Origin of the sequence: Pacificibacter sp. (assembly GCF_039769035.1) — a bacterium.
Lineage (GTDB): Bacteria > Pseudomonadota > Alphaproteobacteria > Rhodobacterales > Rhodobacteraceae > Celeribacter.
Genome location: NZ_JBDMZG010000035.1, coordinates 1 through 48179 on the forward strand (window position 1 = coordinate 1; position 48179 = coordinate 48179).

At 54.4% G+C, this 48179-nt stretch carries 41 protein-coding genes and 1 pseudogene; 12 read left to right on the top strand and 30 right to left on the bottom strand.

The genetic code is table 11. The annotated features are described in order from the left end of the window. On the top strand, nt 1-1318 hold a 1318-nt coding region (locus ABF287_RS03615; RefSeq protein WP_347183658.1), incomplete at its 5' end, for an AAA family ATPase. Nucleotides 1319-1468: 150 nt separating this feature from the next. Here ABF287_RS03615 and ABF287_RS03620 read toward each other — a convergent pair. From ABF287_RS03620 to ABF287_RS03630, 3 genes are all read right to left on the bottom strand, one after another. Next, nucleotides 1469-3196 (bottom strand): peptidoglycan -binding protein, encoded by a 1728-nt coding sequence (locus ABF287_RS03620; protein WP_347183659.1) that lies wholly within the window; start codon nt 3194-3196, stop codon nt 1469-1471. A gap of 3 nt (nt 3197-3199) precedes the next feature. Further along, nucleotides 3200-4375 carry a biopolymer transporter ExbB gene (locus tag ABF287_RS03625; protein WP_347183660.1) on the bottom strand — a complete coding sequence of 392 codons (1176 nt, stop codon included), beginning with the start codon at nt 4373-4375 and terminating at the stop codon, nt 3200-3202. Between the two features lie 80 nt (nt 4376-4455). Beyond that, entirely contained in the window at nt 4456-5010 is a 555-nt protein-coding gene (locus ABF287_RS03630) for a gamma-glutamylcyclotransferase (RefSeq protein ID WP_347183661.1), read from the bottom strand. 110 nt (nt 5011-5120) lie between these two features. Here ABF287_RS03630 and ABF287_RS03635 point away from each other — a divergent pair, with 110 nt between their 5' ends. Beyond that, nucleotides 5121-6122: a DUF2125 domain-containing protein gene (locus ABF287_RS03635; protein ID WP_347183662.1), complete on the top strand. Its 1002-nt coding sequence runs from the start codon at nt 5121-5123 to the stop codon at nt 6120-6122. Here ABF287_RS03635 and ABF287_RS03640 read toward each other — a convergent pair. The 14 genes from ABF287_RS03640 to ABF287_RS03705 all read right to left on the bottom strand — a co-directional run bounded on the left by ABF287_RS03640 (nt 6109) and on the right by ABF287_RS03705 (nt 19290). Beyond that, nucleotides 6109-6246, bottom strand: coding sequence for an extensin family protein (locus ABF287_RS03640; protein WP_347183698.1), 138 nt, complete (start codon nt 6244-6246; stop codon nt 6109-6111). The genes ABF287_RS03635 and ABF287_RS03640 overlap by 14 nt on opposite strands. Before the next feature lie 110 nt (nt 6247-6356). Further along, nucleotides 6357-7277, bottom strand: coding sequence for a prephenate/arogenate dehydrogenase family protein (locus ABF287_RS03645; RefSeq protein WP_347183663.1), 921 nt, complete (start codon nt 7275-7277; stop codon nt 6357-6359). Next, nucleotides 7274-8362 (bottom strand): histidinol-phosphate transaminase, encoded by a 1089-nt coding sequence (gene hisC / locus ABF287_RS03650; protein ID WP_347183664.1) that lies wholly within the window; start codon nt 8360-8362, stop codon nt 7274-7276. Before hisC ends, ABF287_RS03645 begins: the two co-directional genes overlap by 4 nt. A 198-nt stretch (nt 8363-8560) precedes the next feature. Beyond that, a complete protein-coding gene (gene rpsD, locus ABF287_RS03655; RefSeq protein ID WP_347183665.1) occupies nt 8561-9181 on the bottom strand; it encodes a 30S ribosomal protein S4 in 621 nt (206 codons plus the stop codon). A 341-nt stretch (nt 9182-9522) separates the two neighbouring features. After that, on the bottom strand, nt 9523-9957 hold the full coding sequence (locus tag ABF287_RS03660; RefSeq protein ID WP_347183666.1) for a hypothetical protein: 435 nt from the start codon (nt 9955-9957) through the stop codon (nt 9523-9525). Between the two features lie 179 nt (nt 9958-10136). Then, nucleotides 10137-10895, bottom strand: a complete 759-nt coding sequence (locus ABF287_RS03665; protein WP_347183667.1) for an HpcH/HpaI aldolase/citrate lyase family protein — start codon at nt 10893-10895, stop codon at nt 10137-10139. Nucleotides 10896-10903: 8 nt separating this feature from the next. Further along, nucleotides 10904-11704, bottom strand: a complete 801-nt coding sequence (gene hpaH, locus ABF287_RS03670; RefSeq protein WP_347183668.1) for a 2-oxo-hept-4-ene-1,7-dioate hydratase — start codon at nt 11702-11704, stop codon at nt 10904-10906. Continuing rightward, complete coding sequence (locus ABF287_RS03675; RefSeq protein ID WP_347183669.1) at nt 11704-12579, bottom strand: fumarylacetoacetate hydrolase family protein; 876 nt, start codon at nt 12577-12579, stop codon at nt 11704-11706. Before ABF287_RS03675 ends, hpaH begins: the two co-directional genes overlap by 1 nt. Before the next feature lie 9 nt (nt 12580-12588). Further along, complete coding sequence (locus ABF287_RS03680; protein WP_347183670.1) at nt 12589-13986, bottom strand: pyridoxal-dependent decarboxylase; 1398 nt, start codon at nt 13984-13986, stop codon at nt 12589-12591. Nucleotides 13987-13995: 9 nt separating this feature from the next. Continuing rightward, nucleotides 13996-15444 (bottom strand): NAD-dependent succinate-semialdehyde dehydrogenase, encoded by a 1449-nt coding sequence (locus tag ABF287_RS03685; protein ID WP_347183671.1) that lies wholly within the window; start codon nt 15442-15444, stop codon nt 13996-13998. Nucleotides 15445-15511: 67 nt separating this feature from the next. Next, nucleotides 15512-16492 carry a 3,4-dihydroxyphenylacetate 2,3-dioxygenase gene (gene hpaD, locus ABF287_RS03690; RefSeq protein ID WP_347183672.1) on the bottom strand — a complete coding sequence of 327 codons (981 nt, stop codon included), beginning with the start codon at nt 16490-16492 and terminating at the stop codon, nt 15512-15514. Nucleotides 16493-16510: 18 nt separating this feature from the next. Beyond that, nucleotides 16511-17365, bottom strand: coding sequence for a 3,4-dihydroxyphenylacetate 2,3-dioxygenase (hpaD, locus tag ABF287_RS03695; RefSeq protein WP_347183673.1), 855 nt, complete (start codon nt 17363-17365; stop codon nt 16511-16513). A 24-nt stretch (nt 17366-17389) separates the two neighbouring features. Then, nucleotides 17390-18901, bottom strand: coding sequence for a 5-carboxymethyl-2-hydroxymuconate semialdehyde dehydrogenase (hpaE, locus tag ABF287_RS03700; protein ID WP_347183674.1), 1512 nt, complete (start codon nt 18899-18901; stop codon nt 17390-17392). Then, complete coding sequence (locus ABF287_RS03705; RefSeq protein ID WP_347183675.1) at nt 18898-19290, bottom strand: 5-carboxymethyl-2-hydroxymuconate isomerase; 393 nt, start codon at nt 19288-19290, stop codon at nt 18898-18900. The genes hpaE and ABF287_RS03705 overlap by 4 nt, the downstream gene beginning before the upstream one ends. 96 nt (nt 19291-19386) lie before the next feature. Here ABF287_RS03705 and hpaR point away from each other — a divergent pair, with 96 nt between their 5' ends. Next, nucleotides 19387-19824: a homoprotocatechuate degradation operon regulator HpaR gene (gene hpaR / locus ABF287_RS03710; RefSeq protein WP_347183676.1), complete on the top strand. Its 438-nt coding sequence runs from the start codon at nt 19387-19389 to the stop codon at nt 19822-19824. A 48-nt stretch (nt 19825-19872) separates the two neighbouring features. Here the strand turns inward: hpaR and ABF287_RS03715 are convergent, their stop codons facing one another. From ABF287_RS03715 to ABF287_RS03725, 3 genes are read right to left on the bottom strand one after another with little or no spacing between them, the layout of a single operon-like run. Further along, nucleotides 19873-20589: an MBL fold metallo-hydrolase gene (locus tag ABF287_RS03715; RefSeq protein WP_347183677.1), complete on the bottom strand. Its 717-nt coding sequence runs from the start codon at nt 20587-20589 to the stop codon at nt 19873-19875. A 19-nt stretch (nt 20590-20608) separates the two neighbouring features. Beyond that, complete coding sequence (locus tag ABF287_RS03720; protein ID WP_347183678.1) at nt 20609-20842, bottom strand: hypothetical protein; 234 nt, start codon at nt 20840-20842, stop codon at nt 20609-20611. Between the two features lie 41 nt (nt 20843-20883). After that, nucleotides 20884-22347, bottom strand: coding sequence for an FAD-binding oxidoreductase (locus ABF287_RS03725; protein ID WP_347183679.1), 1464 nt, complete (start codon nt 22345-22347; stop codon nt 20884-20886). 159 nt (nt 22348-22506) lie between these two features. Here ABF287_RS03725 and ABF287_RS03730 point away from each other — a divergent pair, with 159 nt between their 5' ends. From ABF287_RS03730 to ABF287_RS03740, 3 genes are read left to right on the top strand one after another with little or no spacing between them, the layout of a single operon-like run. Further along, nucleotides 22507-23202, top strand: coding sequence for a GntR family transcriptional regulator (locus ABF287_RS03730; RefSeq protein ID WP_347183680.1), 696 nt, complete (start codon nt 22507-22509; stop codon nt 23200-23202). Nucleotides 23203-23238: 36 nt separating this feature from the next. Beyond that, nucleotides 23239-24852 (top strand): thiamine pyrophosphate-dependent enzyme, encoded by a 1614-nt coding sequence (locus ABF287_RS03735; protein ID WP_347183681.1) that lies wholly within the window; start codon nt 23239-23241, stop codon nt 24850-24852. Between the two features lie 33 nt (nt 24853-24885). Next, the gene (locus ABF287_RS03740; protein ID WP_347183682.1) at nt 24886-26292 is read left to right on the top strand and encodes an aldehyde dehydrogenase family protein; all 1407 of its coding nucleotides are present in this window, start codon (nt 24886-24888) and stop codon (nt 26290-26292) included. 132 nt (nt 26293-26424) lie between these two features. On the opposite strand, the gene ABF287_RS03745 is transcribed toward ABF287_RS03740, so the two are convergent. Together ABF287_RS03745 and ABF287_RS03750 are read right to left on the bottom strand one after the other, a co-directional pair. After that, a complete protein-coding gene (locus tag ABF287_RS03745; protein WP_347183683.1) occupies nt 26425-27948 on the bottom strand; it encodes a malonyl-CoA synthase in 1524 nt (507 codons plus the stop codon). A gap of 14 nt (nt 27949-27962) precedes the next feature. After that, nucleotides 27963-29210, bottom strand: a pseudogene (locus ABF287_RS03750) (malonyl-CoA decarboxylase). Nucleotides 29211-29356: 146 nt separating this feature from the next. On the opposite strand from ABF287_RS03750, the gene ABF287_RS03755 reads away from it, so the two are divergent. Further along, the gene (locus tag ABF287_RS03755; protein WP_347183684.1) at nt 29357-30013 is read left to right on the top strand and encodes a GntR family transcriptional regulator; all 657 of its coding nucleotides are present in this window, start codon (nt 29357-29359) and stop codon (nt 30011-30013) included. A gap of 158 nt (nt 30014-30171) precedes the next feature. Here the strand turns inward: ABF287_RS03755 and ABF287_RS03760 are convergent, their stop codons facing one another. From ABF287_RS03760 to ABF287_RS03770, 3 genes are all read right to left on the bottom strand, one after another. Next, a complete protein-coding gene (locus ABF287_RS03760; RefSeq protein ID WP_347183685.1) occupies nt 30172-30945 on the bottom strand; it encodes an ATP-binding cassette domain-containing protein in 774 nt (257 codons plus the stop codon). After that, nucleotides 30945-32024, bottom strand: coding sequence for an ABC transporter permease (locus ABF287_RS03765; protein WP_347183686.1), 1080 nt, complete (start codon nt 32022-32024; stop codon nt 30945-30947). Before ABF287_RS03765 ends, ABF287_RS03760 begins: the two co-directional genes overlap by 1 nt. Nucleotides 32025-32162: 138 nt before the next feature. Further along, nucleotides 32163-33179: a sugar ABC transporter substrate-binding protein gene (locus ABF287_RS03770; RefSeq protein ID WP_347183687.1), complete on the bottom strand. Its 1017-nt coding sequence runs from the start codon at nt 33177-33179 to the stop codon at nt 32163-32165. Nucleotides 33180-33355: 176 nt separating this feature from the next. On the opposite strand from ABF287_RS03770, the gene ABF287_RS03775 reads away from it, so the two are divergent. Continuing rightward, nucleotides 33356-34567 (top strand): ROK family transcriptional regulator, encoded by a 1212-nt coding sequence (locus ABF287_RS03775; protein WP_347183688.1) that lies wholly within the window; start codon nt 33356-33358, stop codon nt 34565-34567. A 107-nt stretch (nt 34568-34674) separates the two neighbouring features. Here the strand turns inward: ABF287_RS03775 and ABF287_RS03780 are convergent, their stop codons facing one another. The 4 genes from ABF287_RS03780 to ABF287_RS03795 form a co-directional block, all read right to left on the bottom strand. Continuing rightward, nucleotides 34675-37467 carry a bifunctional aconitate hydratase 2/2-methylisocitrate dehydratase gene (locus ABF287_RS03780; protein ID WP_347183689.1) on the bottom strand — a complete coding sequence of 931 codons (2793 nt, stop codon included), beginning with the start codon at nt 37465-37467 and terminating at the stop codon, nt 34675-34677. Between the two features lie 444 nt (nt 37468-37911). Beyond that, the gene (locus ABF287_RS03785) at nt 37912-39177 is read right to left on the bottom strand and encodes an O-antigen ligase domain-containing protein (RefSeq protein ID WP_347183690.1); all 1266 of its coding nucleotides are present in this window, start codon (nt 39175-39177) and stop codon (nt 37912-37914) included. Continuing rightward, entirely contained in the window at nt 39174-40616 is a 1443-nt protein-coding gene (locus ABF287_RS03790; protein WP_347183691.1) for a hypothetical protein, read from the bottom strand. The genes ABF287_RS03785 and ABF287_RS03790 overlap by 4 nt, the downstream gene beginning before the upstream one ends. 106 nt (nt 40617-40722) lie before the next feature. Beyond that, nucleotides 40723-41337 (bottom strand): response regulator transcription factor, encoded by a 615-nt coding sequence (locus ABF287_RS03795; RefSeq protein ID WP_347183692.1) that lies wholly within the window; start codon nt 41335-41337, stop codon nt 40723-40725. A 252-nt stretch (nt 41338-41589) separates the two neighbouring features. On the opposite strand from ABF287_RS03795, the gene ABF287_RS03800 reads away from it, so the two are divergent. The 4 genes from ABF287_RS03800 to ABF287_RS03815 all read left to right on the top strand — a co-directional run bounded on the left by ABF287_RS03800 (nt 41590) and on the right by ABF287_RS03815 (nt 47020). After that, a complete protein-coding gene (locus ABF287_RS03800) occupies nt 41590-42969 on the top strand; it encodes a WecB/TagA/CpsF family glycosyltransferase (protein ID WP_347183693.1) in 1380 nt (459 codons plus the stop codon). 24 nt (nt 42970-42993) lie between these two features. After that, entirely contained in the window at nt 42994-43908 is a 915-nt protein-coding gene (locus ABF287_RS03805) for a UTP--glucose-1-phosphate uridylyltransferase (protein WP_347183694.1), read from the top strand. Nucleotides 43909-43983: 75 nt separating this feature from the next. Further along, nucleotides 43984-44478 carry a molybdopterin-dependent oxidoreductase gene (locus ABF287_RS03810; RefSeq protein ID WP_347183695.1) on the top strand — a complete coding sequence of 165 codons (495 nt, stop codon included), beginning with the start codon at nt 43984-43986 and terminating at the stop codon, nt 44476-44478. A 397-nt stretch (nt 44479-44875) separates the two neighbouring features. After that, on the top strand, nt 44876-47020 hold the full coding sequence (locus ABF287_RS03815) for an ATP-binding protein (RefSeq protein WP_347183696.1): 2145 nt from the start codon (nt 44876-44878) through the stop codon (nt 47018-47020). Here ABF287_RS03815 and ABF287_RS03820 read toward each other — a convergent pair. Further along, nucleotides 47004-48179 (bottom strand): polysaccharide biosynthesis/export family protein (locus ABF287_RS03820; protein WP_347183697.1); only part of this gene is annotated, 1176 nt, incomplete at its 5' end. The two genes, ABF287_RS03815 and ABF287_RS03820, sit on opposite strands and share 17 nt — an antisense overlap.

Below are 48179 nucleotides of genomic sequence, written 5' to 3' on the forward strand. Positions count from 1 at the left end.
ATTCCGTCAGCATTTCGAAAAAGATCGCGCGCTGTCACGTCGCTTCCAAAAGATCGACGTCAATGAGCCATCCGTCGATGACGCGGTGAAGATCTTGCTGGGCATCAAGCCCTACTTCGAAGAGCACCACGAAATTCGCTACACCAACGACGCGATCAAATCAGCCGTTGAATTGGCCGCGCGCTACATTCACGACCGCAAACTGCCCGACAAGGCGATCGATGTGATCGACGAAGCTGGTGCGGCTCAACACCTCGTGACCGAAAGCCGTCGTCGCAAGACCATCGGCACAAAAGAGATCGAAGCCGTTGTCGCCAAAATCGCGCGCATTCCAGCCAAGAATGTGTCGAAAGACGATGCTGAAGTTCTCAAGGATCTCGAAGGCACACTCAAGCGTGTGGTCTTTGGCCAAGACAAGGCCATTGTGGCCCTGTCCTCGGCGATTAAGCTGGCGCGCGCAGGCCTGCGTGAACCTGAAAAACCAATTGGGAACTACCTGTTCGCAGGCCCAACAGGTGTGGGTAAAACCGAAGTGGCAAAACAGCTTGCAGACACGCTTGGCGTCGAGCTTTTGCGGTTTGACATGTCTGAGTACATGGAAAAACACGCTGTTTCCCGCCTCATCGGCGCCCCTCCCGGTTACGTTGGCTTTGACCAAGGTGGCATGTTGACCGACGGCGTCGACCAGCATCCGCATTGTGTCTTGCTGCTTGACGAAATGGAAAAAGCGCACCCCGATGTGTACAACATCCTGTTGCAAGTCATGGACAACGGCAAACTCACCGACCACAACGGCCGGACCGTGGATTTCCGCAATGTGATCCTAATCATGACATCCAACGCCGGTGCGACGGAACAAGCCAAGGAAGCCATCGGATTTGGTCGTGATCGCCGCGAGGGCGAAGACACGGCTGCGATCGAGCGGACATTCACCCCTGAATTCCGCAACCGTCTGGATGCTGTGATTTCCTTTGCGCCACTGCCCAAAGAAGTCATCTTCCAAGTTGTTGAGAAGTTTGTTCTGCAACTCGAAGCCCAGCTTATGGATCGCAACGTGCACATCGAACTCACGCGTGCTGCGGCTGAATGGCTCGGCGATAAAGGCTACGACAGCAAGATGGGCGCACGTCCACTTGGCCGCGTCATCCAAGAACACATCAAAAAGCCGCTGGCCGAAGAACTGCTCTTTGGCAAGCTGGCCAAAGGTGGTCTTGTCAAAGTTGGCGTGAAAAACGGCGCGCTTGATTTGCGGTTCGAAAAGCCAGAAAACCGCCGCATCGGCACACGCAAAAAGCCACCTTTGCTGACCGCCGACTAAGCAAAGATGCGGTTTGACATCGCATAAATTGCGCTTTCTCTATCCCCTGTAAGCCCCGTGCTTGCAGGGGATTTTACTTTGGGCAAGACTGCGAGATACGGAAGAGAACCCGACAGCCAAAACAGCGAGACTTCACTCACGCGTTAGGCGCTATTTTTCGGTTAGCTTCAATTCAATCCGGCGGTTTTGCGCAAGCGCCGCAGCGCTGCTGCCAGTCGCGATCGGATGGAATTCACCAAAGCCGGCAGCGGCCAAACGGTTGCCTGCAAAGCCAAGATCTTCGGTCATATAGCGCACCACCGACAGGGCGCGCGCTTGGCTGAGTTCCCAGTTGTCTTTGTAGTCGCCAAGCCCTGACAAGGGCACCTTGTCGGTGTGGCCATCGACACGGATCACCCAATCGATTTCTGGCGGAATGTCCTTGGACACGTCAAACAAAATGTCTGTCACGCGCGCAATTTGCGCACGGCCATTTTCAGCCAACTCCGCAGACCCTTGCTCGAACAACACCTCTGAACTGAACACGAACCGGTCGCCCACAATCCGCACGCCCTCACGATCCCCCAAGATGTCGCGCAACCGACCGAAAAACTCCGAACGGTAGTTTTTCAATTGTTTGGCTTCTGCCTCCAGACGCTTGCGCTCCGCCTCTTCCAACTGCGCGCGTTGGCGTTCTTCGGCGGCAACCTGCGCCAGCGCTGCGTTAAGCCGCGTCGTCAGAGCATCGATTTGAACATTGGCTTCCACATCACGTGTCTCGCGATCATCCAAAATAGCCTGCAACGATGACAATTGTCCCCGCAATGCAGAGACCTGCTGGTTCAAAAGCGCAACTTTGCGCGCACTCTCTGCCGACTTTTCTGTCTCATTCGCCAAGGCGGCCTCGGCCGTGGCCAAGAGCGCCGCCTGTTTTTGAGCCTCAGACAATTGCGCTTGCGCATCCAAGCTCAATGACCGCCGTGCGGCATCTGCGGCGGCAAGCAACGTCAATGTTTCCTCGGCGCCTTTGCGCTGTTCTTCCAACGCCAAAGTGAGCGCCGTCAGTTCATCTTGAGAATTCGCCAATTTGTCACGCAATGCTTGCAAGGCCGCTTGATCCAAAATCCGAGCTTTCTCCGCTTCACTCAGCGACGCCTCACTCAACAATCGCGCTTTCTCAGCTTCCGTTAAAGCCGCTTCGATTTCACGGCGGGCCGCATCGGCCTCGGTCAATGAGGCTTGCGTGTCGCGCACACGGGCGATTTCTGCAGCCAGTGCCGCGTCTTTGTCGACCGCCTCTGTTTGAAGCTGCGCCACCAATGCATCAAGCGCTTCTCGGCGCGCGGCGGCCAGTCGTGCATTTTCAGCCGCGGCATCGATTTCATCCCGTGCCGCGGCCAACGCCAATTGCAAAGCCTCTTGTTCGCTGATGACCCTTTGATTGGCCGCTTCCAGTTCTTCGATGGTGGCCGCGCGTTGATCTGATGTGGCCAAAGCCGCGTCGCGTTCAGACAAAAGACTGGCAACTTGGGCTTCGAATGAGGCAATGCGCGCATTCGCTTCCGAGTTTTGTGACTGCAACGAAGCAATAAGCGCGGTTTGCGCAACGGCAGTATCGCGCGCTTCATTCAACGTTGCGCGGATCGTTCCAAGTTGCTCTTCCAAACCAAAGGATCGTTGCTGTTCGAGCCCCAAAGCACGCGCCAAAGCAGACACTTCAGACGACAAAGCGTCGAGTTCCGTTTCTTGACCTGAAATCGTGTCGCGCAGCATGGATTGCACCACCATAAAGATGGTGAGAACAAACATCAAAACCAGCAAAAGCGCAGTCATAGCATCCACAAATCCGGGCCAGATCGACCCAGACATGCGTTGCGATGAACGGCGCAAAACGGCCATGGGTTATTGCTCCTGCGCCGTGGCTTCGCGCAAAATCTGCGTCAAAACAGATATATCGCCGCGCAGCGCCTCAGTGCTTTCTTGACGCCCTGCCGCAATTTCTTCGAGAATACGCAAAAGCTGTACGTCGATCGAGCGCAGGCGCATCCGGCTTTCGGCATCATCACCAACACCACCGCTTGCAGCAGTGTTTTGCTCTAACGCTTCCACAAGTCGATCTTGCGTGTGGGCAAGCTTTTCAAGCGCCGCACCAACCGCATCATCCTTTTCAAGCTGCACCACCATCCGGTCAATGGAATGTGTGAGTTGACCGATCCGTTCATCGACCAAAGCTCGAGACGCGTCAGATCTAACAAACAGGTCTTGAAGCGCCTCCATCTGTGCAGACATATGATCCAACACGGCAGCGGAGGCAGTGACGTCACCCTCACCATCGCCATCACCAGACGCCACGCCGATCCGCGTAATCGACGACATCCACTCTTCAAGTTCACGGAAAAACCGGTTTTGGCCATGGGATGCGAAGAGTTCGAGCAGCCCCACAACAAGTGATCCCGCCAGCCCAAGCAGCGACGAGGCAAACGCCGTGCCCATGCCCCCTAGCTGTTGCTCCAATCCGGTCATCAAACGCGTGAAAACAATCGATGCGCCTTCCCCTTCCTCTGGAGAGAGCGATTTGATCGTGTCAACGAGCGCAGGCACAGTGGTGGCTAGGCCATAAAACGTCCCCAAAAGACCCAAAAAGATCAATAGGTTAGAAATGTATCGCGTGATATCGCGCGCCTCATCGATGCGCGTCGCGACAGAATCCAATATCGACCGTGAAGACGAACTGGAAATTTGCGACTGCGCGCCACGCTCACGCATCAACCCCGCAAGCGGCGCCAACAACCGAGGGGCACGCTTGCCCTGTTGGCGTGGCTGAATGCCGATGAAACGTTCAATCCAATTGACGGAGCCGACAAGTTGAAACACCTGCCAAAAACACGCAACAACGCCGATCACAAAGACAAATGCGATAAAGCCATTGAGATACGGATTGGCAAGAAACACCGGCAAAACCCGAGGCAATGCAACATACACGCCAAAGCTGACCAGCCCCAGCACGATCACCATCAATGTGATCTGTCTAATGGGCTGTGAAAAATGCTGCCTTGCGCCTTGATTTGGTTGGTCCATTGACCTTGTCCTGTCCTGACCTAGCGTTTTTTAATTGGGTTCACGATAGGCGACGAATGCCGCTCTGCCAACATGCGATTTCAAGGCTCTACGCCCAAACGTGCGCGAACTTTGGCTGCGAGCTCAGTGAGGTCATAATCCTCCATGCCCAACTCGGTCAAATGCTGGGCTGTGCTGAACAAATAAGCACTGTTTGGACCACGCCCGCCCTTTGCGGCGGCGATGATATCCGCCTGTTGATCCAAAGACAGCGGGCCTGTGTATTGAACATGATCAGGGTCGATGACATAGGCCAAAGCCGTCACATCGCGCCCATCGTCAAGGCGCAACGGCACGTGATGTTCAACATAAGCCGATGATACCAGCTCGCGCTCCCGCAAATCGGCAAGGCATTGCATGGCCGTGTCAGGCCCAACGCGAAACGCAACACCGCGACACGTCGCATCGAGTTGAGCGTCCAGCGCCAGAACAAGTCCCGGTTTTTCAACACTGCCACGATGGTGGATAGACCACATGCAAAATGAACGTGAAAAGCCTGTCAAAGTGGCTGGCACATGATCGATAAATTCAAACTCTGGGTTCCATAACAAGGACCCATATCCAAACACCCAAAACCCGTTCTCAAAACCCGTCATCGCCGATTGTGCCCTTGCGTCCTTGTGTCTTCGGCCCACTGGCCAAGTTCCTCAACTGTGGTTAAACACGGCTTTGTTCAGTGTTGGAAGTGGTCTTGAAGGGTTTCAGTATGCGCAAACTTATTTTTCTCTGTCTCGGTCTGGTGGTTTTGTATTCTGGCTACTGGCTGATCACAGCGCGCGCCAGCGAACGCGGCATTGAAACATGGCTGAACTCCCGCGCCGCACAAGGCTGGCAAACCGAAGTCGCCTCTGTCAAAACACGCGGCTATCCTTTGACATTTGAAACCGACCTGACGGACCTTGCCATCGCGGATCCCAACACTGGTTTGGCGGCACAAACACAGCGCTTTTCAATCAAAAGCAAAAGCTACGCGCCCACACAATTGCATGCGCAACTGGACCAAAATACGCGGATTTCGACCCCGTTTCAGACCATCGACATCACAAACGAAAACATCGGCGGCACTCTTTTTGTCGAGGCAGGCCCTGCCCTTACGATGCACCGCGCCGCATTTGACTTCATCAATGTGACCGCCAAATCCAACTTGGATTGGGGCTTTACAGTCGACAAGGCAAGCGCCACCGCTGTGCGCTCTGAAGACAATCGCCTTGCCCACGACATCACGATGAACATCGAAAACCTTGCGCCAGTGGCCGCGATGATGTCACGTCTGAACCCTGATGGCATTTTGTCCGACAGCTTCGATTCTATGAAAGTTGATGCGACGGTGACCTTCGACAAAGACTGGGACATCACCGCACTTGAGGGTCCGCGCCCGCAACCAACACATGTTGTGTTGCGCAATGTCGCGGCCACTTGGGGCGCGCTCGACTTGCGTCTGGCAGGCGATTTCAAAGTGGATGCAAATGGTTATCCCAACGGCAAAATCGCCGTCAAAGCCACCAATTGGCGTGAAATGATTTCACTCGCAACCACCGCAGGGATCATCCCGCAGGACCTTGCGCCACTGGCGATGAGCGCCGGTGAAATGCTCGCAAAGCTCAAGGGCAACAGCACGACAATCGACGCCGAATTGACCTTGGCGCGTGGGACGATTTCGATGGGGTTTCTACCCCTTGGCCCAGCACCGCGCATCACAATCCGCTAGGCACTTGGCGACAGTGGCTTTTTGATCCGCAACGTGCGGTGTCAAAATGAAAGTGATCTTTGTGAAACGTGTCGGTTTCTGCCCCCAAGACAGTGCCAAACGGCCCGCAGGCGGCCTTGAGCATTTTGCGCAAGATTTTCTAGTGCCGCCATGTCTTCCAGCCTTCGAGACCGCTGATGTAATCACCGTTTTTAAGCGTTACACAAACCGCAAGCGCGACCGACCGATGCCGCCTTATGACGCGTCGCTGTTGCGCCCAAAGTTCGGGGCATCCGTATCTTGGCCAGCTTCGATAATGCCACGACGAATAGCGCGGGTGCGGGTAAAGTATTCATGCAGATGATCACCGTCGCCTTGTCGGATCGCACGTTGCAACGCGAACAATTCTTCCGTGAAACGCCCCAAAATTTCCAGCGTCGCTTCCTTGTTCGACAAAAAGACGTCGCGCCACATGGTCGGATCGGACGCAGCAATACGGGTAAAATCGCGGAAACCAGCAGCAGAGAATTCAATCACCTCTTGGTCCGTCACGCGGCTCAAATCGTCGGCAACACCCACCATTGTATAGGCGATCAAGTGCGGCGTATGTGAAACCACTGCGCAGACAAGATCGTGGTGATCCGCATCCATACGCTTTGTATCTGCGCCAAGCGCATGCCAAAACGCCTCAAGACGTTCAATCTCAACATCCGTCGAAGTCTCGGTCGGTACAATCAAGCACCACCGCTTATCGAACAGCTCAGCAAAGCCCGCTGTCGGACCAGAATGCTCCGTCCCTGCCATAGGGTGCGTGCCGATAAATTCAACATTTTCAGGCAAGTGCGGCAGAACAGACGCAAAGATATCTTTCTTCACAGAGCCTACGTCAGTGACGACCGCGCCCTGTTTTAAGGCTGGTGCAATCTCTTGCATGACAGTGCCCATAGCACCTACGGGGACAGCCAAAACCACAAGATCCGCATCTTTGACGGCGTCAGAGGCACTTTCACAAACGCGGTCTACAAGACCAAGTTCGCGCGCTGTATCGCGCGTTTGGGCAGACCGTGCATAGCCCGTGATTTCACCTGCAACACCAGCGCGACGCATGGCCAAGGACATCGACCCCGCGATGAGACCCAACCCAATGAGGGCCACGCGCTCATACATCACGCTCATCTGCTTTGCTCCATAAACTGGCCAATCGTATGCGCCACACGGCGACACGAGGCCTCATCTCCAACAGTGATCCTGAGGCAATTGGGCAAACCATAGCCCGCCACTTGACGCACCAGAATTCCGTTTGATTTTAGGAATTCGTCACATGCCACGGCTTCGGCATTGTCAATGAACCGCGCCAAAATGAAATTGGCACAAGACGTGTCAGACGGCACGCCATGCTCCATCAAAGCCTCAGCCAACCAAGCCCGCAAGCGCGTGTTCTCGTCGCGACATTTTTCAACCCAGTCACGATCTTTCACAGCTGCTTCGGCTGCGGCCAATTGTGGCTCGGACATGTTGAAAGGTCCGCGCACACGATTAAGCGTGTCGATGATTTCCTGCGGGCCAAATCCCCAGCCGACGCGCGCGCCGCCCAGACCGTAAATCTTGGAAAAGGTACGCGTCATCACGACGTTGTCGCGCGCTTCAACCAAAGCCGCGCCGCCGTCAAATGCGTCGACATATTCTGCATAGGCCCCATCGAGCACCAAGATCGTTTGCGGCGGCAAGCCGTCTGCCAAACGCGACACTTCGCGTTGACCAATCATTGTCCCTGTGGGGTTGGCCGGATTGGCGATAAACACCAATTTGGTCTTGTCCGTACAGGCCGCAAGGATCGCGTCCACATCCACGACGCGCTCGCGCTCGGGCACGCACACAGGCGTTGCGCCCGCCGCAAGCGTGGAAATACGGTACATGGAAAACCCGTGTTCCGTGTGGATGACTTCGTCACCGACGCCCGCATAGGCTTGGCACAAGAAGGTGATGATCTCGTCAGAGCCCACCCCAACAATAATTTTTTGCGGATCAAGGCCATGCACTTCGCCAATCGCTTGGCGCAAACGACCGTGGTCGGTGTTTGGGTAGCGGTGCAACTGATGCGCAGCCTTGGTAAAGGCGGCTTTAGCGTCATCAGGTGTCCCAAGCGGATTTTCGTTCGAGGACAGTTTTACAGCATTTTCCAAACCAGCAATCTTGCTGGCACCACCTTGATACAAGACGATGTCAAGAATTTTGGGTTGGGGTTCAATCACACGGGTCATAGCTCAACTCACGGTAAGGTTGGGTTACTCATACGCGTGCGCGCGCAGCAAGGAAAGTCGCTTCACCAAACTGCACAAATATGTTGCGCCAACGCGTCTGTTTTGCCCACGCGCTGTGGAAAAACTATTGAATACCCGACCATAGAAAAAGGCCGCCCCAAAGGACGGCCTTTCAAAAGTCTTATCGAGTGGCTCAGATTAGTTCTGAGCGTAGAATTCGATCACGAGGTTTGGTTCCATTTGAACAGCGTATGGGACGTCTGAAAGACCAGGCGTGCGCACAAATGTCGCTTTCAATTTGGAGTGATCAGCTTCGATGTAGTCAGGAACATCACGCTCAGCCAATTGAGTTGCTTCAAGAACAACTGCGATTTGCTTGGAACGATCACGCACTTCTACAACGTCACCTTCTTTTACGCGGTAAGAAGGGATGTTTACGCGTTTGCCGTTCACTGTGACGTGGCCGTGGTTTACGAACTGACGGGCAGCAAAGATTGTTGCAACGAACTTCGCGCGGTACACAACAGCGTCCAAGCGGGATTCGAGCAAGCCGATGAGGTTTTCACCTGTATCGCCTTTGATACGCACAGCGTCAGCGTAGATGCGGCGGAATTGTTTCTCTGTCAGATCGCCGTAGTGACCTTTCAGTTTTTGCTTTGCGCGCAACTGAAGACCGAAGTCAGACAATTTGCCTTTGCGGCGCTGACCGTGCTGGCCTGGGCCATATTCACGACGGTTCACTGGGGATTTAGCGCGGCCCCAGATGTTTTCGCCCATGCGGCGGTCAATTTTGTATTTGGCAGATGTGCGTTTGGTCACGATCTGGATCCTTTCAAGTTTGTGAAAGGTGCTGTCCTTTGCGTTCCACGAACTATGTGCATTGAGCACAGTTATCGCTTTCAGCCGACAGGCAACCTCTTGCGAGGGCCACCAACACCAAAGTAATAGCCCGCACACATTGCTGCATACGGGATGAGCGGCTTATATAGGGCTGAAAGAGGGAGTCAACCGACGCCCCTCATAAAATATGGGTTTTTCTAACGCTTCATGCGTGATCATCATTTGAACCAGCGTATATTGCGGATTTGTCGTGCAATGATAGACCTGCCACAAGCAGACACCCGTCTATTTCCAAACGTTTTCAGAACAAACTGGCGTATCTAAAACTGAAAAGCCAAGCCAATGTCTGGCATCACATTCGGCACCGCTGAGGTCGGAACAAGCGAACTCAGCCAAGGCATATCGCTTTGAGACGCGGGAATCATTGGCGTCACTTCAGAGGGTGAGTTGCTTTTTGTTACATCGACAAAGACAGACGGTTGAGCGGCAGGCCAGCCAGGCACAGTATTTAGGTTTAGAGGCGCAGCAAACGCACGTGCCCCGAACAGGTCAAAAGTTCGGTCGCTCTGCCCGCCCAATGGTGACGGGGCATTTCCCAACATCGGCCGCGCGGCAGCGTTTGCTGTTGCGATTGACGCAGGTGCCAAAGTGGTGACCGCAGCCAATCTATCTGCGCTTTGACGTTCCCAATGCGTCACGGCGAGCGCGACAAGAAACACGGGTAAAAGTGCCAGCCGATGAAAGAGAAAATGCATGAAGAATCGCCCTTGAGAATCCGAAACCTTCAAGCAGCGTAAGACATGACTATTAACAGCTTCTATATAGCCTGCCCAAAAGCGAACAGCCCCGCCAGCGCCTGCATTTTCGAGAAAAGGCGGACAGCAAGCGGGGCGTTCGTCATTTTAGATGTCACGCGGTGGCGCGAGATTTTAACCTAGAAGGCAGCTCTAAGCGCCAGCAAGCCGCCACGCAAAACGCCGACATCTGAGCCCACGGCCAAGAATTCAACGCCCATGTCAGCATAGCCTTTGGCCAGCGTCTGATCAGAGGTCAAAATACCAGCGGCTTTGCCTGAGGCGCGAATGCGTGTGAGCGTTTCATTCACCACGGCTTGCACTTCGGGCGCGCCAGGCTTGCCGACAAATCCCATATCAGCGGCCAAATCAGCAGGACCGACAAAGACACCATCAACATGATCCAACGCCAGAATATCATCCAATGCATTCACACCTGCCATGCTTTCAACTTGCAGCAAAAGGCAGACTTCATCGTTGGCGGTTTGCAAGTAATCTGAAATGCCGTTGTAGCCAGAAGCCCGCGCCAAAGCAGCGCCAACGCCACGCACACCAAGCGGCGGGTAGAGCATGGATTTGACCACTTCGGCAGCTTGTTCACCACTGTCGATCATTGGCACCAAAATCGTCTGCGCACCGGCATCCAACATCTGTTTGATCTCGGCACGATTGTCATCGCGCACCCGCACCACGGGTGCTGTGTCGCCCCCGATGGCCCGCAGTTGCTCCAGAATGTTGAGCAACCGGTTCGGGCCATGCTCGCCATCAATGACGATCCAATCAAACCCTGTGCCTGCGGCAAGTTCAGCGACAGACGCAGTGCCGAGACCGGACCAAAGGCCAATCTGGGTGTCGCCTTTTTTCAACCGCTCTTTAAAGACATTATGAGGTGCTGGCATGGTCTATCCTATTCAAACGCAATGGAAACACGGCCAAAGGGGCCATAGTCTGCATCAATTTTGGTTCCTGAGGGGCACTCGATAGGTGCCACAAAAGACCCCGCAAGCACAACTTGTCCAGCCTCGATGCGCTGACCATATTGGCCCATGCGCTCTGACAGCCAAACAATGCCCATCACTGGATCGTTGAGCACAGCAGCGCCCAAGCCCGTGGCCACGACCTCGTCGTTTTTGGACACAATCGCCCCAACCCAACGCAGATCGAAATCCTCGGGCGCGTGACGTTCGGGCCCCAAAACAATGCCCCCATTGGCGGCATTATCGGACACTGTGTCAAAGATTTTACGCGTCTGGCCTGTGGCCGCATCAACGCGCTTGATCCGCGTGTCGAGAATTTCAATCGACGACGTTACATAATCGGTGGCCGCGATCACATCCTCACGGGTCACTTTGCCTGACAATGGCGCTTTCATGACAAAGGCGATCTCGGCCTCGATACGTGGCTGGATAAAGCGTTTTGCAGGCACCGCAGAGCCGCTTTCAAACAGCATGTCATCATAAATCACACCGCTGTCAGGCGTCGAAATGCCCAAAGCGTCTTGCATGACTTTCGATGTCAGACCAATTTTCCAGCCGATAATTTTGCGACCCAGTGACAACTTGCGCTCCATCTGTGACGACTGGATGGCGTAAGCGTCATCCAGCGTCATGTCAGGGTGCTTGATCGACAAAAGGTCAATCTGCTCTTGCGTTTCTTCCGCGCGCAGCAAGCTTTCGGCTGCGACATCAATATCCAATTGCGACAGCATTATTCGTCCTCAACACCATTGCGCAAGATGCCGATGCCTTCGGCTTCCACTTCGATCACATCGCCTGGTTTCAACCAGATTGGCGGATCGAAGCGTGCACCTGCGCCAGTCGGCGTGCCACAAACGATCACGTCACCCGGTACAAGCGTACAGAAGGTGGACACGTAGTTCACGATGTAGCGGAAATCATACATCATGCGGCCTGTGCGATCTTGTTGACGCACTTCGCCGTTCACGCGTGTTTCCAACTTGATGTCATCCAACTGTGACGCGTCTTTCATTGGCACCAACCACGGGCCGATGGAGCCTGTGTTGTCCCAGTTCTTGCCTTGGGTCACGTTGAATTTCGCGTGGCGGACCCAATCGCGAATAGTGCCTTCGTTACACAAAGTCAGCGCCGCGATGTGATCGTAAGCATCTTCGCGTGCGATGCGACGCCCGCCTTTGCCGATCACGATGGTCACTTCGCCCTCGTAATCCAATTGCTCTGATTCTGGTGGGCGCACGATGTTTTCGTTGTGGCCCACGAAAGAGCGCGGGAAACGGATGAACATTGATGGCTTGCTTGGTGCCGCCTGCCCGTCTTTGTATTCTGCGTTGCGATCGGGGAAGTTCACGCCGATACAGATCAGTTTTTCAGGGCGCTTGATCGGGATAAGGTATGTGACATCCTCTTCGCGAAAGCTTGGGCTGCGCCCTTCGGCTGCGGCCATCACTTCGTCCAAAGCGCCGGCTTCGATGATTTCTTGCAAGCCAGCAAAGCGGCTGCCGAAATCAAGTGTGAGGTCGATGATGCCTGCGTCCGTCACAACACCGTAGCGGTCTTGGCCATTGGCGTTAAACGCAGCAATGCGTGGGGGAAGAGATTTGGTCATGGGATGCTCCTAAGCGTTTGCGGACATCTCGATCAGCACGTCATAGGCTGTTTCGATGTCTGCTTCGGTCATGTCAAAAGCGCCCGCTTGAAAGCGGATCGCGATGTGCCCGCCTGTGCGGGTCTGCGTGAGGTAAATACGGCCATCGGCGTTGATGGCTTCAACTAAGGCAATGGTGTCGGCGTCGCTTGCGCCCTTTTGGCGAAAGCTGAACAGCGACAACACAGGTTCGGTTACAATTTCAAAATCAGGATGGGCGCGCAGGCGTTCGCACAGCGATTGCGACCAAGCCACGTGATTGCGGATCATCGTGCGCAGGCCTTCCAGCCCGTGAAAGCGCAGCAAAAACCACAGTTTCAGGGCACGAAAACGCCGCCCCAAAGGCACCGACCATTCCGAATAATCAATCACGCCGTCTTGGCCATGGGTTTTCAAAAACTCTGGCTGGATGGCCAATGTTTTCACCAAAACTTTCGGATCACGCACCAAATGCGCTGAGCAATCAAAAGACGCGCCCAGCCATTTGTGCGGGTTGAAGACGATGGAATCCGCCATCTCGACACCCGCCCATAGCGTGCGGAACTCAGGGCAGATCATCGCAGAACCAGCCCAAGCTGCATCAATGTGAACGAAAAGCCCGTGGGCATGAGCGACCTTGATCGTGGCGCTCAGATCATCGGTCCCGCCAATGCTGGTCCCGCCAACAGAGCCAATATAGCCCGCAGGCAGAAACCCTGCAGCCAAGTCTGCTTGAATGGCCTCATCCAAGGCCTCGGGCGGCAAAGCACCTGTCACAGGATCAGCCGGAATTTTCACCAGATTGTCTTGGCCGATGCCCGAGACCCAAATGGCGCGGTCAATCGAAGTATGCACTTGATCAGAACAATAGATCCGCAATTGCGGATTGGCCTTGAGACCCTTTTGATTGCCTGCCCAATCGGTTGCGCGTTCACGCATCACCAAAACTGCAGCCAAAGTGGCCGAAGACGCTGAATCTTGGATCACGCCCGAAAACTCAGATGGCAAACCAACGGCATCGCGCAGCCATTCCATCATCCGTGTTTCAAGCTCAGTCGCCGCAGGCGAGGTCTGCCACAACATGCATTGCGCGGCCATCGCCGTTACAAGATATTCTGCCACAACCGACACAGGGGCGGCATTCGCAGGGAAATAGGCAAAGAAACGCGGGTGCTGCCAATGGGTCATGCCCGGTTCAATAATGCGTTCGAAATCTGCGAAAATCTGCTCCATCTCCACACCCGTTTCAGGGGGCTTGGGCGGAACAGCGTGATAGATATCACCCGCAGAGGTCTGCGCGCGCACGGGTTTGTCACGCAAAGTATCACGATACTTTGCGCCCCATGCCGCCGCTTGCGCGGACCAAGTTTCGAAATCTTTAGGTGTCATATCAAACCTTTAGGAAATGCCGCCAAAGCAGAGGTATTTGATTTCTACGAACTCTTCGATGCCGTATTTGGAACCTTCACGGCCCAAGCCTGACGATTTCACGCCACCAAATGGCGCTTCAGCTGTGGAAATCAGGCCTGTGTTGATGCCAACCATGCCGTATTCCAACTGCTCGCCGACCATCCAAGAACGCGCCAAATCGCGGGTGTAGAAGTATGACGCCAAACCGAATTCCGTGTCATTGGCCATGGCCACGACTTCTGCATCGGTCTCAAACTTGAAAATCGGCGCTAAAGGCCCAAAGGTTTCATCTACAGCGACAACCATATCTTGGGTCACGCCGGTGATCACTGTCGGTTCATAAAACGTCCCGCCCAGCGCGTGGGGCTTGCCGCCCATCACAACCGTTGCGCCTTTTGCAGTGGCATCGTCCACATGTTCTTGCACTTTTTCAACAGCTTTCGCATCGATCAAAGGCCCAAACACAGTGTCCGCATCCATGCCATCTCCGACCTTCAAAGTGGCCAGTTTTGCGGCCAGTTTTTCGGCGAAAAGATCGTGAATACCAGACTGCACATAGATGCGGTTGGCGCAAACACAAGTTTGGCCGTTGTTGCGGAACTTGGCGATAATCGCGCCCTCAACAGCAGCATCCACATCGGCGTCATCAAAGACGATAAACGGCGCATTGCCGCCCAGCTCAAGCGCCAGTTTTTTGATTGTCGGCGCAGATTGGCGCATCAATTCGATGCCCACAGGGGTGGACCCCGTAAAGGTCAGTTTGCGCACGGTGTCACTCGCGGTCATCACACCGCCGATGGCGCGCGCAGAACCCGTGATGACAGAATAAAGCCCAGCAGGAAGACCAGCGCGTTCAGCCAAAACCGCCAAAGCAATCGCGGAAAACGGCGTTTGTGATGCAGGTTTCAGCACCATCGCACAGCCCGCCGCCAAAGCAGGGCCAGCTTTGCGAGTGATCATCGCGTTCGGGAAATTCCATGGGGTGACAGCCGCAACGACACCGATGGGTTGCTTGACCACAACAATGCGTTTGTCAGGCGCATGGCCGGGGATCACATCGCCGTAAATACGACGCGCCTCTTCGGCAAACCATTCGATAAAGGAGGCGCCATACATGATTTCGCCGCGCGCTTCGGCCAAAGGTTTGCCCTGCTCTTGCGTCAAAATATACGCCAAGTCATCAGCGTTCTCGACCATCAGATCGAACCATTTGCGCAAAATGCCAGCGCGTTCTTTGGCTGTGCGTGCAGCCCATTCTTTTTGAGCGACATCCGCAGCCGCGATTGCAGCCTCAGTTTCAGCGGCACCAAGATTTGGCACATGACCAATCAAAGCCCCCGTTGATGGGTTGCGCACCTCGATGGCGTTTTCGCCAGCAGGAATCCATTCGGCGCCAACAAGTGCGGCTTCTTTAAACAGGCTTGGATCTTTGAGCATGACAGGACCTTGATATTTGTGGGTAAAAATCGGCGCACACGTGGTGCACCGATTTGTTTTTATAGACTTATGGCGCGATGATCGGCTGTGATTTGAGATCACTTTCAGTCACAGGGGCACCTTCGAAAGTTGAGCCCAGTTCAAACCAGCTGCGTGGCGCTGCCGCCCCCCAAAGGGTTTGACGCTGAGGATCTTTGAGGTCCCATTTGATCGCTTCGTGATCGGGATCAATCGTTTGGTAATCGGAACAGTAGATTTCAGTACGGTGACCATCTTTGTCGCGAATGTACAAGAAGAACGCGTTGGAAATACCGTGGCGGCCAGGGCCACGTTCGATATTGTCAACATAACCTGTGGTGGACATCAGGTCGAGCAAGTCGATGATGTTCAACGGTGTTGGCACCCAAAAAGCAACGTGGTGCAAACGTGGGCCAGTGCCGTTTGTGAAGGCCATGTCGTGCACGCCGCCTTTGCGGTGCATCCATGCGGCCCAAGCGCGACCTGTTTCTGCGTCTTCTGTGTACTCGGTGACGCGGAAGCCCAGCTCGCCGTAGAATTTGATCGAGTTGTCCACGTTCGGTGAGAACAGGTTGAAGTGATCAATGCGCAGTGGCTTCACACCATTGTACAGTTTGTATTTTTGGTGGATTGGCTCAAGACGGTCCATTTTGGCATAGAACTCGAGCGGTACACCCCAAGGGTCGCGTGTTTTCAAAACGCGGCCCATGTAAGGGCGTTCCACCCATTCGGTTGGCAAATCGCGGGCTTTGAACCAGTGCTCGGCCTTGTCGAGATCTTCTTCGGACCAGACTTTGAAGCCCAAAACACCCACTTCGCCCACAGGCGCGTGGCGCAGGATCAAACAGTGGTGGCCACGTTCTTCCATCGCGCGCAGGTAGATGACTTCTTTGTCTTCATAGGTCACTTGCAAGCCGAGTGTGTCGACATAGTAGCCGCGCGACCATGCAAGATCCGTCACACGCAATTCGGTGTGGCTCAGGCGGACGATGTTAAAGGGCGGGTTCAGATTGTGTTCTGGAATAGGCATGTGCGTTCCTTTCAACCCCTATTGGACAGGGAAAATAACGTTGGTTTGTCCCGTGCCGGAGCTGGGGAAATATTCTGTGATCACTTCGCATTTGGCGTCGTAGCTGTCCCAGCCCAAAGCGCCATAAAGCATCGCGGTATCGTGCATGGAGCCTTCGCCACAGCAGAATTCCGCATATTCAGCGAGCATTTTGAGGAAGGTGGCGTGATCGCCGTTCTTCCACATCTCAAGGACATGCAAATCCATCTGACGATTGAACTCAGAGCTGATGGTGAAAGTGCCGTTGTTTGCGGCATAGTCTTTGTTGGGCCAAATTTTGTGGCTCAAAGACCCAGAGGCCACGAGCAAAACCTTGCTGTCGCTTTCTTCAATAGCGGCGCGAATGGCCTCGCCCACGATACGGCTCTCGTCGTGATCATGCACAGTACACCATGCCGCGACAGAAACGACTTTCATCTTATGCGCACGGCTCATAAAGCGCATCGGCACAAGCGAGCCGTATTCCAACTCAAGGCTGTCGATTTTATGCGACAAAGTATAGGCACCCATTTCGGTCGCTTTCGCCGCAATCGCATCGCCCAATTCGGTGTTCCCGTCGTATTCATATTCCAAATCTTGGATAAACTGCGGAAACTCATTGGACGTGAACAAGCCTTTGAAATGGCTGTTGGAATTGATGTGAAAGCCAGCGTTGATCACCCAATGGGTGTCACAAATCACAACGGTGTCGGCACCAAGTTCGGCGGCGCGACGTGCGATTTCCATGTGGCCATCAATGGCCGCTTGGCGCTTGCCTTTCACTGGGCCGTCTTGTTCTGACATCAGCATCGTCGGCACGTGTGTGCACTTGGCTGCGAGTACGATCTCTCCCATATCGGTCTCCTCCCTTAAATCTGATTACTGAATGCCAAGACGCATCATTTTGTGTTGGCCTGTGGCAAACGCGATCATCTTTTGCTCCATGTAGAACTCAAAGCTCCAGTCGCCGCCGTCGCGTCCAATGCCAGAGGCTTTCACGCCGCCAAATGGCGCAGGCAAGTGACGCACGTTTTCAGAGTTCACCCAGATCATCCCCGCTTCCAAAGCGTCGGTGAAGCGCATGGCGCGGGTCAGGTCGTTGGTCCACAAGTAACCGGTCAAGCCGTAGTCAGTGTCATTGGCCATTTCCAAAGCCTCTTCCTCGGTTGAGAAAGGAATAGAGGTCAGCACAGGCCCAAAGATTTCTTCTTGAGCAATACGCATTTTGTTGTTTGCATTGGTGAACAAAGTTGGACGCACGAAGAAGCCTTCATCGCCCACTTTCACGCCGCCTGCCGCAACGGTGGCACCGTCTTCAACTGCGATGTCAAAGTAAGAGGTCACTTTGTTGTAATGCTCTTCGGTCACGATCGGGCCGATTTCAGTTTTCGGATCAAGCGGGTGACCCACTTTGATGTTGTTCACACGCTCAACAAGGCGGGCTTCGAATTCTTCGCGAATGGTGTCTTGCACCAACAAACGGCTAGACGATGTGCAACGCTCGCCATTGATCGAGTAGATCATGAACAAAACCGCATCCAAAGCGCGCTCAAGATCGGCATCGTCAAAGACGATCACTGGGTTTTTGCCACCCAGTTCAAGGTGCATACGCTTGAGTGTATCAGCGCCTTGCTTGGTGATGATGCTGCCTGTGCGGCTTTCGCCCACAAATGCGATGGCTTTGATCGCTGGGTGTTCCGTCAAGCGTTTGCCAGCGTCATGACCGTAGCCGTTCACGGTGTTCAACACACCAGGTGGCAGGCCAGCTTCTTCGGCGATTTCGACCAAAAGACGCGCGGTCAGCGGGGAATCTTCGGCAGGCTTGTGCACCACAGTACAACCCGCTGCCAAAGCTGGCGCGATCTTCCAAGTAGACAACATAAACGGCGTGTTCCACGGCGTGATCACCCCAACCGGACCAATCGGTGTGCGGGTTGTGACGTTCATCAAGGTCGGGGATTTCATGTGTTTCCCGTCGCGACCTTCAACGATTTGATCTGCGAAGTAGCGGAAGTTTTCCGCGCCGCGCAACGCCGCTTTGGACATAAAGCGCAATGTCTGACCCGTGTCCCAGCATTCGCACAAAGCGATTTCTTCGGCGCGTGCTTCAATGCCTTCGGCAACTTTGATCAGGATTTTTTTGCGCTGCAATGCAGGCATATCGCGCCATTCGGCAAAGGCCGCTTTGGCGGCTTCCGCGGCTGTATCCACATCAGATTCAGTGCTGCGCGCAACGTCGCAGATAACCGTTTTGTCGACAGGAGAAATGGACTGGAACACACCAGCCGACCCACCAACATCTTGGCCGTTGATCCGGTTTTGAATGCCAGTTTCCTTGAAACGGGCCAAGAAGCCGTCAAGTTTGCTCAGATTTGTAGCAAGATCGCTCATCTCATCTCCTCCGGAAGATATTTTCTTATGGAGCTGGCCTTAGGGCTCAGCTCTGGGTCAATGTCGCGCATTTCCATGGACAGCATAAAAGGTGAGCTGGTCATCACGGGATCGCAGAAGGTTTCTAGCGCTTTAAAAACATGCGCGGTGGCCGCGGCTTTCGCCTCTGGCGCACGCCCAGCGCGCAAGCGCACCGACAAATCTAAAAACGCGTGGTCGGGATTGCCGTCAGCCATATACACATGCGTACACGCCGTTGCGCGCACACGAATGCCCGCGACAGGAAACACGCCGGTCTCTTTGGCTGCTTGCGCCACCACTGCACAAAGCGCAGCGATATCGAGCCGATCTTCAAGATTCGGCGAGTAGTCGATGTGAAAATGCGGCACGAGGCCCTCCCTTATTAGTTGTCATGTTAAGTATTATTGTGATTCTGTCAACAGGTTTTCCTTGCACTTCGCGCCAATTCCATTGATTTGTTAAGTATGACCAATGATGACGCACACCGCCTAAGCACTTCACGCTCTCTCCCCATCGCCCTGCTCCGTGCGCGCGAGTCCGTCATGGGCTCCTTTCGCGAGTTACTGGCCGAAGCGGGCATCTCCGAACAAAAGTGGCGCGTTTTACGCGTCCTGTCCGAAGGCGGCCCCGTGGAGCAAACCAAGATTGCCGAACAGGCTTGTTTGCTCCTCCCGAGCCTGACACGCATCCTGTCCGCCATGGAAAAAGAAGGCTTAATTTCCCGCGAAAGAGACAGCTCAGATCGCCGCAAAACCATCGTTGAATTGGCCGAAGCGGGCGAAGCCTTGATCCGAAAACATTCCGAAGAAAGCGCTCAGATTTCCGCAGATATCGAAGCGCGTTTTGGCGCAGACCGCCTCAAAACGCTTCTTGATATGCTTGAAGACCTCAACAAACTTTAGGCGCTCCAAAAAGCGCGACGGCGACACCCGCCGACGCGCATTTTGATTTTACTTCTCGTTTTCAATCGCAAGACGCGCAACGGCGCCTGCGCGCAATCCTGCGACTTGCTTCAAGATCGCATCTGGCGCGATGAACGGATTTGGCTCACCCGCGCCACGTGCCTCAAGCAACGCGCGCGTTTCTTCCAAGTTGTTCGAAAACCCGTGCGTCGTCAGATGCACTTCGACATTTTCGCCAGCCTCTGCGATCAAAGCAGCCACCCGATCAACACTTTCGATATAGGCTTCAACCTGCGTTGGCCCCTCGATTGCGTTCAAGCCGAGACCACCGATTGTAATGGCGCGGTGCGTGTTCTCACCATCTTGCACGTTGTACATATAAGACGACGTGCCCCATGTGTGGCACGGCGTTTCGATCATGGTAAAGCTGTTGCCACCAAATTCGAGCGTCTCGCCGTCCTTCATGACAACGTCTTTTTCGATACCACGCAATTCACGACGCGTGCCCTTTGACGCTTCAGCAGCTTCCAAAAACTCGGTCCAGCCGCCTTCCGACATCACAAACTTTGCATTCGGCAGCTTGTCTTTCAGAAAGGCAGCGCCGCCAACATGATCAAAGTGGCCGTGCGTCATGAGCACGTATTTGATGTCCTCAAGCGCAGTTCCGGTGCTTTCAATGTCCGCAACCAGCTTGTCCATGAACGGGCCATACAGCGTGTCGATCAAAACTGTCCCCTCATCGGTGTGCACAAGCCAAGCCGACACCCAACAGATACCAACGTAATCAACATTGTCGAATGGCTTGAACGGGCTCGATGCGCTGCGCCTCAACGTTACCAAGCCATTTGCCGAGCTCTGGTGGCATCTTGCCAGTTTTGCCGAATTCAGCGAAGCCAGCCATAATCGGCTCTGACGGACACCCGTCAACAAAGGCCGCCGCCGGAGACGCCAAGCCTGCCGCAACAACCGCCGCACCTGCAAGGCGCTTTGTCCATGTAAATTTCAAAGTCGTGGTCACTATATTTCCTCCCAAAAATATCACCCGAAAGCGGAAACGATTTACAAATCCGGCACCATTTTGCCTGGATTCATCAAGTTATTTGGATCAAGCGCACGCTTGAGAACCCGCATCACAGCCAATTGGCCGGGGTCTTTAAGTTGCTTCATCAAGTCTAGCTTGCTTTGACCAATGCCGTGCTCGGCACTGAATGACCCACCAAGCTCGCTCAACATAGTGGACGCCTGCTGTGTTACAGCCTCTAGCGGCAAATCCGCAAATTCGTGCCCATCTGCAGCCGTCAAACAATAGTGTAAATTGCCATCACCCAAATGCGCGACGGTCAAAGGCTGCACACCCAGAGGCGCACAGAATACATCCATGGTTTCAACAAATTCTGCGACTTTCGCCAAAGGCAAAGAGATGTCCAACGCGTAGAATTCACCGTGCTCCATAATAGCTTCGAGCACAGATTCCCGCATGACCCACAGATCAGCACGCTGCTGTTCGGATTGCGCGATCATGGCGTCGACCACGATCTCTTCTTCCATCAACTCGCCCAGAACTTCCAAAACACGGTTTTGCAAGGCAACTGTCCCGTCATCAAGCATCTCTGCATCATCCGCACGGCTAGAGGCCACTTCGATCAACAGGCCCGTCTCGGCTGGCTCATCGAGGGGCTGGCGAATGTCAGGCAAACCATTGCAAATCGCATCGACCATGACGCGCGGCATGTATTCAAAGGCTTCCACAGCACCGCCCGTGGCGTCTTGCAGTTTATTCAAAACATCCACTGTGGCGGACAACGTGGACACAGATAAAAACGCCGTGGCGCGCACAACTGGCTCCGGTGACAGTTTGAACACTGCAGCGGTGATAATGCCCAGCGTACCTTCGGCGCCGATCAGCAGGTTTTTGATGTCGTAGCCCGTGTTGTCCTTGCGCAATCCATGCAGGCCCGTGACGATGGTACCGTCGGGCATGACCGCCTCAATACCGATGCACAATTCACGCGTATTGCCATACCGCACAACATTTGACCCACCAGCATTGGTGGATAGATTGCCACCGATCATGCAGCTGCCCTTGGCGCCAAACATCAATGGGAAAATCAGACCGTGTTTCAGCGCCGCGTTGTGCACGTTTTCAAGCACAGCACCTGCTTCGACGGTAATCATTCGCGCGGCCGTATCAATGCCACGTATCGCATTCATCCGCTCAAGCGAAATCATCAATGTGGGCTGCCCTTCGATAGGAACACCACCGCCACACAGACCTGTGCGCCCGCCCACTGGCACGATTGCCACGCCATGTGCGATACTCAATTTCACCAGCTCAGAGACCTGCTCAACCGTGTTTGGACGCGCCACTGCAATCGGCATGCCAGAGTACTGACCGGTCCAATCGCGACCATAGCGACTCAGGTCATCTGTTTCCGTCAAGACTTGGCCGGCCTCAAGAAGGCCACTGCAGGCTGCGATAAAGGTGTCTGCCTGCAAAGGTTTAGGTTGGTTCGGTGCGCTCACGGGTCTCTCCATACATCGACAAGGCGCACGAACCGCACGCCTAGAGTTTAATCTACCATGTTACATGTCAGTATTTGTTGTCAAGAAACAAATAACATGTTAACAATATGCGGCGACTCCTTGATCACAAGAGTCGATTGCAAAAGAGGACACCAAGCTTTGAAACCCATTTCCCCACCTAAGTCGTTGATGGAATTGACTGCGGACAGAATCCGCGACGCGATCATCGATGGGGAATTTGAATTGGGTTCAAAAGTGTCAGAACAAAGCCTCGCAGACACCCTTGGGATCAGCCGTTCCCCCGTGCGCGAAGCCTTGGCACTTTTGCAAATCGAAGGTCTCATCCGCGTTCTTCCCAAGCGGGGATCATTCATTTTTATGCCCGACGCTAAGGCCGTCAAAGATCTGTGCGAACATCGCGCGATTTTAGAATCGGCTTGTGTTGAGATGGCTATTGCGCGCAACCACGACGCATTGATCAAAGGGTTGCAGCATGGCTCTGATATGATGCAGCGCGCGATCGACCGCGATGCTGCAACCGACTATTCTGCAGGCGACCTTCACTTTCATCGCGCGATCATTGACGCCAGCGACAACGCCTCAATCGCGAAAATCTATACCCGCACGATTGGCCCGCTTCTGGCGCTGCGCACCCATTTGTTCACCACGATGACTGCGCATCTGGATAGATCCATGGGTGAACATGCCGCCCTGCTTGAGGCCTGTACATGCAAAGACGTGCCACGCGCGCAAACGATACTTACAGAACACATTCTTCACCTGCACGAAGCGTATGATGCGGCTCAAGAACAAGCCCAAATACAAGTGCAGCCCAAACTCAGTGTCGTCAAATAGACACTCCAGAACAGCCGACCGAAAAGGACTAAAAACGTGAAAAAATCCACAGCAGACATCATGGTCGATGCCCTCGTAGAAAACGGCGTAGACACTGTTTTTGGCATCCCAGGTGCACACTCATATGAATTGTCTGATGCGCTCGCGCGTCGTGGCAATGACGTACGCTTCATTCACACGCGTCACGAACAAGGCTCGGGCTATATGGCTTACGGCTATGCCAAATCCAGCGGCAAACCAGGCGTGTTCACTGTGGTCCCTGGCCCCGGTGTTTTGAACGCGGGCGCTGCAATTTGTACAGGCTACGGCGGCAATGCACCAATGATGTGCCTGACCGGTAACATCATGTCGCATTTGATCGGCCAAGGCCGTGGTCAGCTGCACGAATTGCCAGACCAATTGGCAACGTTGAAAGGCCTCACCAAATACGCAGACCGTATCGATCACCCGTCTGAAGCCGGCGCAAAAATGACGACGGCTTTTGAAGAAATGATCTCAGGCCGCCAGCGCCCTGTCGCTGTGGAAGTGCCATGGGACGTGTTCGGACAAAAGGGTGTTGAGGCTGACATCACACCAGCCGTGGCCAGCAAACCTGCGATTGACCCTGACGCCATTTCTGAAGCTGCAAAGATGATTGCGGCAGCGAAAAATCCAATGATCATGGTCGGCGGCGGCGCGCTGGACGCGGCAGCTGAAGTCTTGGCCTTGGCCGAGAAAATCCAAGCGCCGGTTGCATCACACCGTTCTGGCAAAGGCATCGTCGCAGCAGACAACCCGCTGGCGATGGATTTGATCGCGGCCTACGACTACTTTAAAGAATGCGATCTTTTGATCGGCATCGGCAGCCGCTTGGAGCTGCAGTTCATGCGCTGGCAGTGGAAGCCGGAAGGCCTGAAAACCCTGCGCATTGATATTGACCCAACCGAAATGGTGCGCCTAAAACCAGATTTCGGTGTCGTCGCAGATGCAGCCGAGGCAACCGCTTTGATCACCGATGCATTGACCGACCAAGCCGCAGATCGCACTGCGGAATTTGAAGCAATCAATGTGAAAGCCAAAGAAGCCGCCGACACTGTACAGCCGCAAATGGGCTACTTGGACGCGATCCGCCGTGCATTGCCACGTGACGGGTTCTTTGTCGAAGAAGTCTCTCAAATGGGCTTCACCGCGCGCTTTGGTTTTCCAGTCTACGCGCCGCGCCAATATGTGACCTGCGCCTATCAAGACAACTTGGGCTTTGGCTACAACACCGCGCTGGGTGTGAAAGTGGCGAACCCTGACAAGGTCGTTGTCTCTGTGTCTGGCGACGGTGGCTTTATGTTCGGCATGCAAGAAATGGCCACCGCTGTGCAACATGGCATCGGCGTGATCGCCGTGGTGTTCAACAACAACGCTTACGGCAATGTGCGCCGTGATCAGGTGAATGGCTTTGATGGTCGTTTGCTTGGCTCTGAATTGGTGAACCCTGATTTCGTTGCCATGGCGTCCAGCTTTGGCATGCCTGCGACGCAAGCAACGACACCGGCAGAACTTGAGGCGGCGATTGAAAAAGCCATCGCCGACGGAGGCCCTGCCTTTATCGAAGTGCCTGTTGAAACGGGTTCCGAAACGTCACCTTGGCAGTTCTTGCACCCTGCCCCACATGCTTAAACGATTACAGTCCACTCTTGGGAGGAGATCCAAATGACTGACTATACAATGACCATCGGTGGCAAAGCCGTGACAGCGGCGACCACGTTCGACGTGATCAACCCGTCCACTGGCGGAATTGCTGGCGCCTGCCCATCTGGCACGGCCGATGACGTTAACGCAGCTGTCGCAGCGGCGAAAGAAGCGTACAAAACGTGGAGCGTGGCGGACGACGAAGTGCGCGCACAAGCCTGCCGCGATATGTCTGCCGCCTTGACTGAGCACGCCGATGAGTTGGCAATCTTGCTGTCATTGGAGCAAGGCAAGCCACGTGCTGGGCTTGGTGCAGATTTCGAACTGGGAGGCGCTGCGGGTTGGGCTGCGAACACAGCCGAGCTGTCTTTGCCTGTCGAAATCATCCAAGACAACAACCAAGCAAAGATCGAGGTTCACCGCAAACCTTTGGGTGTTGTGGCCTCGATCACACCATGGAACTGGCCACTGATGATTGGCGTTTGGCACTTTGCGCCAGCCATTCGCGCGGGCAACACCGTTGTGATCAAACCGTCTCCCTACACACCCCTGTCAACCTTGCGCATGGTTGAAATTTTGAACACCGTTTTGCCAGCTGGCGTGTTGAATGTGGTCACAGGACCAGACAGCATCGGTCCGGTTTTGACGTCGCATCCAGATGTGGCCAAAGTGACTTTCACAGGCTCCACACCCACTGGCAAAAGAGTTATGGCATCCGCGTCAGATACGCTGAAACGCCTGACTTTGGAGCTTGGCGGCAATGATGCAGGGATCGTGTTGCCTGACGCAGATCCGAAAGAGATCGCAGAAGGTCTGTTCTGGGGCGCTTTCATCAACTCCGGCCAAACCTGTGCCTGTATGAAACGTTTGTACGTCCATGACAGCATTTACGACGCCGTCTGCGACGAACTTGCGGCCTTTGCAGCGAACATTCCTGTTGGCGCTGGTTCGGACGCGAACTCAGTTCTTGGCCCTGTGCAAAACGCAACGCAATTGGCGCTCGTGGAAGAGCTGATCGCAGATGCCAAAGCCAATGGCGGGCGCGTGATCTTGGGCGGCGAACGCGCTGAGGGCGCTGGCTACCTGCACCCCCTCACGCTGATCGCGGACGCCAAAGACGGCATGCGTCTTGTGGACGAAGAACAATTTGGTCCTGTGCTGCCGATCATCCGTTACACGGACGTCGAAGACGCACTTGCATCGGCAAATGCTTTGTCCGTTGGCTTGGGTGCCTCAGTATGGTCGAAAGACTTAGAGGCTGCCAAAAAGCTGGCGTTGCGGATGGAATCTGGCTCTGTTTGGGTCAATGGCCATGGTGGTTTGAACCCCAACGCGCCATTCGGCGGCGTCAAACAATCTGGCGTGGGCAGACAGTTCGGCGTGGAAGGTCTGAAGGAATTCACCTGCATGCAAACGCTGCACGCCTAAACCATACAAACCACCAAAAAGAAAAAAGGGGCCGACGCATCACTGCGTCGGCCTAAGTGTTGTGAGATGCCGAGGTAACAACCCCTCACATGTCAGGGGATACAAGAACCCCTTCACAAACTGGGAAACAATTTACCCCTCCTTAGGGGAGAACAAATCGCCATAGGTGTCGCGCAAAATGTTCTTTTGCACTTTCCCCATGGTGTTGCGCGGCAAAGCATCAATCATCACCAACTTGCGGGGATGCTTGAAGCGCGCAAGAGAAGTGTTGCACGCTTCCGTTACGTCAACAAGGTCTGGTATACCACCGCTTTTGGCAACAATCACACCAACAACCGTTTCCCCAAAGTCAGGATGCGGCACGCCAATCACAGCACTTTCCAAAACGCCCTCTTGCTCGTCGAGCACCAATTCGATTTCTTTGGGATAAATATTGTACCCGCCGGAAATAATAAGGTCTTTGTTACGTCCAACGATGGACACATAGCCGTCCGCGTCAATCGTGCCCAAATCACCCGTGATAAAGAAGCCATCGCTGCGCAGCTCTTCGGCGGTCTTTTCAGGCATCTGCCAGTACCCTTTGAACACATTCGCGCCGCGCACTTCGATCTGACCCACTTCGCCATCAGGCAATGTGTCGCCTGTAGATGGGTCGGTGATTTTCAACTCCACACCCGGCAAAGGCAGCCCAACGGTGCCAGCTTTGCGTTCGCCCTCATAAGGGTTCGAGGTGTTCATGTTGGTTTCGGTCATGCCGTAGCGTTCCAAAATCCGGTGCCCTGTGCGCTCTTCAAATTGCACATGGGTTTCGGCCAACAACGGTGCGGAGCCAGAGATGAACAACCGCATGCCCGATGTCAGGTCTTTGGTGAAACGCTCATCGCCAAGCAAGCGCGTGTAGAACGTTGGCACGCCCATCATGGTTGTTGCACGTGGCATGTTTGCGATGATTGCATCTTGATCAAACTTGGCCATGAACACCATGCTGCCGCCCGCGACCAAGGTCACGTTGGTTGCAACAAAAAGCCCGTGCGTGTGGAAAATCGGCAAGGCATGCAGCAAGACATCATCTGACGCAAAGCGCCATTCTTTCACCAATGTCAGCGCGTTAGACAGCAGGTTTTCTTGCGTCAGCATCGCGCCTTTCGAACGGCCAGTCGTGCCAGATGTGTACAAGAACGCGGCCAAATCGTCGGCCTCACGATCCACTGTCGCATAGGTGCTTGGCATGGCGCTGGCTTTGGACATCAAGCTGCCAGTACCGTCGGCATTCAACGTTTCAAGCGACGCGTCCAGCCCCTTGGCCACTGGCGCAAGTTTGTCTTCGCTGCGTCCGTCGCAAACAATCAATGACGCCCCACTGTTTTCAATGAAGTAAGTCAATTCATCGACAGTGTAAGCCGTGTTCAACGGCAAAAACACCAAACCGGCTTGCGTACAAGCCGCATAGATCGCCAAGGATTCTGGTGATTTCTCGACTTGCACCGCAACACGGTCACCCGGTTTCAAGCCGATATTTTCGAAGACATTGGCCACCTGTGCCGCCGTCGCTAGAAAGTCCTGATGGGTGATCGTCTTGCCATCCAAAAGATGCAAAAACGGCGTGGATTTTCCAGCGTGAGCGCCAAAAAGCGTGTCGTATAGAATGTTTGCCATTGTCGTGGGCCTTTTTAAGTCTGTGTGAGAGGCGCAGCCTGCGCCAGCGTTTGAACATCCGCAGATGCCGCCACCTCTTTCGTGGTCGCAAAGCGTTCGTGATTTTGGGCGACCTTACCAAGGTCGTAAAGGTAATTCACCATAGTTCCGCCAGATTGTGCACGCCCTTTCACGGACACATCCGCCTCAGCATGGACAGCGTGAACAATCGCCCCATTGCCCAAATGGAACCGTGCAACGGGATCAAACGGCATGTCATCGCGCCCCTTTGCATTCAGCAAATAATGCGCCGCAAGTGATGTCATGGTTTCAGGCGTCGCGTTCGCGAACTCGACCTTTTCTTTGGTCAACCAGCGCGTCAAATTCGGGATGGGCGACAAGGTAACAAAGGTTTCCAAATTCGGCAGCTCTGCTGACAAGTCATGGGCGACCTGCTTGATCAAAGAGTTGCCAAACGAAATGCTCGCCAACCCAGCCTGATAATTCGAGATCGAATAAAACACGGCCGTATCTGCTTCATCCGCAGGCATCGGCGCGCGGTCTTCGGCCAAGACACCCTGTACCGAATTGGGCACACCGCGCGACAGAGCAACCTCAACAAAGATCAGCGGCTCATCTGGCATTGAGGGGTGGAAGAACGCGAAACAACGGCGATCGCTTGGCTCCAAACGACGTCGCAAATCGCTCCAACTGTCGATGGCATGCACAGCCTCATAGGCTGTGATCTTTTCCAAAATATGCACAGGGCTTTCCCAATTGATCGGGCGCAACACCAAGAAGCCGCGATTGAACCACGAGGCAAACAGATGCCGAAAATCCAGATCCAACGCTTCCAGTTGAGGGTCTTTGTTGCTGAGCCGCAGCAAATCGACGCGCATGCGGACCAAGGCCCCCGTGGCTCCTGGCACACTGTTCAAGCGCCGGATCAATTCTTGTCGGCGCGGCTCTGCGGCGGTGGCAAAAGCGCGGTACGTCGCCTTTGATGGGTTCTTTTCATAAGCATCCAAGGTGTCACGCACCGTCTCAGGATCGAGGTTCAATGCGGTGGCGATATGTTTGAAAAACGACAGCTTTCCAGCATCATCTTTCTCCTAAAACCCCGCAAGAATGTCAGACGCAAGTGCAAGCCCCGAGGTTTCCCCCGCCGAGCCAACCAAGGCTTCGGCCAGATCTTCGATCGGGCGATCATCATGCACGTGCTCTGCACGCTGCCGGTAACGACGTTCAAAAACCGTCGATAGCAAGTCAGCAAGTAGTGTCATCCTGTGCTCCTTTTTGCCTTGGCCGATGGGATGGAATCTTAATTGCTTGGCGACGATCAGTATCGCCTATATGAATTCAAAAGCAAGGTTTTTGTATACAAGAACATAATTATTGCGCACGATAATGCAAATTGCTACGGTACGGCATGGCATTAAAGCGCGCAGATATGATTGCTGACGAATTAGAAGAGCTGGTGTTTTCCGGCGCTTTTCAGGATGGCGATAGGTTGGACGAGATCAAACTCGCCACACAATTTGACGTGTCACGCACCCCAATCCGAGAAGCCTTGCAACGTTTGGTGAACTCTGGTCTGGCAGAACAACTGCCACGGCGCGGCGTCTTTGTGCGCCAACCCGGCCCGGTCGAGTTGATGGAAATGTTTGAAACAATGGCCGAAGTCGAAGCCGTGTGCGGCCGCCTAGCAGCGCTGCGTATTTCCGACCAAGCCTTGGATGACTTAGAGCATGCCAATCAACACTGCCAAGACGCGATCACGCAAAACGATGCGGATAAATACTACCGCGAGAATGAGCGCTTTCACCGCATTATCTATGCCCAAGCTGGCAACGCGTTTTTAGAAAACGAAGTTCTGAGACTGCACAAGCGATTGAAACCCTACCGCCGCATTCAACTGCGCCTACGCGGTCGCATGGCACAATCCATGACCGAACATCTTGCCATTGTAGACGCTTTGAAAGCGGGCGATGCAGAGATGGCGGCAACCGTTTTGCGCGCACATGTCGCCATTCAAGGTGAGAAATTCCATCACTTGATGTCCAGCCTAAAACTGGCCGCGCAATAGCGTCGCCACGGCCGCTGCATTCAGCACCCTTCCCACAAAGTCACAGGTCCGAAAACGCAAAAGGCCGAACCAGCCACCGCGTCAGATAACGGTGCATAGGTTCGGCCAGTTTGTGAAATGTCACCTCAGGGAGAAGCCAAGTGACACTTCAGCACAGGTTACGCAGGTTCTTGAACCGGCGCTTCTTTCGCCCCTGTCATAAACGCCACGGCGTCAGACATGGTGTAGTCTTTGGGGTCGATCACACACAGACGTTTACCCAAACGGTGAACGTGAATGCGGTCTGCAACCTCAAACACATGCGGCATGTTGTGGCTGATCAAGATGATCGGAATGCCGCGCGATTTAACGTCTTGGATCAACTCCAACACCTTGCGGCTTTCTTTCACACCCAAAGCAGCTGTCGGTTCGTCCAAAATGATCACTTTGGACCCAAACGCAGCAGCACGGGCCACGGCCACACCTTGGCGTTGACCACCAGACAGCGTTTCCACTGCCTGATTGATGTTTTGAATGGTCATCAGGCCAAGTTCAGTCAGCTTTTCACGTGCAGAGTCTTCCATCGCTTTGCGGTCCAACTGACGCAGGACCTTGCCCCTAAACCCAGGCTTGCGGATTTCGCGCCCCATGAACATGTTGTCAGCGATCGACAAAGCAGGTGACATCGCAAGGGTTTGATACACGGTTTCAATCCCAGCTTCACGCGCCTGAATTGGCGAGGTGAAGTTGATCTGCTTGCCCTCAAGGTACACTTCGCCTTCATCAGGGATCACAGCGCCAGAGACGGCTTTGATCAGTGAACTTTTGCCTGCGCCATTGTCGCCAATGACGGCCAGAATTTCACCGGGGTAAAGATCAAAATCGCACTTATCGAGCGCAGTAACACGGCCGTAACGTTTGGTGAGGCCAACACCTTTTAGGATAGGTTCCATTATGCTGCTGCCTTTCTGATCCATTGGTCAACGGTTGTGGCACCAATGATGAGCACACCGATAAGCAAGAAGGTCCATTGAGGATCTGCACCGTACATGCGCAAACCAAGTTCAAACACGCCAACGATCAAGGCACCAAAAAGCGCACCAAGGATCGAGCCACGTCCACCGAAGAGGGAAATGCCGCCGATCACAACCGCTGTGATGGATTGGATATTGCCGATAACACCAGTTGTGGCAGATGGAGAGACAGAGCCGAAGCGACCGATCATCACCCATGCGGCAAAGCCACAGATAAGACCTACAACGGCGTAAACTGAGATGAGTGTGCCTTTAACGTTCACACCAGCGAGTTCCGCTGCTTCAGGATCATCACCAACGGCGTAGACATGGCGGCCCCAAGCTGTATGGCGCAACACATATGTGAGGAGCGCAAACAAGAGAACCATAAAAAGCACGCCAAAGGTCATAGTCGCCCCGCCAAACTTAAAGCTGGTTCCAAAGAACTGTAGCAAAGGTGCCTGTGCTTCGATGTCTTGGCTGCGGATCGTTTCATTCGCGGAATAGATGTAGTTCACCGCCAAAACGATCTGCCACATGCCCAATGTCACGATAAAGGGTGGCAATTTAACTTTGGCAACAAGCCAACCGCTTGCTGCACCAATTGCAGTACCCGCGGCCAAGCCGATAGGGATCGCAATCGATGGCGGGAAACCGTAGCGAAACGTAAATTGCCCCATAACGACGGAACACAGCACAGCAATCGCGCCAACAGACAGGTCAATACCCGCTGTTAGAATGATTAAGCTTTGAGCCGCTGCCAGAACGCCAACGATCTGGACTTGCTGGAAAATAAGTGTCAGCGCAAACGGGGAGAAGAACTTTGACCCGACAAGCACGAAGAAGAAGATGAGTGACAAGACGAGAACGATCAGTGGAACAAGCGCTGGATTCTCGTGAAGGGTGTGCTGCAGTTTATCGACGAAACCGCGACGGTTTGAATCAAATTCAGCGACCTGATCGGCCGCCTTGGACAAAGTGGACTCAAAGTCCTGCCCTTTTGAGGCGTCCTCTGACATGGGTGTATCCCCCGAGCTTGTGTAACCTTAGGCGTCTGATTGCATTTAAATGCGCGGGTATGCAGTCAGGGCGCCCAATACCTGCTGCGTTTGGATTGAGGGGGCATTGACCGCCCCCTCAGCTATTTTACGAAAGGCTTAGCCCCAGCAGCGCGCTGTGCCTTCAGCAACTGAAATTGACTCGACGCCATCAACAGCTTGGCCGGCGACCAAGGACACACCAGTGTCAAAGAAGTTTTTGCCAGGTGTGTTTTCTGGTTTCGCGCCATCTTTGGCCCATGCAGAAATCGCTTCGATGCCCAAAGATGCCATCAAAAGTGGGTACTGCTGGGATGTCGCGCCGATCACGCCTTCTGCAACGTTTTGGATGCCAGGGCAGCCGCCGTCGACAGAAACGATCAGAACGTCATTTTCACGACCAATGGATTTCAGCGCTTCATAAGCGCCAGCAGCCGCCGGTTCGTTGATTGTGTACACAACGTTGATCATTGGATCTTTTGCGAGAAGGTTTTCCATGGCTTTGCGGCCACCTTCTTCGTTACCAGATGTGATGTCGTTGCCAACGATACGTGGATCAGTTTCGTCGCCCCATTTGTTTGGGTCGCCAAGATCGATACCGAAGCCTTGCAAGAAGCCTTGGTCACGCAGAACGCCAACAGTTGGCTGGCTGATTGCAAGGTCAAGCATAGCGATTTTCGCGTCTGCTGCTTTGTCGCCAAGTTGAGCTGCAGCCCATGAACCGATCAATTCACCAGCAAGGAAGTTGTCTGTCGCAAATGTTGCATCTGCCGCGTCGATTGGGTCAAGCGGTGTGTCGAGCGCAATCACCAAGAGGCCTGCGTCACGCGCTTGCGCTACAGATGTAGTGATTGAGGACGAATCAGATGCTGTGAGCAAGATCCCTTTTGCGCCGTCAGCAATACATGTTTCGATCGCTTGAACTTGCGTTTCGTGGTCGCCGTCAACTTTACCAGCGTAAGATTTAAGCGTCATGCCAAGCTCAGCAGCTTTGGCTTCAGCGCCTTCTTTCATCTTTACGAAGAACGGGTTTGTGTCCGTTTTCGTGATCAAACAAGCTGCCACTGAGTCCGCTGCAAAAGCAGAACCAGTCATGGATGCGACTGCAAGAGCCGATACTGTGATGAGTTTTTTCATGTTTTCCTCCCAAGAAGTTTAAATTGGATCATTTAATCATGTGATCCAAGCCCAAATGCCTCCACGCATCAGGTTCAAACGTAAAAGGCCAGATTCTCTTTCCCTTGTCAATAAATAAATAAACTTGATTTATTAATAGAGTTTCTGGCATCTTCCTATTTAGGAAGGAGACAGATATGGTCCGCACCATGGATGGTGGGAAAATAAAAGGCACGAATAGTGGCGTGAACCAAAGTGGTGTTCGCGACTACAATGAGCGTTTGATGCTATCGATGCTTCAACGTCACGGCGCTATGCCGGGCATCGACGTGGCACGTCGCGCCGGACTGTCCCCTCAAACTGTGTCTGTCATTCTGCGCAAGTTGGAAAAAGACGGCTATGTCAAACGCGGCGAACCCATTCGTGGCAAAGTCGGCAAACCCTCGATCCCGATGGAGCTTGATCCTGATGGTGTGCTGTCGCTTGGCCTCAAGGTTGGCCGACGCAGTGCTGAACTCTTGCTGTTGGATTTCGCGGGCAATGTACGCAAACACATCCACACATCCTATACCCACCCATTGCCTGAAGACGTTCTCGACTTTTTGAAGACAGGCATTGATGACATTTACGCCGAGCTGTCCCCTGACGCGCGCGAACGCATTTGTGGGTTGGGCATCGCGGCCCCGTTTGAACTGTGGAAATGGCATGATGTCGTAGGCGCCCCTGCCAAGAAGTTTCGCACTTGGAAAGATTTTGATTTCTCTTCAGCGGTCGCCGAATTTAGTGACCTTCCCGTGTCCCTCGTCAATGATTCCACAGCTGCGTGCCGTGCAGAGCATCTGTATGCACAGGGCGAAAAGTTCCAAGACTATGCCTATTTCTTCATTGGGTCATTCATCGGCGGCGGCGTCGTTTTGAATGGAACAGTGTTTGAAGGCAATCGCGGAAACGCAGGCGCGCTTGGCTCATTGCGCAGCACTGGCCCGCTGGGCGAAAGCTTGCAATTGGTGGACCTGGCCTCTTTGCACTTGCTTGAAGGCCGGCTGGTTCAAGCGGGATTGGACCCCATGCAAATGTGGACCCAGCCACAAGACTGGAGCGCGTTCACCCGTTACGTCGAACCATGGATCGGGGAAACCGCGCAAGAATTGGCCAAAGCCGCACTCTCGATCTGTGCGGTCATCGACTTCGAAGCCATCATCATCGACGGTGCATTTCCTGAAAATGTTCGCCTTGAGCTGGTGGAGCGCGTCAAACGCTACATCTTAAAGCAAGACAAACGCGGGCTTTTGACCCCCACGATTGCGGCCGGTGGCATCGGTGAAACAGCCCGAGCAATTGGCGCGGCCAGCGGCCCGATCTTTTCTCAGTTTTTCCTGAACACCAATTCAGGCCTGTCTTCGATTTAAAACTCGATGACGTCAAACAGCTGCAACGCCTGGTGGGCCGACATGCAACTTGGCCTATGTATCATGAAAAAAGCTCTGGCGAGGATGATCGCCAGAGCTTTGTTTTTTTAGAAGTGCGCTGAAAGCGTATCGAGTGGCTTGGTCGCGGGTGGTGCGAACTTCGTCAGATCGATGCCTTTCACGGCCGCCTTGTATTCAGCCAAGGTTGGTGTGCGGCCCAAGATGGCGGACAACACAACAACCGGTGTTGACGCGAGAAGCGATTCACCAGCTTTATCTGCTGCATCTTCCACAACACGGCCTTTGAACAAGCGTGTGGACGTCGCAAGAACAGTGTCGCCTTTGGCGGCTTTTTCTTGGTTGCCCATACACAGGTTACAGCCTGGGCGCTCGAGGTAGAGAATGTTCTCGTACTCAGTACGCGCAGTGTTTTTAGGTGCGAAATCATCGAACTCAAAACCAGCGTATTTCTGAAGAACGTCCCAGTCGCCCTCTTCTTTCAGTTCGTCGATGATGTTGTATGTCGGCGCGGCCAAAACGAGCGGCGCCTTGAATTCAACCTTGCCAGATTCGGCTTCAAGGTTGCGCAGCATCTGAGCCACGATTTTCACATCGCCTTTGTGCACCATACAAGATCCAACAAAGCCAAGGTCCACTTTCTTTTCCGCACCGTAGTAAGAAATCGGGCGGATCGTGTCGTGGGTGTAGCGTTTGGACACATCGATGTTGGCCACGTCAGGATCGGCGATCATAGGCTCAACGATAGTGTCCAGATCAACCACAACTTCAGCAAAGTAGTTGGCGTTGTCATCGGGTGTCAGCGCAGGTTTTTCGCCAGACTGAATTTGCGCGATACGAGCGTCGGCAATGTCGATCAGGTTTTGCAGCATGCCACTTTCGTGCTCCATGCCTTTGTCGATCATGACCTGAATGCGCGATTTGGCGATTTCCAAAGACTCGATCAATGTGGCGTCTTCTGAGATACAGATAGAGGCCTTGGCCTTCATCTCAGCAGTCCAGTCGGTGAATGTGAACGCTTGGTCAGCCAGCAATGTGCCCAAGTGCACTTCGATGATGCGGCCTTGGAAAACGTTGTCGCCGTGTTGCGCGAGCATCTGCGCTTGGGTCGCGTGAACAACGTCACGGAAATCCATGTGCGATGCCATTTCACCTTTAAACGTCACTTTGACAGATTCAGGGATCGGCATAGAGGCCTCGCCTGTCGCCAAGGCCAAAGCCACAGTGCCAGAGTCTGCACCAAAAGCGACGCCTTTGGACATACGTGTGTGGCTGTCGCCGCCGATGATGATCGCCCAGTCGTCAACAGTGATGTCGTTGAGCACTTTGTGGATCACGTCGGTCATGGCGTGGTATTCGCCTTTGGGGTCGCGTGCTGTGACCAGACCAAATTTGTTCATGAACGCCATCAAACGCGGCGTGTTGGCTTGCGCTTTGATGTCCCAAACTGACGCTGTGTGACAACCAGACTGATAAGCGCCATCCACGGATGGAGACAAAACAGTCGCAGCCATGGCTTCCAACTCTTGGCTGGTCATCAGGCCTGTGGTGTCTTGTGAGCCCACGATGTTGACCTTGACGCGTACGTCAGAGCCCGCGTGCAAAGTCTTGCCTGGTGTGGTGCCGCGTGCGTTGGCGTTGAAGATTTTCTCAACCGCTGTCAGGCCTTGGCCCTCAACAGACACTTCTTTGGCCGGTGCGAAAGCAGAGACAACAGGTGCGCCCAAAGCTTCACAAGCAAATGTTTGCAGCTTTTTACCAAACACGATGGCGTAAGACCCGCCTGCGCGCATGAATTCCATTTTCTGCGGTGTGAAAGAAGACGCCATGTCCACCAACTCTTCTGTGCCATCGGCGTTGAAGAGTTTCTTTTTCTTGGTGTTGATGGTCAGCACTGTGCCTGTTTCGACAGAGTAAACCTCTTCCAAAACAGCATCGCCTGCGTCGTTCAGAACAACATTGCCGTCTGCGTCCAATTTCTTGACCCAGTTTTTCAGATCGACACCGATACCACCGGTCACGCCAACTGTTGTCAAAAAGATCGGCGAAATGCCGTTGGTGCCCGCCACAACAGGTGCGTAGTTGACGAAAGGCACGTAAGGGCTGGCAGGTTTACCAGTCCAAAGCGCCACGTTGTTCACGCCAGACATGCGGGACGAACCAACGCCCATTGTGCCTTTTTCAGCGATCAACATCACACGCGCATCTGGGTGCTGAGCTTTGAGCGCTTCGATTTCGTTCTGCGCTTCTTCAGAGATCAAGCATTTGCCGTGCAGTTCACGGTCAGAACGTGAGTGTGCTTGGTTGCCTGGTGACAAAAGGTCAGTCGAAATATCGCCTTCGCCCGCGATGTACGTCACGACTTTAATTTCTTCTTCGATCTCAGGCAGTTTCGTAAAGAATTCTGCTTTTGCGTAGCTCTCGATGATGTCTTTCGCAATCGCGTTGCCTGCGTCCAGCGCGTCTTTGAGGCGTGTGGTGTCGGCTTCGTACAAGAACACTTGGGTTTTGAGAACCTCAGCAGCCTGCGCCGCGATGTCTGCTGTGTCGCCCAATGCGATATCAAGCAAAACCTCAACAGAAGGTCCGCCTTTCATGTGAGACAAAAGCTCAAACGCGAAAGTCGGTGTAATTTCTGCGACTGTTGCAGTGCCCAAAGCGATTTCTTTGAGGAACTTAGCTTTCACTTCTGCCGCACTCGTGGTGCCAGGCAATGTGTTGTAGATAAAGAAGTTGAGCGCCTCATCGCGGAACTCATGCGCCGTGTCGCGCACGATCTCGATGATTTCAGCCGTCAAGGCTCCGTCGTCAATTGGCTTTGGGCTCAGCCCTTGATCTTTGCGTGTCGCGATCTCTTCGCGATATTCTGTGTACAGGCTCATGTCGTAACTCCGGCGCATTAATGTGCAATCAAAACAGCAAATTCTAACGTCTAAACCAAGGGTCAGTGTCGATTCACCGCATCTGTATGCAATTGTATACAGAAATTGGACCAACCGCAACCCTCGCAGACGTCTCGATGCTGTTTATGCCGTCATTCACGCCCGTTGAAAAGACATTGATAGCCACCCAAAGTGCACCCAACGCTGTGTGATTTGACGCAGGCAAACCGAAACAGGTCTTTATCTGGTTTCATGCCGCCCTTTCGATAGCATTTACCAAAACAAAGCAGACGCACTTTCTGCGATATCTCAATCAACATGCTGCAGTCTTGCCGCAAGTTTTGTGTGGCGATGTGAAAATTCAAAATAAACCAAGGGCAAAACGGGCTTTACCCTTAAAAAGGTGCACAAACCGCGATCCATATTGATGTCGTATGCAAAATTTCAGCCGCGCCTTCCATCCGCGCACTCTCGGGCATGAATCCCGAGAACCATAAGCCCAGGCCACAAGAGATAGGCTTCAATTTCCACGTTTTCCCCAAACGACAAAAGCGTCAAGGTCATCATTACGCCCAATGGCAGATACCCACGCGGGCTGGTTGTCGCGTCTTTGAGCGCCAGTAAGGTCTGCCAGACAAATGGCACAAGTAAGCACAGCAGCCCCACCATTCCCTTTACAAACAATAACCCGAACCACGTGTGATGGCTGCCAATCGGCATGTATTCGACCGCGTGACTTCCGGGCTGCACGGTCCCGTGTCCGAACCAATAGGCCTCTGTTTGCCACCGCTCTGATGCGATCCGTTGCAAGGTCTCGCGCACCCGTGTGCTGTCCGCGCGCGCGCCCTTAAATGCAGCGACGGCGTCGGTCGCGGCCAAGACCACCGTCGTGCCAAGCACAGCCATTGAGGCGGCGATGCCCGCGCCGATGTGCCATGCCCATGACCGTAGCAAAAGCGGCATCATCCGTGGCCCCACCGTACAAGCGACCAACCCGACAAGTCCCATCCGCGACTTTGACGCGAGGATCATAAGAGTGCCCGCTGCAATCCCGATGCTGCGCCATTTTATGCAGCGTTCTTCCAATGCGAAAAGGACCATGACCACGCCCAGCAATGCCGCAAAGGGCGACCAAGGCGCGTAAAACTGCCAGCGTGGGGTCCAACTTCCGGGATCCCATGTGAAAAAATAGACAGAGAAATATTCAGGCCCTGGTCCCCCGACAGCCTTAAGCGGGGATGTCAAAATCTTTTCCGGCAACCCGATGTATGGCGCCGCGAGCATGGCAGGCGCGAGGATCAGCGTCCAAAGCCCAATGACGCATTGGCCACGCGCAAGGACCGATCTGCGGATCGGCAGCACCGCACCGACCAACGGGAACAGCGCCAAAAGCGCCCAGCCTTTGGCCCAACCAATCGTGGATTTGATCGTTAGTTTGAGCCCGAGCACCCAATCCAGATGTCCGATCCAAAGGGCGACCAGAAGCCCGAACATCCCAACGATCCAAGCCCAGACAACTGGCGGAATCCGCCCCGTGGCTTGCATATCGCTGCGCACCGCAGGCCCAAGGTACATCACGAGCACCGCCAATCCACCTAGCAACCACGCAATCACTGGCCCCACGATATAAAGCGCACCTAGCCCATAAAGCGGCCACGTCAGGACAAGCGTTTTGTAGATGAACCGCTCGATAGGGTTGAGGTCGGTCATGCCTGTGCGTCCGGTTTTTTGAGCAGCTTGTTGATCAGCGCTAAGCGAACCCATCCCAATGAGAGGCCAAAGAAAAGCATCATCGTTGCGGCGATCCCAGCGAGGTAGGCCAGCTTACGATTGGGCGAAGACGGCCGGTCGGGCAATGACGGGTTCTCTAACACTTGAACCAACGGATAGGATGCATAGACATCAGATTTACCCGTTTCTGAACGTGCAATCGCAGAGGCAAATACCGCTTCTGCAACGGAAAAATCACGTTCCAGATCCTGTAAATCCGAAGCCGCACCCGCCAGACGGTCAATCTGCGCCTGCCCTTCCTCAAATTGGGTGTTAAGGGTCAACAGCTCTGTTTCAGACGCGCTAAGTTCGACCTGCTTTAGGACCAGCTCAGACAACAGCGCGGCCCGCGCGCCATCAGGAGCGAGGTCGAGTGCCGCCAAAGTTGTCCCATCTAAGCCGGTTACTGACATCGCCAAGCGCAAAGCAATTTCTGCCGCGCTGTCGCGTGCCTTGCGGGCCTCTTGTACCTTGGGGTGCTGAGAACCGTAGCGGGCATTTGCGTCTGACAATGCAACCTCGTGACGGGCCTCTTCGTCAATGATCGCCAAATACCCGCTATCAGCAAATAGCTTGAGCGTCGCGGCAGCCCCTGTGGCATTCAGACCAAGCTGCGCCTCAAGCGCATGCAAGCTGGCGCGCAATTCGCTCAGCCCAGCGCGCCGGTCTAAGATCAGTGTTTCCAACTTCAAGTGGCGATCAACAAGGCGGTCATATTGTGCGACCGACATCAACTCGCTTTCGATTTGCAACTGCGTTATCTGCCGGCGCGTTTCGGCGACGGAGCTCCGAAAATCGTCGATGGCCAACAGCCCACTGTCTTCGCGGGTGTTCACCTCGTCCTCGCGCAGAGCGTCAAGTTCTGCGAAGAAAGCGCGCAACAAGGCGTCGCCTTTGGCTTGGGCATCGACGGGCGAACCGCCAGACATTTCAACGTGGATCAGGCTTGTTTGATCGACAAGGCGAATACGCGGTGCGCCGATTTCGGCACGCGTCAAATCAAGTGCATCGGCCGCCGCATCAAGAATACGATCCGCGCCAAGTAGACGTTTATAGGTTTCTGTCGGGCTTACCGCATTGCTGGCAAACGCAGAGTTCGCATAAGACGACGCCTGTCCGATTCCGTTTAGGTTCATCGACGCAGAGGCCCCAGAGCCAGGCAAAATCAGTGATGTTGTCGAGCGATAGCTCAGCGGGGCCGTTTTGAGATAGCCAAGCAAAGGCGCCCAAATCAGCGTCATTCCCAAGAGCGCGGTCGCAATATACCGCGGCATCCGTTTGATGTCGCTCAGTCGACCCCCCATCATAATGCGGCGGCCCCAACCTCGGCCGGTCAGGCGAGGAAGTTTCACGATTGGATTTGTTAGAGTAATGGTCATCGGCAATCTCCTTGCCGATATCTACCGTGGATTGATCGCCCGTGCAGTTGGGCATTCGGAGGGCTGCGAGGGGGCGTTTGTCCGCAACCCTATCCATGGGGATAGTTTAGAACAGGCCAGCCTCGCGGGCGATCATCGCAGCTTGGGTCCGGTTGGCGGCCCCAACTTTGCGGTAAAGCGTTTTGACATGCAGCTTGACCGTTGGTTCGGTGATGTCCAAATCGCGGGCGATTTCCTTGTTGGATTTGCCTTGTGTCAGACCCTCTAATACCTGCAATTCGCGCGGCGTCAGCTTGTCGGCCAATGCATTCGGCGCGACCTCTTCAACGGCTGTCATGAAATCAAGTGGCGCGTATTGCTCGCCCATGGCCATGAATTTGACCGCATTCACCAAGGACTTCGCCGGAAGAGATTTGGGCACGAAGCCTGCCGCACCTGCCGCCAATGCGTCTTCGGCGATTTTCTTCGTGGCCTCACCAGAAATCAACGCAACGCGATCCGTTTGTTCCATCGCAAGAACCGCGCGCAATCCGTCCAGCCCATTCATTCCGGGCATATTGTAATCAAGCAGGACCAGATCATAGACGTCGTTCGTTTTGATCCGATCCATCGCCTCTTGAAGTGTGCCAGCACTCGCAGTTTCCATCGCGCCTTGCCCCTCGAGAAACATGACTAATGTATCCCGCAACAGGTCGTGGTCATCTGCGATTAATACTCTCATGGCGTGCGTTCCTCGTTACTTACTCCCCCACCATACGCATTTTTATGGCCAAACAAAGGCACAAGCGCAGGGGAATATTGCTAGTCGTATAACCCAAAAGGATAGGTCGAGCGCGCAATTCGACGTGATCCGCATCCCATCAGGACGAATCGTTTCTCGAAAGAGACCGAAACCTGTCCTGCCGCTCCGTTGCGCCGCATGCCAGTGATCGTCGAACATTTAGTCATCAAGTTCACAACGAAAGCTGACCAAATGACAATGCATACGAAATTCAACGGCGCGCTCTCTTCGGTTCAGGCCCTGCCGCAAACTTATATTCCCACGCTTCGTGTCTCTCTTGTAGATGCGACATCTGCACATGCAATCGATGCGTTGCTATCGAAAGGTCGCCGCCGCGTGGCGTTCATGAACGCTCATTGCTTTAACGTGATGGCCGCCAATCGTCAGTATGCTGACGCCGTGCAAACAGCGGATTTGTTGTTGCCAGACGGATCCGGCGTGTCCATCGCGACCAAGCTTGCGGGGCTAGAACTGACTACGAACCTGAACGGGACCGACCTTATTCCAGCGCTTTTGGCGCAAGCGGCCAAGCAGGGTAAATCTGTGTTTCTGTTCGGCGGCAAACCTGGCACGGCCGAGGCGGCCGCCAATGCGCTCACGTTCAAGATTCCGGGGCTGCGAATCGCGGGCACACTGAACGGTTACGACCAAGCCGAAAACGAAGACGCCGCAATCGAATACATTAATGCCTGTACGCCTGACATTGTGTTGGTCGCGACGGGCGTGCCGCTTCAAGATGTCTGGCTGCATCGCAATGCGGTGCGCATCCACGCGGATCTGACGATGGGCGTTGGTGCGTGCTTTGACTTTCTTGCGGGCAATGTCAGCCGCGCGCCACACGCGCTGCGCCGCATCGGGGGTGAATGGCTTTGGCGCCTAGCGGTCGAACCACGCAGGATGGCAAAGCGTTATATCGTCGGGAATGTAACCTTTCTGACCCGTGTTGCGCGTCAAGCTGCCCGCCAAGTAACCGCTGTCTCAGTCATGCGGCGTGGGTTGGACGTGGCGATCGCGGGTAGTGCCGCGATCCTCTTGGCGCCGCTATTTGCCGCAACAGCCATCGCGATCAAGATCGAAAGCCGTGGACCTGCATTCTTTGTGCAAGAACGGGTCGGCAAAGACGGGCGCAGCTTCAAAATGCTCAAGTTCCGGTCCATGTGTGCCGACGCCGAAAGCCGCCGCGCAGCGGTGCTCGCCTCATCTGACCGCGAGGGTATTTGCTTCAAGTCCAAGACCGATCCACGCATCACCCGCGTTGGTCGCTTTATCCGCCGCTTCTCTATTGATGAGCTGCCGCAAATCCTGAACGTGTTGCGCGGCGACATGTCGATTGTCGGTCCACGTCCAGCGCTTCCCGTCGAAGTCGCCGCATATCCAAAGCGCGCCTATGGCCGCCTCGCGGTCAAGCCTGGCATCACGGGGATTTGGCAAGTCTCAGGGCGTGCAGATGTCGGTTTTGAAAAGATGGTCGATATGGACCTCGCCTATGCGGCGTCCCGCACCATCTTGCTTGATCTCATCCTCATCGCAATGACGTTTAAGGCCGTGATTTCCGGCCGTGGCGCACACTAACTAAAGCATCGAAAGGTAAATCCAATGACACACATTCGCAAAGTCGTCTTTCCTGTTGCCGGCATGGGCACACGTTTTTTGCCCGCCACAAAATCCATCCCCAAAGAAATGCTGCCACTTATCGACCGCCCCCTCATTCAATATGCTGTTGACGAAGCACGCGCAGCTGGGATCGAGGAATTCATTTTTGTTTCCGCTGCGGGCAAAGGTGCGCTGGAAGACTATTTCGACACAGCCGCAGCCCTTGAAATGACGTTGGAGGCCAAGGGAAAAACGGACGCATTGCGGGCCTTGGCCCCGTCCCGCATGCCAGAAGGAGCGCTGACAATCTTGCGCCAAGGTAAGGCGCTTGGTCTGGGTCACGCTGTCAGGCAAGCCAAGCATCTGATCGGCAACGAGGCCTTTGCAGTCATGCTGCCCGATGATGTGATCAAAGGCCCCGAAGGCGCGCTGGCGCAAATGATACAGGCCCATAAAAAGGTCGGAGGCCATATGGTCGCAACCATGGATGTGCCCCGCAAGGCAACATCGTCTTATGGTGTTCTGGATGTTGAACGCCAAGATGGTCGCGTGTTCCATGCTCGTGGGATGGTCGAAAAGCCGCGCCCTGATATCGCGCCATCAACTCAAGCGGTCGTGGGGCGTTACATTCTGCAGCCGTCTATTTTCGCCCGCCTTGCCGATCTTGGCCCTGGTGCTGGTGGAGAGCTACAATTGACGGATGCGATCAATGCTGACCTGCAAAATGTGGGCGTGAGCGGGTATCAGTTCGCCGGTGAGCGCTTTGACTGCGGGTCGATCCAAGGGTTTGTCCAAGCAACAGCCGCCTATGCCATGGACCGCGCCGACCTTGGCCATGCCTTCGTGAAATTCTTGAACACACGGCTGGAACCGCAAAAAATGCTCACAAAAACGGGCCAAACCTATCCCTTCGGATAGGTCGCTATCCTTATACTCACAAGCATAACGCGGGCATCTGTGGCAAACATTGGGTATCAACCTAAGGAGTTTGTCATGATGCCCCGTTTCTTCGCCTATGCAGCTGTTGCCCTGCTTGCTCTTGCTGGCCCCATGAGAGCGGGCACAATCCCTGCGCCAACTGGCGAGGTCATTCTGTCGATCACAGGCGTCGAAGCGGAACCCGTTCAATTCGATCGCGAAAGCCTGTCATCACTTGGTCTGGAAACCGTCAAGACGACGACCATCTGGACCGAAGGCACACAGACCTTTGAGGGTGTGTCCTTGAAATCAATCGCTGATGCGCTGGGTATTGAAGATGGCATGTTATTCGCCACGGCGATCAACGATTACACAGTCGAAATTCCTGTCAATGATGCGGTAGAAAACGGCCCGATCATCGCTTTGGCGTTGAATGGCGAAGCCATGTCGATCCGCGACAAAGGTCCGCTTTGGGTGATCTACCCATACGACAGCTCAGCCGCGTACCGCACGGAAGTTGTCTATTCACGAAGCATCTGGCAACTCGACAGAATTGAAGTTGTTGATTAAGCCAAAGGAACGCCACTTCTTTTTAGGATGGAGATTTAATCGTGCCAAATTCTGAATATCGGCACCGACGCGCTGGCCGCACTCTGATAGTGCTGGCCGGCATTTTGGTTTTAGTCGTCATCTCATTATTGACGTGGAACGTGTCACGCGAAATCGCGGCGCAAAGTTCTGCTCAGTCTGACAATGTGCAATGGTCCCTGTCCCAAACAGAGGTCGAGTTTCAAGAGTTCAGCAGCCGCTTGCGTGTCGACGTAAATCCCGCCGAAATTCGGCGGCGGTTCGACATCTTTTACGCCGTGTCCAGACAGTGCGACAGGCCAGCGTTTTCGCAGACCTTCGCCAATCTGAAGCCTTCGCGAGCCATCTGTCCCGCACGGAGGCCTTTCTTGATGAAGCGGTGACACTGATCGACGTCGATGACGCGACCCTGATCCAAAACCTGCCCCGTTTGGCTGCGATGGCACAAGACGCGCGGCCTGAAGTGCGCAGCCTGTCGAACGCAGGGCTGAATCTATTCGCCCAACGCGCCGATCGACAACGCAAAAAGGTTGCCCGCACCATGAGCGAACTCGCCGCAGCCCTTGTTGCGTTGATCATAGCACTTGGGCTGGGCGTCATTTATCTTGTCCGGCTCAATTCACAGATCAGCCAACGCGAAAAGCAGCAGGTTCAATCGACCAACCGGATCAATACGATCATGAACACGTCGCTGGATGGCGTGATTGTCAGCGATGCAGACGGTAGGATTACGGGCTTCAATGCCGCCGCCGAACAAATTTTTGGCCACAAGGCCGATGATGTCATGGGGTTGGAAATCGGTCGCGTCATTGTGCCAGATCACATGATAGATGCGCACAATGCTGGCATGCAGAGGATGCGTAAAAAGGGTGAAAAACGCGTCGTTGGCAAAGGCCGCGTGCGTCTCGAGGCCAAGCGCGCCGATGGATCGCTCTTTCCAGTGGAACTTGCCATTCAATCCGCCACCGCAGACGGAGGAGAGATCTTCATCGCCTTCCTGCGCGATGTGTCTCAAAGCGTGGCCGACGAGCAAGAATTGATCCAAGCCCGCGATAAAGCGATTGCAGGCGAACAAAGCCGGTCAGATTTTTTGGCAACGATGAGCCACGAAATTCGGACCCCTTTGAACGGCCTATTGGGCAACATGAGCCTGATGCGGGACACGCCATTGACCGCAAAACAAGATAAGTTCATGCGCAACATGGAAACATCTGGGCGGTTGCTCATGTCGCATGTCTCGGACGTTTTAGACATCGCGCGCTATGACAGCGGCAAGCTCAGTTTGCGGTCCGAACCGTTGAATATCTCGGCCCTCATCCAAGCCATCGTGGACAACCAAAGCGGGATGGCATCTGCTCAGGAAACCACATTGGACTGGGGTTGGGACGGCCCAGCACAGCATTGGATCAACGGTGATTCAGAGCGACTTCAGCACATTTTGATGAACCTAATCGGAAATGCGGTAAAGTTTACCAAACACGGCCGCGTGTCTGTGACTGCCTCTTGGCAAGACGATATGCTGCGTTTTGTGATTGAAGATACGGGCATTGGTATTCCACCCGATCTGGTCGACCATGTGTTCGACGACTTTGTCACTGGCGACACATCCTATGCGCGCGATGCCGGCGGAACGGGTCTGGGCCTTGGGATCGTCCACCGTTTTGTCGATGCTCTGGATGGCACCATCACGGTCGATAGCGCAGTGGGCGAAGGCAGCACATTCCTGCTCGAACTCCCTACGACCCTAGCTCAGCCACAAGAGGAAGATGCTGCGGCGCCCCCCGTCGAGTTGGTAACTGCCCCGCAGAATATTTTGATTGTCGAGGATAACGAGATGAACCGCTTTGTCGTGCGCAACATGCTCATTGCCGATGGTCACCACGTCACCGAAGCCTTTGACGGAAAACAAGGTGTCGAACTAGCCTATGGCCAAAAATTCGATCTGATTCTCATGGATATTTCGATGCCGGTCATGGACGGGCGCACCGCGACTGTGAATATCCGCAAGGGGGATGGCGCCTCTGCCAAGACGCGCATCATTGCATTGACTGCGAATGCTTTGGCAAATGAACAGGCGGATTTCTTGGCCAATGGCATGGATGCGGTGCTGATCAAACCTCTGACAAAATCCGCGCTGCGGGCTGCCTTGGTAGGCGACAGTCCGGCGCCGACATCTGTTCAATCAGATCTGATTGATCTGCCCCATTTGGCCGAAACCCGCGCCGCTGTTGGCACGGACGGCTTTGCCGCGCTGCATGCGAAATTCGACGCAGAGGTCGAAGAGATCGCCCAGTGGTTCACGCCCGACGCAGGGTTGGATACGGTTGCTGCCAAGGCGCATAAGACGGCAGGGTCTGCTGCGCTCTTTGGCGCATTGCGCTTGAACCAAACCCTGCTCGCGCTTGAAAATCATGCAAAAGCGCGCGATGAGGCAGCTGTCCAAAAGATGCGCACAGAGGTTCTATGTTTGTGTCAGGACACCCGCGATGCCCTGACACAGGCGGTTGTCAAAAACCCAATGTAACAGCGCCGACCAGCCCAAACACCCGCCCGATTTCGGCAATATTTGTGATCGTGCTGTCATAGCAAGCCAGTGAATCCCCAGGCAAAAGATAGGGATCATAGTCGTCGCGGTCTGCACGGCGCAGCAGGTCTTCGATATCGCGCTCAATCACGATGGACACGCCATTTGTCGGATTGCGCGAAAATAAGACCGACGACCTGTCAGCACTTGTGCTGCGCGGGCCACCGACACAGTTGGCGTCAATCACCGCCTGCATGTAGCGCGTCCCATAAGGCACTGACCGCACCGTTTGCCCGATGGCCGACCCCGCGTTACTTCGGGCCGGTTGCGTCAGGTTCGACAAGAACAGGCTCACACCTGGCGGACTGATCGGACTTGGACGCATCAGGTCTTCTTGGAAACACTGCCGGCTTGGGACAAAGACTTCATCGCCGGTCAAAAGCATAATATCGACGGCATTCGCGCCCTCGAAAACGCCGCGCAAATCAAGACGATGCACAGCCGCCCCACGGCGGACTTCGACGGAAGAAAGGTCGGCGTCTGGGCGCACCCCGCCCGCTGCGCGCAAGGCCACAGACAGGTTGCGTCCTTCGGTCGAGGCACCAAGAGCGTCTTGTCTGCGCCCGTCAGCGCTGTCGCCTCGCACGCCGCCGATCTCGACCACATGAGCCTCAAACACGGCGCCTGAAACGCCAACAGTTACAGAGGCAAAATCCGATGCGCGCACAGAAATACGCGGCGCGCTGTCATAGAAACCTTCGGCCAAAAGGGCGCGCGAAATATCCGCCTCGATCTGGCTTGTGGACCGCCCTTGCGCCCGAATGTCGTTCAAGAATGGCAGCTTCAACATGCCGTCGCGCGAAATGACATATGACCCATTGAAAGTGTCATCATCGGCGATCCGCACATCCAAAAGATCATTGCGCGACAAGCGTTCGCCACGCAAAGCCGCTGCCGCGATCGCGTCACCCTTGCCAGCACCGGCACCGCTATTCGCAGCCCCATATGGCAAGCATTTTTGCGCATTTATCAGACTAGAGCGCAAGTAATCTGCATTGGCTCGCGTCACATGCGGCTCGCGATATTGCGCCTGATACCCGCCCCCTTGGGCGACAGGTTCGATATTGTCTGGCGGATCATAGCTGGCACAAGCTGAGGA

Bases quoted from the DNA above. Each gene is read 5' to 3' on its own strand.
- ABF287_RS03620 (WP_347183659.1), bottom strand. From the start codon at position 3,196: ATGGCCGTTTTGCGCCGTTCATCGCAACGCATGTCTGGGTCGATCTGG.
- ABF287_RS03625 (WP_347183660.1), bottom strand. From the start codon at position 4,375: ATGGACCAACCAAATCAAGGCGCAAGGCAGCATTTTTCACAGCCCATT.
- ABF287_RS03630 (WP_347183661.1), bottom strand. From the start codon at position 5,010: ATGACGGGTTTTGAGAACGGGTTTTGGGTGTTTGGATATGGGTCCTTG.
- ABF287_RS03635 (WP_347183662.1), top strand. From the start codon at position 5,121: ATGCGCAAACTTATTTTTCTCTGTCTCGGTCTGGTGGTTTTGTATTCT.
- ABF287_RS03640 (WP_347183698.1), bottom strand. From the start codon at position 6,246: ATGCTCAAGGCCGCCTGCGGGCCGTTTGGCACTGTCTTGGGGGCAGAA.
- ABF287_RS03645 (WP_347183663.1), bottom strand. From the start codon at position 7,277: ATGAGCGTGATGTATGAGCGCGTGGCCCTCATTGGGTTGGGTCTCATC.
- hisC (WP_347183664.1), bottom strand. From the start codon at position 8,362: ATGACCCGTGTGATTGAACCCCAACCCAAAATTCTTGACATCGTCTTG.
- ABF287_RS03660 (WP_347183666.1), bottom strand. From the start codon at position 9,957: ATGCATTTTCTCTTTCATCGGCTGGCACTTTTACCCGTGTTTCTTGTC.
- ABF287_RS03665 (WP_347183667.1), bottom strand. From the start codon at position 10,895: ATGCCAGCACCTCATAATGTCTTTAAAGAGCGGTTGAAAAAAGGCGAC.
- hpaH (WP_347183668.1), bottom strand. From the start codon at position 11,704: ATGCTGTCGCAATTGGATATTGATGTCGCAGCCGAAAGCTTGCTGCGC.
- ABF287_RS03675 (WP_347183669.1), bottom strand. From the start codon at position 12,579: ATGACCAAATCTCTTCCCCCACGCATTGCTGCGTTTAACGCCAATGGC.
- ABF287_RS03680 (WP_347183670.1), bottom strand. From the start codon at position 13,986: ATGACACCTAAAGATTTCGAAACTTGGTCCGCGCAAGCGGCGGCATGG.
- ABF287_RS03685 (WP_347183671.1), bottom strand. From the start codon at position 15,444: ATGCTCAAAGATCCAAGCCTGTTTAAAGAAGCCGCACTTGTTGGCGCC.
- hpaD (WP_347183672.1), bottom strand. From the start codon at position 16,492: ATGCCTATTCCAGAACACAATCTGAACCCGCCCTTTAACATCGTCCGC.
- hpaD (WP_347183673.1), bottom strand. From the start codon at position 17,365: ATGGGAGAGATCGTACTCGCAGCCAAGTGCACACACGTGCCGACGATG.
- hpaE (WP_347183674.1), bottom strand. From the start codon at position 18,901: ATGAGCGATCTTGCTACAAATCTGAGCAAACTTGACGGCTTCTTGGCC.
- hpaR (WP_347183676.1), top strand. From the start codon at position 19,387: ATGACCAATGATGACGCACACCGCCTAAGCACTTCACGCTCTCTCCCC.
- ABF287_RS03740 (WP_347183682.1), top strand. From the start codon at position 24,886: ATGACTGACTATACAATGACCATCGGTGGCAAAGCCGTGACAGCGGCG.
- ABF287_RS03745 (WP_347183683.1), bottom strand. From the start codon at position 27,948: ATGGCAAACATTCTATACGACACGCTTTTTGGCGCTCACGCTGGAAAA.
- ABF287_RS03755 (WP_347183684.1), top strand. From the start codon at position 29,357: ATGGCATTAAAGCGCGCAGATATGATTGCTGACGAATTAGAAGAGCTG.
- ABF287_RS03760 (WP_347183685.1), bottom strand. From the start codon at position 30,945: ATGGAACCTATCCTAAAAGGTGTTGGCCTCACCAAACGTTACGGCCGT.
- ABF287_RS03765 (WP_347183686.1), bottom strand. From the start codon at position 32,024: ATGTCAGAGGACGCCTCAAAAGGGCAGGACTTTGAGTCCACTTTGTCC.
- ABF287_RS03770 (WP_347183687.1), bottom strand. From the start codon at position 33,179: ATGAAAAAACTCATCACAGTATCGGCTCTTGCAGTCGCATCCATGACT.
- ABF287_RS03775 (WP_347183688.1), top strand. From the start codon at position 33,356: ATGGTCCGCACCATGGATGGTGGGAAAATAAAAGGCACGAATAGTGGC.
- ABF287_RS03780 (WP_347183689.1), bottom strand. From the start codon at position 37,467: ATGAGCCTGTACACAGAATATCGCGAAGAGATCGCGACACGCAAAGAT.
- ABF287_RS03785 (WP_347183690.1), bottom strand. From the start codon at position 39,177: ATGACCGACCTCAACCCTATCGAGCGGTTCATCTACAAAACGCTTGTC.
- ABF287_RS03790 (WP_347183691.1), bottom strand. From the start codon at position 40,616: ATGACCATTACTCTAACAAATCCAATCGTGAAACTTCCTCGCCTGACC.
- ABF287_RS03795 (WP_347183692.1), bottom strand. From the start codon at position 41,337: ATGAGAGTATTAATCGCAGATGACCACGACCTGTTGCGGGATACATTA.
- ABF287_RS03800 (WP_347183693.1), top strand. From the start codon at position 41,590: ATGACAATGCATACGAAATTCAACGGCGCGCTCTCTTCGGTTCAGGCC.
- ABF287_RS03805 (WP_347183694.1), top strand. From the start codon at position 42,994: ATGACACACATTCGCAAAGTCGTCTTTCCTGTTGCCGGCATGGGCACA.
- ABF287_RS03810 (WP_347183695.1), top strand. From the start codon at position 43,984: ATGATGCCCCGTTTCTTCGCCTATGCAGCTGTTGCCCTGCTTGCTCTT.